Genomic DNA, 57,671 nt, shown 5'->3' with positions numbered 1-57,671 from the left:
AATCCCCAATCCCTAATTTATGAAAGATTTCTTCTTAATTAAGTATGCCCCAGAAATTATACAGCATACCTTGGAGCATTTATTTTTGGTGGGCGTGGCGATCGCGATCGCTATAATCATAGGTATCCCTTTAGGCATTTTAATCACCCGTCAAAAACAACTCCGTCAACCAATCTTAGGTATAGCAAATATACTCCAAACTATTCCCAGTTTGGCATTATTTGGCTTACTCATCCCTGTGCCTGTGATTGGTGGCATTGGTGTTATCCCGGCAATTGTTGCCCTGACCTTGTATTCATTTTTGCCCATAATTCGCAATACTTACACAGGCATAACTGGCGTAGATCCAGCAATTCGGGAAGCTGGGCGAGGAATGGGCATGACTGATAGACAATTATTATTACAAGTAGAAATTCCCTTAGCAATGGGGGTAATTTTGGCAGGGGTAAGAGTGGCGACGGTGATATCTATTGGTATTGCAACTATTGCAGCTGCAATTGGTGCTGGTGGTTTGGGCGTGTTTATTTTTCGGGGAATTGCTGTCGTTAATAATCAATTAATCTTAGCAGGAGCAGTACCGGCGGCGGTAATTGCCCTAGTGGCTGATTTGTTAATTGGCTGGTTGGAAAAGAGGTTAAAGTTTTAGAGACGCTAGAGTTACTGCTTGAGATTTTCAGCTTCTGAGCCAATATAAATAATGAAAAGATTTCTCATATTTTTCTTATTAGCTTTTAGTTTAGTTTTGGCGATCGCTAGTTGCAATCCCAATACAATTACTACTAACGGTGATGTTACTGTAGCTTCTAAAGACTTTACAGAACAAGATATTCTCGGTGAGATTTTAGCTCAACAAATTGAAGATACAACTAACTTAAAAGTAGCTCGTCGTCCTCGCTTGGGCGGCTCTTTCGTGTGCCATAGTGCAATTCTGGCTGGCAAAATAGATGCTTATATTGAATATACAGGTACAGCTTTTACGGGCATTTTGAAACAACCAGTTATTAATGACCCTAAAGTTGTTTATGAGAAACTAAAACAAGCCTATGCTCAACAATTCAAGTTAGAAGTAATGCCTAGTTTGGGGTTTGAAAATACCTTCGCTATCATCGTCAGGGGAGAAGATGCAAAGCGTTACAAAATTCAAACTCTGAGCGAAGCGGCTGAATATACGCCTCAATGGCGCGGCGGTTTCGGCTATGAATTTTTAGAACGAGAAGATGGTTTTCCAGGGTTAGCAAAGACTTACGGTTTCAAGTTTAGTAAACCACCCCAAATTATGGACTTGGGTTTAATATATCGGGCTTTAATTCAAAAACAAGTTGATATGGTAGCGGGTAATTCCACAGATGGACAAATCGCTCGCTTAGGTTTGGTAGTGCTAAAAGATGATAAAAAATACTTTCCTCCTTATGAAGCAACGCCCATTGTCAGACAAGAAACCCTGAGAAAATACCCGCAATTAAAAACTGCGATCGCTCAATTAACTGGCAAAATTTCTGCCGACGAAATGCGACAATTAAATTACTTAGTTGAAGGGGAACTACAAGACATCAAAGAAGTAGTACGGGAGTTCCGTAAATCCAAAGGACTCCTCAAACAAGCCTAAAAACCTCTGCGTTATAATTATGAAAAACTTGACCCCAGCAACAATTATTGGACTTTTACTTTCTACCAGCCAAGCCATAGCTCAAACCCTCACACTCTCGCCTAACCTCATCGGCTTTAATTCTCATGAAGGAGAAAAACTACTCCTCACAAGTCGTGCAAGAGAAGACTTTTTTCCTCTGAGTATGCAGTTTGTTACGCAAAATAATCAAGCCTATTGTGGTGTAGCTAGTATTATCATGGTGTTGAATAGTTTGGGCATTAATGCACCAGAAACACCCCAATATTCACCCTATCGGGTATTCACCCAAGATAACTTTTTTAATAATGCAAAAACTAAAGCAGTTATTGCACCTGAAGTAGTTGCTCGTCAAGGGATGACTCTGGAGGAATTGGGAGGTTTAATAGCTAGTTATGGTGTGAAAGTAGCAGTTCGTCACGCTGGTGATACCAGTTTAGAAGAATTTAGAAAACAAGCAGCAGAAAATCTCAAACAGAAAGGCAACTACGTTATAGTTAATTATTTACGTAAAGAAATAGGGCAAGAAAGAGGCGGACATATATCACCTTTAGCCGCATACAATGAGCAGACAGATAGATTTTTAATTATGGATGTCTCCCGTTATAAATATCCTCCCGTTTGGGTAAAGACAGCAGACTTATGGAAAGCTATGAACACAGTTGATTCAGTTTCACAGAAAACTCGCGGTTTTGTGTTGGTGAGTAAAATCTGAAAGGGAACAGAAAAATATTATCATGTGTAATGTATCAGGAGCAATCGCATAATTCACATGAAAAATGGGCGATCGTAAAGTTAATAATTATTTATATCCCTTACTATAAAATCTTATCAAACTTACCAAAAGGTAAATTTTTATGAATCCTTTACCACTAGAATCAAACTCACAGCCATTAAAATCAGAAAATAAGAAAATGGTGATTATCCGCTTTAGTGCTGGCGTATTAACTGGAGCGATAATTGCTGCAGTTTATTGGAGTTATGCTGATTGGTTTGGTTCTGCACAATCTTTAACTACAAACATCCTTGGCTGTTTGACCCTAGCAATTATTTGTGGATTTTTAACATACAAATGGGGATACAAAATGATAGAAATTTTGTTGAATTCGATACCATAAATAAAATTGTGCGTAGTCAGGACTTTAGTCATTGATTGTGCCTAAACTGCTGACTACAAACCTATCAAAATAGTCAGAAATAATGACTACCCCGATTGACAGGAGGGGGCAATACACGCTAAATCATGAGTCAAACGGGAAAATTTTAAAGATGAAAAATTTCTTCAATTACCGACTTGATCAAAATTGGGAGGGCTGGAAATGGATGGTAGCTTGATTTTGTCAAACATCCTCAACCCGCCGATATTATTTTTCTTTTTGGGAATGGCTGCTGTTTTGGTTAAGTCCGATCTAGAAATTCCTGCGCCTATACCTAAAGCCCTATCGCTGTATTTGCTATTTGCAATAGGTTTTAAAGGAGGAGTAGAACTGATCAAAAGTGGCGCGACTCAGAATGTTGTGTTAACTCTGCTAGCAGCAATGTTGATGGCTTGTGTTGTGCCAATTTACACCTTTTTTATTTTAAAACTAAAATTGGGTATTTATGATGCTGCGGCGATCGCCGCCACCTACGGTTCCATCAGCGCCGTTACCTTCATCACCGCCAGCACTTTTTTGAATCAGTTGGGCATTAATTTTGATGGTTACATGGTAGCAGCCCTAGCCTTAATGGAATCGCCAGCAATCATCGTGGGATTGATATTAGTCAATGTCTTCAGCGTTGAAGAAAAGCGAGAATTTTCCTGGTCTGAAGTTTTGCAAGAAGCCTTTTTGAATAGTTCAGTCTTTTTGTTAATTGGTAGCCTGTTGATTGGCTTCTTAACAGGAGAGCATGGTTGGCAAGTATTGGAACCCTTCACACAAGGACTATTTTATGGCGCTCTCACCTTTTTTCTCTTAGATATGGGACTAGTAGCCGCTAGAAGAATTAAAGACTTGCAAAAAACTGGCGTTTTCCTGATTTTATTTGCCATACTAATTCCCATACTCAATGCAGGCATTGGGTTACTAATTGCCAAATTAATTGGTATGCCCCCTGGAGACACCCTATTATTTGCCGTGCTGTGTGCCAGCGCTTCTTACATTGCTGTCCCCGCAGCTATGCGTATAACTGTTCCAGAAGCCAATCCTAGCCTGTATGTTTCCACTGCTCTAGCAGTGACCTTTCCGTTCAATATTATTGTGGGGATTCCGTTATACCAATACGGAATCAACCTATTTTGGAGATAATGATAATATGCACCTTGTGAAAAAGATAGAAATTATTGCCAATGCCTTTGAATTGAGCAAAATTTTAGAAGGTTTAGACAAATCGGGAGTAAATGGTCATGCCGTCATTCGTAATGTTGAAGGTAAAGGATTACGCGGCACAACGGAAGATTTAGACACGATCATGGTTGATAATGTCTATATTATCGCCTTCTGTAAACCAGAGTACGTCAAACCTGTAGTAGAAAACATCAAACCCCTGCTTAATAAATTTGGCGGTACTTGTTACATTTCTGATGTCATGGAAGTTCGCTCTGTAAAATGCGTTGCTTCGTTATAAATCAATCCGGTTTATTTCAAGAATCTTTTCCATGTAAGTTCTTTTCTAGCATTATCCCAATGCCAGCGTAATAAATTTGCAGATTGTCCTTGTAAAATTCCTGGTAAACCAATTGCCTTCCTTGGGGCATCAGTAGCAAGGGCGATCGCAGTTTCCACATCGCCATCCCACTTCACCAAATTCTCCACCCCCACCAATAACGGTAAAGTCGTCCCCGATAATGTACCGTCTGGTAGCCTTGCTGTACCTTTTGTGACTTCAATTTGCCGACTATCCCAAGGATACACCCCATCGGGTAGCCCAAGGGGAGCCAGCGCATCACTCACCAGAAACAACCCTTTAGTAGCACGCAACAAAATTTGCAGCATAATAGGCGAAACGTGCTGTCCATCCGCAATAAAACCACACATAACATGAGGATGGGTAATTGCCGCCCCTAAAAGTCCAGGTTCGCGGTGATGTAGAGGCGGCATAGCATTGAAGGCGTGAGTTACCATTGTTGCACCCAATGCAAAAGCATTTTGGGCTTGGTTAGCAGTTGCTTGAGAATGTCCTAAACTGACGGTAATTCCTAAAGAACGTAAATATGGGATGACTTCCCCAGTGGTATCTAACTCTGGGGCTAAAGTCATGACTTTAACGACATGGGCATATTCTCCCAAAACCCGTTTAACTTCATCTATTGTTAGGGGTAACAAATACTCAGCCGGGTGAGCGCCCCGTTTTTGATAATTTAAAAATGGGCCTTCCAGATGTACACCTAAAATTTGAGAACCTGGTTGTGGAGTAGAGATAAAATCAGCAATTACAGCTAGCGATCGCTGTATATTCTCTACTGAAGTCGTCACTAACGTAGGCAAAAACCCATCTACCCCCACATCCCATAAAAACTGACATATTTTCCCCAATAAATGGGCATTATCCGCCGCCAAATCAGGAAACGCCAAACCCAAAGCCCCGTTAATTTGCAAATCCACACCGCCCAAAGAAACCCAATCCCCAGCCACATCTATTATTTGCAAATCTGATGACGGAACCCGTTTAAACACAGTCCCCATCGGCAAAATTCGTTCAATTATCCCCGCCTGATTCACCAAAAGCATCTGCAAATCTTTGTATCCGGGAACTCTAGCATTAATAATGTCAATAGTCATTAGTCAATAGTCATTAGTCAATAGTCATTAGTCATTAGTCATTAGTCAATAGTCATTAGTCAATAGTCATTAGTCATTAGTCAATAGTCAGTTGTCTTCTTCCTTTCCCCTTCCCCTTTCCCCTTTCCCCTTTCCCCAGTCCCCAGTCCCCAGTCCCCATGAGATGATAATTGCACCCTACTTTACTTTTGAATTAATTATGACTCCTTTGGTTGGCATTATTATGGGCAGTGATTCGGATTTGCCTACGATGAAAGAGGCGATCGCTATTTGTGAAGAGTTTGGTGTCGAAACTGAAGTGGCGATCGTTTCAGCCCATCGTACACCAGAACGGATGGTGGAATATGCCCAGCAGGCTCACCATCGGGGTATCAAGGTAATTATTGCTGGTGCTGGCGGTGCAGCCCATCTCCCCGGTATGGTAGCATCTCTGACCCCTCTACCTGTAATTGGTGTTCCCGTGGCGACAAGGAACTTACAAGGTGTGGATTCTTTATATTCAATTGTACAAATGCCTGGGGGTATTCCTGTAGCTACGGTGGCGATCGGTAATGCCAAAAATGCTGGACTACTTGCAGTACAGATACTTGCTACTCAGCAGCCAGAACTACTCGACAAAGTTCAACAATACCGTCAAAACTTGTCACAATCAGTGATGGCAAAGCAAGCAAAACTAGAACAGCTAGGCTATCAGCAGTATTTGCAGCAGGAATTAGGTTGAGACTGAGGACAGGGGACTGGGGATTGGGGACTGGGGGGAGATGAGGGAGATGAGGAAGATGAGGAATATGAGGGAGATGAGGGAGAAACCCACCCCTAGCCCCTCCCAAGAGGGGAAGAGGGAGATGAGGGAGATGAGGGAGATGAGGGAGTGGGGGGAGATGGGGAAGAACAACTAATGACTAATGACTATTGACTATTGACTATTGACTAAATCGTTAAATTCTTTATCAAAAATTAATAGTTCTATAACTAAGTAGAGCTAATTATAGTGAATTGCTGATTTGGCAGGGGATTGGACTAGTTTATTTAACTTTGTATAACTAACAAAACCTCTCTTAAATTAAAAAACTGTAGTTAAGAATACAGAATTAATGTTTAAGTAACTAGAAAATCAATCAAATTTATTTTCCAGCGAGTTGGGCTTCAACTTGTAAAACAGGAGTTACTTACGTAATTCCGGTATTTTGTGTTGAGAGTTGTGAAAACTATATTTTGGGTAAAAATTGGCGACTATTCAACATAATGTTGTTGAATTTCCTTCATCAAACTTAGTGACTTGAGGCAGTCTGTTACTAATTATCATTAATATTTGTGAAACCGATAGCAGATAAGGGTTTTTCTTGATTGAAGAGTTAATGAAGAATATGTAAATATATGCAAATAAACATATAATAATTTCTTCAGAACTGAAGGTAGAAATATTTACAAAAGCACCTTGATTTTTTAAACTGCTAATTGGAATCATCAAATCAACAATCTGAAAACCAGTGGTTTTACAGAAAAACTATCGTAGCCACTGCGTAGAAATTAGGGTGTTATTTTTTCTATTCACTGGATTATTTCTGTGTTTAAGTTAGTTGGAGGGTTAGTTTTCATCACCATGTATAAACAGAAATCAAGGGCAAATAATAGGTGTTTTTCAGGAAGGAACTACGCTCATAATAGACAATCTAGCCCAACACAAAAGATATCTAATCTAGTTAAACGATTATCTCCCAGTTGGCAAGCCTGCATACCTCTGGCTTGTTTAATTGTTTTGGGTTGGAGTTATGTGGCAGTTGCCCAAGCCCCAGCAGGGCCGACAACAGCAGACCTGAAAGTGGCGCTTGATACTCTTTGGGTAGCGATCGCCGCTTTTTTAGTATTCTTTATGAATGCTGGTTTTTGTATGTTAGAAACCGGCTTCTGTCGTCAGAAAAACGCTGTCAACGTTCTAGCTAAAAACCTGATTGTCTTCGCCCTATCCACCGTAGCATTTTGGGCAATTGGTTTTGGCTTAATGTTTGGTGATGGTAACGATTTCATCGGTTTAAATGGGTTTTTCCTAGCTGGGGCAGATAACAGCCCGGCGACAGGAGACGCTTACAAAGGCGTGTTTAGTGCGCTGAACTGGACAGGCGTACCTTTAGCCGCCAAGTTTTTATTCCAGCTAGTGTTTGCGGGAACCGCCGCCACAATTGTTTCTGGTGCAGTCGCCGAAAGAATCAAGTTTGTTGACTTCTTGATTTTCAGCCTTTTACTCGTAGGTGTTGCTTACCCCATCACCGGACATTGGATCTGGGGTGCTGGCTGGTTAGCTGACATGGGTTTCTTTGACTTTGCCGGTTCCACAGTAGTCCACTCTGTAGGCGGTTGGGCGGCTTTGATGGGTGCAGCCTTCCTTGGCCCCCGTATCGGCAGATATCAAAATAAGCAAGTTGTAGCTTTACCCGGTCACAACATGAGTATTGCGACTTTGGGCTGCTTAATTCTCTGGTTGGGTTGGTTCGGCTTCAACCCCGGTTCTGTAATGGCGGCTGATCCCAATGCTATTACTCACATCGCCTTAACAACTAACATGGCTGGTGCAGTTGGTGGTATTGCTGCTACCGTTACAGCTTGGTTGTACTTGGGTAAACCAGACCTGTCAATGATTATCAACGGTATATTAGCTGGTTTGGTTGGTGTTACTGCATCCTGTGCTTATGTCAGCGTACCTAGTTCCGCAATTATTGGCTTAATTGCCGGAATTATAGTTGTTTTCTCCGTACCATTTTTTGACAAACTCGGCATTGATGACCCAGTAGGCGCTACCTCAGTTCACTTAGTTTGTGGTACTTGGGGTACTCTAGCTGTGGGTTTATTTTCCGTCGGCCCTGGTGGTTATCCTTGGTTGGTAGACTTGGCTGGTAAGCCCATCGGCCCACATGGTTTATTCTTGGGTGGTGGTCTGAGTTCATTAATTCCCCAAGTAGTTGGTATTCTCGCAGTAGGTGGATTTACCGTTCTTATCAGCAGCATATTTTGGCTAGCGCTGAAAAATACTTTAGGTATTAGAGTCACCGCAGAAGAAGAATTTGAAGGTTTAGATATTGGTGAACATGGTATGGAAGCCTACAGTGGTTTCCTCAAAGAAGCGAGTTCAGATGGATTTACAGAAGGTAAATCATCTGGTGGCTACTCCAAAGGTGAAGACTACTCAATTAGCTAATCAATAGTCTGGTTAAAAATAATAAACCTGGTTTCTGGCAAACCAGGTTTTCTGTTAATAATGTTTTGTCAACTATAAAACACATACCAGTTGCCTTATAGATCAATACGGTTCAGTTAAGGCTAAATTGGGCAGAAACATTGACTAAATATCTAAACTAATCGGCGTTTATCGGCGTTTATCGGCGGTTAATTATTCTTATCTGAACCGTATTGCCTTATAGATGAGGACATCATCCAATCTTCAAACCTTTGTTTTCAAAAGCTTTTGACCCTATTCCCTGTCACCTCTCACCTGTCCCCTGCTATAAGTGCAGTGTTCGCTATTAACTACATAATAATTAACTCAAAGCACCCCCCAAAAGAATTATTTTTTAATTAAATTTTGTGGAAAGATAAATCAGGGTAGCTTGTAACACAAAAATCTTTAGCCAAAAGCATTGAAATGTAACTAAGTATACAACGCTACAAGTCATCAGGGAGAACGAAATTAACGTGTTTAAGAAAGTTTTGATGATTGGGGCTACTACCTTACTATTTTTGGGGTGGCCTTTGATGGGCAATGCTTTTGCCCAAACCTCCGCCACTACTCCACCGCCTGCGGATACCGGAGATACAGCATTTATGCTGATATCGGCAGCGTTAGTCTTGCTAATGACACCAGGGTTAGCATTTTTTTACGGTGGATTTGTGCGATCGCGCAATATTCTCAATACATTGATGATGAGCTTTGTATTGATGGCAATTGTCGGCGTTACCTGGGTGTTATGGGGATATAGTTTGGCATTTTCGCCAGGGCTACCATTTATAGGTGGTTTGCAGTGGTTGGGATTAAATGGTGTGGGGCTAGAAACCACAGGTTATTTGCAAGGTTCAGCACCAGTTGATGTAGTTTCTTACGCCCCGACAATTCCCCATCAGGCATTCATGATCTATCAAGCCATGTTTGCCATTATCACCCCAGCCTTAATTTCCGGTGCGATCGCCGAACGGATGAGTTTCCGCGCCTATACCCTATTCGTCCTGTTGTGGTCAACCTTCGTTTACACACCCCTAGCCCACATGGTTTGGGCGAAAGGGGGATTCTTAGGTTTAGCTGGCGGCTTGGGGGCGCTCGACTTCGCAGGCGGTACAGTAGTACATATTAGTTCTGGTGTATCTGCCCTAGTCGCGGCGATCGTTTTAGGCCCACGTAAAACCCATCCAGACCGCCTCAGCCCTCCCCACAACGTCCCATTTATCCTATTAGGTGCAGGCTTACTCTGGTTTGGCTGGTTCGGCTTCAACGCAGGTAGCGCATTATCAGTTGCTAGCGGTACTTCCGGTAACTTAATTACCAACCCTGCCACAACCGCCTTCGTCGCCACTAACACGGCGGCGGCGGCTGGCGCTTTAATGTGGCTAATTTTAGAAGCATGGTTACGCGGTAAACCCACAGCCGTAGGTGCAGCCACAGGTGCAGTTGCCGGCTTAGTAGGAATTACCCCAGCCGCCGGATTTGTCACACCATTAGCAGCCATTTTAATTGGTTTTATCACAGCCGTCGTTTGCTTCTACGCCGTCAGCTTCAAACATAAGCTAAACGTTGACGATGCCCTAGATACCTATCCAGTACATGGCGTTGGTGGCACAGTCGGGGCAATTCTCACAGCCATCTTTGCCACCGCCGAAGTCAACTCAGCAGGTAAAAACGGCGTACTCAAGGGTAATTTTGCTGAACTAGGCGTAGAACTAGCCGCAATACTCATTGCTTACATAATTGCCGCAGTTGGCACTTGGGTCATTCTTAAAATTATTGATGCCACAGTTGGCTTACGAGTCAAAGAAGAAGCCGAATACCAAGGACTGGACATCAACGAACACGGCGAAGAAGGATATAATTCCGAATTTAGCGATCGCGTTGTGCAGTAATAATTTAGTCAATAGTCCATAGTCCATAGTTCATAGTTCATAGTCCATAGTCCATAGTCCATAGTCCATAGTCCATAGTTCAGAACTCTGTTGACTGTTGACTGTTGACTAATGACTATTGACTAATGACTGTTGACTATTGACTAATGACTGTTGACTATTGACTAATGACTATTGACTAATGACTAATCACCAATCCCGATTTAAAATTTGAGTCAAATCATTGGTAGATGTCGCTAGTTGTGTCAACTACAAAACACTTTCCTGTTTGGGCTTATTTCTCGCTCATATCCAACGGCATACTGATGCTGGCGGTCATCCTGCTAATTTGGCAACGGCAGAGATTGACCGTCCTTTCTGATAATGCACCTGTACCAGTTCCCGCCAGTCAAGCCCAAACCGCCACCCCAGAGTTAGGCCCCCGTCACCAACTCAGTTACCAAAAATGGCTAGAAATTCTCAAACAAGAAGCCAACGTCACCGCCGATAAACGTCCCCAACGTTTAAGCATACTAGCAGGGGACTCTTTGAGTTTGTGGTTTCCGGTCGAGTTATTACCAGAAGATAGAAACTGGCTAAATCAGGGAATTTCTGGTGAAACCAGCCGTGGGCTATTACAAAGATTGAGTTTGTTTGACAAGACTCAGCCAGAGACAATCTTTGTCATGATTGGCATTAATGACTTAATTCGCGGCGTAAGTGATGATGTCATATTAGATAATCAGCGACAAATTCTGCGTTACCTACGAAGAACTCACCCCAAAACGCAAATTTTCGTCCAGTCGATTTTGCCGCATGGGGGAGAAGACGCAACTTGGGAAGGACGAGAAAAATTGCTAGCTATCCCCAACAGCCGCATTCAGAAATTAAATCAGCAAATACAAAGCATAGCCACTAAACAAGGCGTGAAATATATAGATTTATATCCCTTATTTATCAACCAAAAAGGCAACCTCCGCCAAGAGTTCACCACCGACGGCTTACACCTCAGCCCCGCCGGCTACGTAGTTTGGCGCACCGCGTTGCAAATTTATCAGCAATGACTGGGGACTGGGGGCGGGCTTTCAAGGGCAGGTTTTTTACACTTCGACCCAAAAACACTGATTTTAGGGTGTAGGGGTATAAGGGTGTAGGGGTGTAGGGGTAGATGAAAGTCTGATAATTTACTGAATCTTATAGTCCTCACTGATTACTTTATGAAAAACCTGCCCTTAAGAGCTGGGGGCGGGGGGGAGATGAGGGAGATGAGGGAGATGAGGGAGTAACCCACCCCTAACCCCTCCCAGGAGGGGAACAGGGAGATGAGGGAGAAAAACTAATGTCACCTGTCACCTGTCACCTGTCAACTGTCAACTGCCTCTCATCTTCCCAAATGGTCGCTTGGCGCGAGAGAATCAGAAAGAGAAGATATTAACAAATACAACAATGGATACAAAAACTTTTAAGCGGACACTACAACATTCAGAGAATTACAACCGTAAAGGCTTTGGACATCAGGCGGAAGTGGCTACTCAATTGCAATCCGAATATCAGAGTAGCTTAATTCAGGAAATACGCGATCGCAACTACACTCTGCAAAGGGGTGATGTTACTATCCGCCTAGCCCAAGCCTTTGGTTTTTGCTGGGGCGTAGAACGGGCTGTGGCGATGGCTTACGAAACCCGCAAGCATTTTCCCACAGAACGTATATGGATTACCAATGAAATTATTCATAATCCCTCTGTGAATCAACGAATGCAGGAAATGCAGGTACAATTCGTACCTGTGGAAGCTGGCAAAAAAGATTTTTCTGTCGTTGCTAATAATGATGTGGTCATTCTCCCTGCTTTCGGTGCAAGCGTTCAGGAAATGCAGCTATTGAGTGAAAAAGGTTGCAAAATAGTTGATACAACCTGCCCTTGGGTGTCCAAAGTTTGGAATACAGTAGAGAAACACAAAAAAGGTGATTATACCTCCATTATTCATGGAAAATATAAACATGAAGAAACAGTTGCTACTAGTTCCTTTGCTGGTAAATATTTAATCGTCTTAAACCTCAAAGAAGCCCAATATGTAGCAGACTACATTCTGCATGGTGGCAACCGCGACGAATTTTTGCAAAAATTCGCCAAAGCTTGTTCCGCAGGATTTGACCCAGATACAGATTTAGAAAGAGTTGGTATTGCTAACCAAACAACCATGCTCAAAGGTGAAACAGAGCAAATTGGTAAACTTTTTGAGCATACCATGCTGCAAAAATATGGCCCTGTGGAATTGAACAAGCACTTTCAAAGTTTCAATACTATCTGCGACGCTACCCAAGAACGTCAAGATGCCATGTTAGAATTAGTGCAAGAAAATGTAGATTTAATGATAGTGATTGGTGGTTTTAATTCATCCAATACTACTCAATTACAACAAATTGCCCAGGAACGAGGATTACCTTCTTACCATATTGATAGTGTAGAGAGAATTAAATCAAGAACTTCCATAGAACATCGACAATTAAATGGGGAGTTAGTGATTACAGAAAACTGGCTACCCGCAGGCGAAATTGTTGTCGGTGTGACTTCCGGTGCTTCCACTCCAGATAAAGTAGTCGAAGATGTGATTGAAAAAATCTTTGCTCTGAAAGCCACAGTACCAGTAGTGTAGAGGTTGTTAAATCAAGAGATAAAAGTTGAAGGGTAGGCATTTTGTCTACCCTAAAAATTATTTTACAAAAATACACAATAATTAACCACCGATAACTATCTCTATTTATATCTTGCACCACTTGCTTATTGCTAAAATTACAAGCCAAAAAGTCTATTATTTCGTAGGGTGGGCAATGCCCACCACCTGCTTATTGAGAAGGTGCAAGATGTCAGTTCAGGTAATGCTAAGAAAAACTATTATACTAGTGACTTATTTGATAACTTATCGAGCGTGCATCCAGGTCAACAACTATTGTTCCTCTGTGATATTTTTCTACCTGTCGCCAGATATCATAACCCATGAGAATTGCTTTTTCCCAATCCCCCAGTGAACATTGAGAAACTTCTAAATGTGCTGTAATATTCTTGATAGTCTTTAAAAGTTGATAATCCAATGTTGAAATACCTTCCAAAAAACCATGATGTTTGGCATAGCTAAATACAAGTGCTGATATACCTTCCTCAATAGCTGCTGCACGACCTCCATCTTCAACTTCATCAATAAGAGAATTACTTTTACGTTTACGTTTGAGGTTGCTACGAGTAACTGCTGACCATCCTAAAACTGCGGCGTAGGAAAAATGGAAAACATCATGAAAGCGGTAGCCATCATGGGAATAAAAGTTATCTGTGAGGTCATTTCCAATCTGTTTTCCATTGACAAATGCCCTCATTTTGACTGTATTACCTTCACTAATCTCAGTTATCTCTACCTCAAATTTTCGTGGTAGTCTTTCATGTTCTGGAAATTCACTGTCGAATGTATAAATTGTAGTTTTATCATCTATTGGGCTTGAATTTCTCCATCCCCAACGGTCACGACACTTTTTAAGATTATCTTCCGCAATTTCTTCCAAATCAAGGTTAAACTTGCTAGCCAAATTGGAAATATACCAAAGCATATCACCCAATTCTTTCGCAATACCTTCTTCAAATAGTTTGTGCGCCTGACCATCGCGTAAATGTTTTTTATATTCTGTCATCAAAGAGCCTACTTCACCAACTAAACCAAGTAGGGGTATGATTAATTCCGTATTTTCAACAGCAGGAATCTGGTCTGTATTTAATGCTTGTCTTTGGTATTCAGAGAAATTCATAATGCAATTTCTAATATTCCAAAGTCATTTTTAATTTTTATACATATAAAATAAAACCATAATTATACTTAAAAAGTAGCACTATAACATTGAAAAATTGAGCTATGTTCATAGGGAATTACAATATTAAGAGATATTACATTATATAGGTGTATTAGCGACAACGTAACGCATGATTTTGATTGAATTTATAAAAGTAAGTTCATAACGCACTCTACGAAATTGAATGATTTATCTTTTGAACGTACTAACTTAGCAATCTATAGATGAATAAATTCAACTATTTCTATCAGAAATAATTAGGAAAAATAATTGGTTGTATATCCTTTGAAAGTCGTAACGGATGGTGCGGGTATCCATACTTTGTTAGCTTTAGACAGTAAAGAGGTTGTTGACCATAAATTAGACTTATCACTTCTTTTTCACGCTCACGGTTTTTTTCTAGATACTCATTCGCACCCCATGCTAAAATAATCCTACTAGCGCGTTTTGCCGCTAGTTGAATATAAGAGTTATTTTCTGAACCAACAGGGTCATCCGCTTGGCGAAGATCACGAGGATTTGTAGCAATATAAGCGAATAAATTGACCACTTCAAGAGAACCATAACCCCAATAGTCAGCATAGCCAATACATCTACGCAGTGTGGGATCTTCATCCTTCTCATTAGCCTTACTGGGATTAAGCATCACAAAAGTAACTTGCGGCAAATCTACATTCCATTTACGCCTGAGTAAATAGCGATACTTTCTCTTGTTGTTATCGTCAAATTTGGCATCACTTTCTATGTATATATATTTTCTTCTTTCCATGTTTTTAGCTTACATCTTGCACCAATAAAATTTGTTGTTTTTTTATTACTCAGTATAAAGCTAAAACCCTTGATTTAGGTATATAATAAAAAAAGCGAAGTAGCCTTATTAGGTATACGTTTAAGTAACCCGGTTTTGTACGGTAAAGTGCAAGATATGAATTATCTAAACACTTATTTATTAATCAATAAAATAACATATCAAAATAGACATAATTGTTGACATTGTTCTATGTCTGTTTTTTGTACCAATTTTGATCGTCTCTTTTGAGGATCTTGTCGAGATTTTTTAGGTTGTTTTGATGCAGGATTAGTAATTTTAGATTGTGTTTCTAATAAAAAATCTAATCCCAAAGACAATTGCTGAGATTTGCTATTATTTAGTTTTTGCAAATCAGGAATATCTAAGTCTGGTGTTCTCTGCGCTAAAGTTTCTTTGATTTTTTTATTAATCCCCCATTTAGGAGGATAAAAATAATCAATTGGTTGAGGTGTAAAATTAAATTTAGCTTTTATCTTTTTGCGATTACTTTTCAAATCAGGAAATGCGGCTCGACAATATTTATCAGTTTCGCAGAAAAGATTCTGACAATCTATCGCTTGTAGCGGACGACCCCACAAAGATTGGAAATTTAACCCCAAACGCTGAAATTCCTTCTCTTGATTTTCAGTCATCCAATGAATAATTTCACTATATGTTCTTCCGCCTGTGTCAATAAAACACTTGTTGATACCGCGTTCGGCTCCTGGGCCTGCTATTGTGAAACTGTTTTCGTCAAAATTAGTAATTTCGCTATAGTTAATGTCTGTTGCTAATTGGTAAGCCATAAACTTACCTAATAAGGGGTAATCTTGAAGAATATGAAACACTTCCGCCAAAGTCTTGGCTTGAACTACCTGGCTTATTACTTTATCTTTGACAACCATTTTATCAATTAATGCTAAATGATTTTGGTGCTTTTTATCATAACCAAACTCTTTACTAGCACAAGACATATATGCACTTGTATAAATGACATATCCAAGATTCATGGCTTCTTGTAATATGTTGGCATATACATCTAAATCAAACTTGTCAAGTGTAATGTAATCCCCTATTTTACTTTCTAAATATTCCCAGGTTTCGATTTTGTTAAATATTTTAAACAATAAAATTCTGAATAATACCTCTTCTTCGTTTTGACTCCTCCTCTCATCATAAATTACGTTCTTGATCAGATATTGAGAAACGCGATCGCTTGCTCGATAGGCATTACAAAACTTATAAGTATTGAGAATCGGGTCATTTGTCCAAGGTGGCGGCACGTTGTTAATCCTGTTGAAAAATACTTCCTGACGCATAGCGGCAAATCGCCAGTAGGTATCAAAAATTTCTTGTCTTACCTGCATACATTGTTTTCCTAACTTGCTTTACCCGAATTGTTGTTAATTATAAGCTTTCCTTAGCCTCACATTGTCTCTTTGATAGGGAGTGGGGACAGAGAACAGAGTAAAGGTTGTCGGGAAATTATAAATCCTCTCTCTCATCTCTCCCATCTCCCCCAGGCAAATATGCAACAGGATATTCGCCAATTCATTAGATATCTTTCTCAAAATTGGCAGAAGTCTTTTTTGCAGAAGACGGAGGACGATTACCTGTATTGCGGACATTAATTAGCTTACCAAGCATTTCAAACCAAAAACCAGCCCCCATTGAAACGGCCATAGCGGTAATTAGCCAACCCGCCAAGAACATCAGTCCAGACACAAAATTACCCGAAGTGAAAATCATCACAAAAATAGCAGTGGGAACAAAATAAGTTTTGGGCTTATTTTTCAGCTTAATACATTCATCGAATAGGGCTTTCCAGGTATTAGGATGATTATTAGCTGGACAATTTAACTGCTGACTCAAAACAACCGGACTCCAACCAATTGGTAATGCAAGTTGTTGATCAAGCAGGTTCTCTATTTCTTGATTAATTTGTTCTCTTTGTGTTTGAGTGATAGTTGTTACAGATGATTTTTCCTGTTGTTCGTTAATTAAATTTTCTGCACTTTGTACTACTGTCTGTCGTAACTCCTTGTCATAGGCAAGTCGATTCACAATATAAATTGAGTTGGCATTTGTGACAACAGCTAACAAAAAACCGATAACAATGGCAACCCCTTTAGCGTTGCGTTTATAAACACCTGAAGTGCGCTCCATTGAACGGTCAAACCAAATTTCTATCTCTTCTCTCAACTGATTAACTTCATTACCAGTTTCAGTAATTTTTGTTTTTGCTCGTTTGAGTAATGAAGCAAAACTCTGTTTCATCGAGTTAGGAATAAAAGGCCAATCAACATCTGCATTCTTGAAAACTAAATCTCGGTAGTATTGACGAAAACTCTCCCCCAGTCTGTTTAACTCCCACAAAATCAGATTTTTATTCCCCGTATGATTGAGAGCTTTCACTTTAGCTTGAAAATCTTTGATAAAACGATTTAGCTTTTCGCTATCATCAGCAAAACTAGCAGAAAAATAAACTTCAACTGGGCTAGAAAGGTCTACCTTAGACTTTCTATAAGTAAAATCTGCATTCCGTCGATAAAGACATAAAAATACAATCAATAAAATTATGATAACTACAAGGAAAGCCATCACACCACCTGGTTGAACGAAGGCTTCTTGAAACACAAAGATAGCAGCCAAAGTAGTAATGATCACAATTCCCATAAAACCCAAAGGCCAAAGCTCTTTTGACCTGAAGACCTTAGAGTAAAATAACTCTTTAGTTTGTTCACTAAAACCAAACTTAAAAGCATTCAGTTGCTTCTGTCTACCATGCTTTAGGTTATTTTCTACCTGATTCTCCAAACTAGAATTACTCTCTCTCTCTATCAGGTAAATAATTTCCTTCTCAATAGAAGATAAAGGTACAATAAGTTGTGGACAACTGCTACTGTCATCACCATTGTTTATCTGATTCCACATCTGGCGATATGCTGGTGAACCTTCAATTTCCTGTTTTAAAGATGGGATTTGCTCTGGTGAATTTAAATCTTCTCTATCGGGGTTTTGAATTACCAAAATAATCAATTTCAGCAATAATAGGAAACTTAAGAGTTCATCATAAAACTCTTGATTTCTGTTTTGACAGAATATTGCCAATTCCTGCTTAAAGAGTTTGTAGTTTTTACTAGTGGTATCAATCAATTCAGCAATTTCTTGCAGTGTGGGATTTAAACCGCCATTGACAATTGCCAGTTCATTTTGTTTGCCAAACACCCTTTCCTTCCAAGAAGTTAATTTCTGCTGCTGCTCTTCATCTTTTAATTCATCAATAAACTGATTGAGGCGTAGGGATAATTTATCTATTGTAGTAATGAGGGGAAAATGATTATCAATAAACTGCTGAGATATGTTTTGTAAATCATCACTGAGCTGATCATAAGCTTCCTGTGTAGAAGTTTCGGCAACAGGAATAATACTAGCTATATCTTCAATTACGGAATTGACAAACAGCTTTAACTTAGATTCAACTAGTGGTTCTAGCAGTTTCATAATTCCTAGTCTTTCAATGAATGCTGTGGCGAAAGTTTCCCCAGGAATATAAGAAGGTGAGGTAAGTTGATTGCCAAGAATGCTCTGTCCATCTGTCAGCGATTGTAACACCCATGAGCAAAACCAAGTGATTTTACGAAACATGATGGCAAATAATCCTCTTGCCTCTTGATTCATATCGTGAAACAGAGGATGATTATATAAGTCATTTGTCAACCTTTCGGCGGCTTCAATATTTTGGTCGGTGATAGTATCACCTGAGAGCAAATTGATGATTGAGTTCTTTAAATGTTTTGACCGCCACTGCAACAATGTGGCAATTAATTCTTGAATTTCTGAAGCGAGTAGACTGAGAATGAGGTAGATAAAAACTAGCCCAATTGTCACATCAACAATCACCGGAATATTCATATAGTTCTACCTAATTTTTACTAAGGAAAAACGAACAACTATCTGCAACTAGCCGGTGTTTCTAGGGTTGATTTCATGTTAACATCTTAAGACTTACGCAAGTGTCATAATCAAACTAACTGTAGGGTGCGTCAGCCCCAATAATTTCGTACACATTCTGTGGATTTTCCACATCTGACGCACCCTACCCCATGTGCCAGTTGCGTAAGTCCTGCACCTATAAAAAGATATAATAATCAGCAAATATCTACACCAACTGTAACTAAAGTTGAAGTTCAGTTACCTGTGGCTACCAGTTCTTCAGGCGGCTGAATGTTTTAGCACAGGTGGGTATTCCCCTACTCAAGTCGGGAAAAAAACTACTAAGCTGGTAAATAGCACATTCTAAAAATTTCTGAATCGCACTTATCGCTGATTCGGACATCCCCATTGGCTCAATAACTGTAACTAAGATATGTTTGACGCATTAGCCGACCGTTTAGAATCCGCCTGGAAAAAACTGCGCGGGCAAGATAAAATTTCCGAATCTAATATTCAAGACGCTTTGCGGGAAGTGCGCCGCGCCCTGTTGGAGGCAGATGTTAACCTCCAAGTAGTCAAAGATTTTATTAGCGAAGTTGAAGCCAAGGCGCAGGGAGCCGAAGTTGTTAAAGGCGTGCGACCTGACCAGCAGTTCATCAAGATAGTCTACGATGAGTTGGTGCAGGTGATGGGGGAGGAGAATGTTCCCCTGGCGGAAGCCGAAGAAAAGCCGACAATTGTCTTGATGGCTGGGTTACAAGGTACTGGTAAAACCACAGCGACAGCTAAGTTAGCCTTACATTTACGCAAAATAGACCGCAGTTGCTTGTTGGTAGCCACAGACGTATATCGTCCAGCCGCTATTGACCAGTTGATTACCTTGGGTAAACAAATTGACGTACCTGTATTTGAACTGGGAAGCGACGCAGACCCGGTAGAAATTGCCCGTCAAGGTGTGGAACGTGCCAAAGCTGAGGGTATAAACACAGTCATCATTGATACGGCTGGTCGTCTGCAAATTGACCAGGATATGATGGCGGAATTAGCCCGGATCAAACAAACCGTCCAGCCCCATGAAACCTTGCTGGTAGTGGACTCAATGACGGGTCAAGAAGCCGCTAACCTGACGCGCACCTTCCACGAGCAAATCGGCATCACTGGGGCAATTCTCACCAAAATGGATGGTGATAGCCGTGGTGGTGCGGCGTTGTCTGTACGCCAAATTTCCGGCGCACCAATTAAATTTGTCGGTGTGGGTGAAAAAGTCGAAGCCTTACAACCGTTTTATCCAGACCGGATGGCCTCCCGCATCTTGGGCATGGGTGACGTGCTGACCTTGGTAGAAAAAGCTCAGGAAGAATTTGACTTGGCTGATGCCGAGAAAATGCAGGAGAAAATCCTGTCAGCGAAATTTGACTTTACCGACTTCGTGAAGCAGCTACGGCTGTTAAAGAATATGGGGTCGCTGGGGGGTATCCTCAAGATGATTCCAGGGATGGGTAAGCTTTCTGATGATCAGTTAAAGCAGGGAGAAACCCAACTCAAGCGGTGTGAAGCGATGATTAGTTCTATGACCATGCAGGAACGCCGCGACCCTGATTTACTCGCCAGTTCCCCCAGTCGCAGACGCAGAATTGCCTCCGGCTCCGGTTATAAAGAGTCAGACGTGAATAAATTGGTGGCTGATTTCCAAAAAATGCGATCGCTCATGCAGCAAATGGGTCAAGGTAACTTCCCCGGAATGCCCGGAATGTTCGGCGGTGGCGGTATGGGTAACGCTTACGCTGGTGCAGGTCGTCCCGCCGCCCCAGGCTGGCGCGGCTACAACGGCGGCGGCGCAGGCACAAAGAAGAAAAAACCCAAAGACAAAAAGAAAAAAGGTTTTGGGAATCTTTAGTCATTGGTAATTGGTAATTGGTAATTGGTCATGGGTCATTAGTTATCTACTATTGACAACTGACCACTGACCACCGACAACTAACCAATATGTTAAAATTAGCATTTCAGTAAAGGAAGTTTTGCAAGACAGCTACTTCCTCAATTACCTACAAACAGGAGAACGTTTCTTCAATCATGATCAAACTGCGCTTGAAGCGATTCGGCAAAAAGCGGGAAGCGAGCTACCGCATTGTTGCTGCCAACAACCTCTCTCGCCGCGATGGCCGTCCTTTGGAAGAATTGGGATTTTACAATCCTAGAACCGATGAAGTGCGATTGGATGTTCCTGGCATCGTTAGGCGACTACAACAAGGCGCTCAACCCACAGACACGGTACGTCGCATTTTAGAAAAACAAAATGTCTTTGAACAGGTCAGAGCAACAGCAGCCGAATCATAGTCTAACGGCTTCACTAACCGCTAGTCCCAATTACGTTGGGCTAGTCAAGTTTTTGATGCAGCCGTTTTTAGAAGCCCCAGAGTCTTTAAGCGTCGATTGTGAAATTTCTCCAACCCTAAAACGGGCTTGGATTCGCATCGCCTTTGAAAGTTCGGATAAAGGAAAAGTGTTTGGTCGAGGAGGGCGTAATATTCAGGCGATTCGGACAGTAATTGCTGCTGCGGCAGAACTTGCTGGACAATCAGTTTACCTGGATATTTACGGGAGTATCCCAGGGCGAGAAGGGATGTCTGTTGAAGATGACCAACAAGAACACAGACCCCCGCCAAGGTCACGAGAAAGAAGTGGCAATGCACCGCGACCAATTGTGAAACCACGCACTCGCTAGTCACTGGTACACAAAAATCAAAATGCCAAAAGCTAATTCAGCAGCTTTTTACATATTTTGAGTGTTGATTGATTAAATCTGTGCTGTACTAGGTTAAAAATAAAGAAGAAGCCTGAGCGGTTTTTATTCATCCCGCTCAGAACCTTCGATTAAAAGTTAGCTACTTTATTCAGTTAATGATGGTTATGCACAACTACTGTGAGAATCTCTGCCAGGAGGTGAATCCAGGGAGTGGCTGAAGTCCGTTTGGGTGAGAATGAGTCGATTGACTCAGCAATTAGACGTTTTAAAAAGAAAATTCAAAAAGCCGGGATTTTATCGGAAGTTAAACGTCGGGAAAGATACGAAAAGCCTAGTTTGCGTCGCAAGCGTAAAGCAGAAGCTGCACGCAAGGGAGGGCGCTACTAAATCAGAGTAATTTCTTTGATGAGGGTAGTAAAGGTTTGAAGTTATTTTTAGCTCAAACCACAATCAAGTAGAGACGTGATTGCGTCTCTACTTCAAAATAATTAGTGACAAATAATAAAAATTATTTTTATTGATAAATTTAGGCAAAACCTCTGTGGAGTCTAGGTTTAATCAGCTTTTTTATTATAAAATGGTAAAAATAGTGACATATCTAAAATGAGATAAAAACTCAAGAAAATACTTATAGACTGTGTAAAAATATCCATTCCCTTGGGGTGGAATTTGCTCAGGAATCAGTATTGAATTGATAGCTCAAAAGCAACTGACTCATAAAACAAATTAAAAAATACCTATGGCAGATGCCTTGATAATTCAGCTGCCTAACATTGACGCTACGATCGCACTTGCGGGTGATAGAGAAGAAAATCTCAAAATTCTCTCCCGACAAACAGGAGCGAACTTAGTGCTGCGTGGGCAAGAGATACACATATTCGGCACAGAACAGCAAAGAGAGTTAGCGGCGAAATTAGTGCGATCGCTAGAAAATATCTGGATTCAGGGCAATACTATTTCTAGCGCTGATATCTTAACAGCCCGTCACGCACTAGATACTCACCGCGAAGACGAACTCAAAGAATTACAGCGAGATGTCCTAGCCAGAACTCGTCGCGGTGAAGAAGTCCGCGCCAAAACCTTCAGACAGCGCCAGTACATCGAAGCCATCCGTAAACGCGACCTAACTTTCTGCATCGGCCCGGCTGGGACTGGTAAGACCTATCTCGCCGTCGTCGTCGCCGTGCAAGCACTCCTCGCCAATCAAGTTGAAAAGCTGATTTTGACCCGTCCGGCGGTAGAAGCTGGGGAAAGGTTAGGTTTTTTACCTGGAGATTTACAGCAGAAAATTAACCCCTATCTCCGCCCCTTGTACGATGCAATTTACGAATTCATCGACCAAGAAAAAGTCCCAAACCTCATAGAACGGGGCATTATTGAAGTTGCACCCCTCGCCTATATGCGTGGACGCACCCTCAACCATGCTTTTGTCATTGTCGATGAAGCCCAAAATACCACACCCGCCCAAATGAAGATGGTTTTAACCCGCTTGGGCTTCCGTTCGCGCATGGTAATTACAGGCGACACCACACAAACCGACTTACCGATGAATCAACAATCAGGTTTAACGGTAGCATTACAAGTGTTAAAGAATGTAGAAGGCATTGCCGTTTGTGAATTTAATCAAAAAGATGTCGTGCGTCATCCTTTAGTTCAGCGCATCGTCAGCGCCTATGAACAGTATGAGAGTTAGTCAATAGTCATCAGTTATCAGTTATCAGTTATCAGTTATCAGTTATCAGTCAATAGTGACAAGGGGAAGGGTATGAGTGCTGATTTGAAGGAGTTTTTAGAGGCTTGTGAAAATTTGGGAACTCTGCGGTTAATTGTTACTAGTAGTGCGGCGGTGTTAGAGGCGCGGGGGAAAATAGAAAAGCTATTTTATGCAGAATTGGCTAAAGGTAAATATGCCAATATGCACACCGAAGGCTTTGAATTCCACTTGAATATGGACAAGATTACTCAAGTTAAGTTTGAAACTGGTGAAGCAAAACGCGGTAATTTTACAACCTACGCCATCCGCTTTTTAGATGATAAACAAGAGTCGGCTTTAAGCTTATTTTTGCAGTGGGGTAAACCCGGAGAATATGAACCAGGACAAGTAGAAGCTTGGCAGGATTTGAAAGAAAAGTACGGCGAAATTTGGGAACCTGCACCGATAATACTTTAATAGTGTGAGTAGTGAGCGTATCTAGCCCTCGATAACAGAATGTTTGGAAAGTGCCAAAGTATATAAAAACCCCTCTCCAAACCTCTCCCCTACAAGGAGAGAGGCTTTAATTGCTCCCCCTTCCCTTGAAGGGAAGGGGGTTGGGGGGTTAGGTCTTTAACATTTTTATGTCAGCAATAATACTGTTCAAACATACTCTAATATGTATACTCACATCTTGCACCTTCTCAATAAGCAGGTGGTGGGCAATGCCCACCCTACGAAATAATAAGGTTTTTGGGCTTCGATTTTCGAGTGGAAGGTAATGGTGCAAGATATAAGTATAGAAGGGCTAGAGCCGCTTACTACAAACTGCCAAAATGAAATTAACGCTTACTATTAGGAATATTTGCAATTTCTGCTTAATTATTATCTTTCTATTGGGCTGGAATCAACAAGCAAACGCGGGTGAATTATCTGAACGCTTGAATCATTTTCCCCAGTGGGAAAAACTAACTTCTGTGCAGGCTGCTAAGGGAGATTTGGTTTATCCTGAATGGATGGCGGGGACTTGGGAAGTTAAGAGTACCTTGGTAGATTTAGCTGCGCCTTTAGCGCCGGATATTGTCACACCAGGGTTTGAAGGAAATCGCCGACAATTAAATCAGCCTGTGAGTTTTTTAGTAAGGTTTGTGAAAGAGCAATTGTTGCAAGAAGAGGGTGTGCGATCGCCTACGGTGGGCGGAACGCCATCGCCTATCACTAGCTTAAAATTAATTCCTAAGACCGTATCCACAAATTTAGTAGCCGATAGAGCATTTAACAGTTTAAACTTGGCTAGGTCTTATTTAGGTGATAAAGCAGTATTATCAGTCAAAGTAGATCCAGATTCGCCCAATCGTCAAATTACATTTTTACGCGGTGAACGTCAATTAGTTTCTATCGTCACAGCAAGGGCGACAGAAACCACCCCAGATGGTAAATTTATTACCTCAGAAGTCTTTCAGCAACTATTTAAAGGCGGTTCACGCCCTTACCTAAACTCAGTCGAATCTACCACCGCCTACCATAAGCTTTCCACATCATCCCCAGCAATTGAAGCAGATCAAGTTACTGCTGTCTACCTCTCACCCCAAGACCCTGATTATTTCGCCGCAGGTTCTCGCCCAGTCGCCCTTTACCGCTATCGCCTAGAATTTTTTCCTCATTAGGGGAATGGGGAAGGGGAATGGGGAAAGGGGAATGGGGAATGGGGAATGGGGAAAGGGGAAGGGGAAGGGGGAAGGGGGAAAGGGAAAAATAACAACTGTCACCTGTCACCTGTCACCTGTCACCTGTCACCTGTCACCTGTCACCTGTCACCTGTCACCTGTCACCTGTCACCTAAAATAAGCAAACTCATCCGAATGGGTGATTTCATGATCTAACTATTGACTACATCTGTAGCATAAATGTAACATAGAAGCTCCCAAGCTAACGCTCGGCTCTTGGGCAGTGTGCATCATGGCTAAACTTAAAGATATTGTCAATTATTTTCGTGACGATTGGAATCTGAGTCTCTTCAGTATTGCAGCGTCCAGCATTTACGAAATTGTGGATTTAGTTGTCCCTTATGCAATTGGGCAAATTTTAAACGTTTTGTCCAATCAACCTTTAGATAAACCTCTAGAGGGTGCGATCGCAATTGTCTCCCAGTTAACTAATTACCCAGTTAGTAAACCTCTATCTTTAGGTGTGTTACTGGGTTTAGTGTTTCTTGTCACCGTGGTGAGAGCGCCGACGCAACCTTGGTTAACTAGTTGGTTTCACTGGGATATAGCCTTAAGGGCGCGTCGGGAGAACAGCAAATTAGCAATTGAGAAAATTCTCACACTTCCTATAGAATTTTATGACGTTAATAACCCCGGAAGGATAGCAGGGCGGTTAGGTAGAGGTATTTCTAATCACACTTGGACATATCCAGAAATCGGCGGACAGTTAATTCCCAAACTGCTGCGGGTGCTAGGAATCTTTGTATTTATCGTCGTGATTGAATGGCGCATTGCGGTATTATATCTGATTTCTTTCTTTTTGATTCTGACCTTCAGCTTGCGAAAGTTGCAGGAAATTATCAGACACGAAGGGCTTCTAGATAAGTACATGGAAAACACCGAAAGCCGCACGTCTGAGTTAATTACTAACATCAAAACAGTCAAAGCTTTTGCTACAGAAGCAAGAGAACTGAACCGACAAAAGCGACGTTTAGACCGTGAGTTAAAGTTAGTTGATTATCGCGTTCACAAAGATTATGTTATTTTGCTGACTTGGCAAAAAACTGTGATTCAGTTTTGCGTGTTCGCTATTTTGGGATTAACTTTGGCTGCTACGGTAGGCGGTGAAATTTCCCTGGGTCATTTTGTCATGACTTTAACTCTTTCTAGCATGGCTTATTCTGAATTGGAACCGATTAGTACATTAGCAGAAGGTTTTTCTCGCCGCTATTCTTCCATGCTGCGGTATCACGAGTTTATGCAAGAGTCTACTGGATATGATGCGGCTACTCTGTTGGAAGATGACAAATCACAAGCTTATAAATTTACTGGCAAAGTTGAATTTTCTCATGTCAGTTTTGGCTACGATGCTAACCGCAAAGTCTTGCAAGATATCAACTTATTAATTGAACCATACCAAACAGTGGCGTTAGTTGGGCGCTCTGGTTCTGGTAAGTCTACCTTAGTGAAACTGCTACTGCGATATTTTGAACCGCAAGACGGACAAATTCTCATTGATGGTGAAGATATTCGCACCTTGAATGTAGGTAAGTATAGACGCAGATTGGCGATCGTTCACCAAGAAGTAGACGTGTTCAACGGTACGGTGATGGATAACCTCACCTACGGTAGACCAGAGGCGACCCTTGAGCAAGTCAGAGAAGCCTGTAAAATTGCCAGAGTTGACGAAGTAGTGCAGCACCTCCCCCAAGGTTATTACACGGTTGTCGGGGAACGTGGCGTAAGGTTATCTGGTGGACAAAGACAGCGTTTAGGTATTGCTAGAGCCTTGCTAGTAGAACCCGATGTGTTGATTTTTGACGAAGCTACCTCTAGTCTAGATTACGAGTCTGAGCGTTCTATTCAATTAGCGATGCGATCGATTCAGGGTACTTGTACGACAATCATCATTGCTCACCGTCTGAGTACAGTGCGGGAAGCCGATAAAATTGTAGTTCTAGACAAGGGCAGAATTGCCGAAGTCGGTAGTCACGAAGAACTCCTGCTTCATGAGGGGATATACAGCCGCTTGCACTCACTGCAAGAAACAGGTGAACTCTTAGATTAGGTTCGTAGTCAAATACATCATGTAGAGACGTTGCATGCAACGTCTCTACATTAGACCTCTTGCAAAAGTCGTTCTTAGCGTTCTTTTCTTTGCGTCTTTGCGCCTTCTCTACGAGACGCTACGCGAATGCGTGAGACAAAAAAAGATTTATGCAAGAAGTCTATTGAGAATAACGCTCTCAAAAAATTTTCCCTCCCCCCTTGCCATTCCTAAAATTCGCTGCTAACATTGTAAATCGTGGGACATACGGGTCGGTGTCCGAGTGGTTAATGGAGACGGACTGTAAATCCGTTGGTTTACGCCTACGCTGGTTCAAATCCAGCCCGGCCCACCTTCAAATTTAGATTTTGGATTATAATATAATTCAAAATCTAAACACATAAACTAAGTTTTGCCCGTGTGGCTCAGTGGTAGAGCACACCCTTGGTAAGGGTGAGGTCACGAGTTCAATCCTCGTCACGGGCTTTTCGTATTGAATAAAAAATTAACGATAAATCAAGGGTTTCAGCAATTGCAGGGATTCAGATAGTCAAAATCTGAGTCCCTGAACTGTATTTTTGACTATGATTTGGCTATGATTTGGCTATGATTTGGCTATGATTTGCAAATTTCAACTTTCCCACTTGCGTTTTTGGCTATGATTTGGCTATGATTTTTATAGATGCAATTATTTTAATAGCCAAAATATAAAAAATGAACACTATCCAAAAAGCTAATAAAGGAACAGTAGGAGTTGAATCTTTTCAGCATAGATTAAGGCTGAGACTACCAAGGCAAGTGTCTGATGGTAACAAAAGGTATATATCGCTAAATTTAGCTGATACGCTAGAAAATCAGCAGATAGCAGCACAAAAAGCACATGAGATAGAGTTAGACATCATATCAGGCGAATTTGATGAAACCCTGGCTAAATACAAACCACAAAGACATTTATCTGTAGTTACTCCAGGCGATCGCCCCAATATATCCACAATTTCCGAGCTATGGGACAATTACATTGAGTACAAGCGTCCATCTTTAAAACCGAGAACATTAGATAAACTGGCTGTACTGGAAAAGCATATTAAACGCTGTCCTCATCAAAATTTAGATGAGGGTATGAAAATTCGCCTAGCATTGTTGCAACAAACGACTACTTCACAAGCCAAAGATGTACTGATGTATCTCTCAGCTGCTTGTAAATGGGGAATGAAATGTGGACTAGTGCATTTTAACCCTTTTGAGGGAATGTATAATCAACTTCCTAAACACAAATGGCAGGATGATTCAAAACCTAATGCTTTCAGTGAAGAGGAAAAGCACAAGATTATTGAGGCTTTTAAACAGCATAAGCCAGCGAAAGGTCTAGGTTATAGTCATTATGCACCATTTGTAGAGTTTCTATTTTTGACAGGATGCCGACCATCTGAAGCTATTGGTCTGCAATGGAAACATATTACACCTGATTGCTCTAGAATTACTTTTGATAGCTCTTTAGTACAAGTAGGTAATGGTGAAAGAGTGAGAGTTAATGGCTCTAAGAACAACAAACAGCGAGTTTTTAATTGTAATCAGCAACTCCAAGCCTTATTATTGCGAATTAAACCAGAAAATCCTGAACCGGAATTTCTAGTATTTCCATCACCAGAGGGTATATCTATACATTACAGAAATTTTTCCCGAAGGGCATGGGATAAAATTGTAGACCCATTGGTAAATCGCCAAACTACACCCTATTCTTGCCGTGATACTTTTATATCTGAGCAAATCGCTAAAGGTGTACCGACTGCTGTGGTGGCGAAATGGTGTGATAATTCAGTAGAGATGATTGAGCAGAAGTATCTTGACTCTCAGGTGTTAGAGCAGCTTAAACCATTATAAACTATATTCACGCAAAGATGTACAGAGATGGTTAACTGGGATTTTCGCTAGATATGGCTTTGAGTTTGGAGGTGAAGGATTCGGTGCGATCGCTTGTCAACTTTCATCTTTATAAACTTTGCTTCGATGTCCAATGTCAACAACCGTTACCAATAGAATATCGTCAAAAATATCGTATAAAATGCGGTAATCACCTACTCTAATTCTATAAGTATTTTCTTGACCTTTTAGCTTTTTTACACCATTGGGACGGGGTTCTGTAGCTAGCTCATCAATTTTAGCTTGTATGCGCTCTTGAACTTCAGGCGATAATTTTTTAAGTTGTTTTAATGCCCCCTTTAATATTTCAACTTTATAACTCACGCCACTTCCTTTTTTACTTCTGTTTGAAGTTCTTTTTTTGCTTCTGACCAGGACACTGAACCGTCAAACTCTGCATCTTTTTTAGCTTGCTCATAGGCTTTTAAATCTTCTTCTGACTCTTCATCTTCTATTTTTTGGAGTAGTGCGTAAATTTCATCTAATGTACTGTCGTAAGCTTGGTTTAGCAATACGTTGATAGCTTTGATTAATGCTTCACGTTCCTGTTCTGTTTTCATAATCAAGCGTCTTGAAGATTGTTAAATTTAATGAATCTGTTTACTGCCCTAATCTAATTTATAAACCATTTGACATTTTGGTTGATTAGTCGTTACCACTGATTTTATATCACTTGATCCTCCTCAGTTTGGTGAGATTCAAAATAGCTTATCAACATACAGTTCTCAGTCACTGCGCTTAAATTGCCATCACTAGATATTTATGATTTGCTTCCATACTTTCTTCTTCTATATGAAAACCAAGACGTACATAGAAATTATAAGCGTTTTGATTTTCCGCCAAAACTGCTAGGCTGTATGGTGGTTTGCATTCAGAATATACTTTATTAAGTAATTTTTTGCCGTAGCCTTTCTTTTGATGTGCTGCTGAAACATAAAGATAAACTATTTGCGTTTTATTGGAATATTCACGGACAGAGGTAAAACCTACGATATTATCGCCTTCACAAATAATCCATATTTTAATACTATATTCTTGTTGTGTATGTTCACATAATTCTTTTCTTAGATCATCTATGCTTTTTCTAAGTTCTTCATCAGAAAGAAAGCTATGAGACTTGAGATTTTCCTCTTCTACAATACGTAAAACTGAATCAAAGTTTTCACGTCTGTATTTTCTGATTTGTGTACGCATAAAATACTTATAGTCTATAGAATATTATAGGAGTTTCATCTATTGTATTCAAATAAATGAAACACGTTGTAAAGTTTTGTGATCTCCTTAAAACAATATAGACTCAAATAGGCGAATTAAAAAGTAAGCACCTATCCTCCTTGAGAGCTTAAAGGCTTAGAGACTTTCAACTAAAAAAATATCCAGTTGTAGGTAATTAAACAAAACTTTATTCGTGTCTTTTAATATAAAAAAGTAGGTTGTGTAAGTGTTTAGATATCCTTACATTACCTGCACAGACTGGAATATGGTTAGGGATTTTCGCTAGATATGGCTTTGAGTTTGGAGGTGAAGGATTCGGTGCGATCGCTTGTTTGGGGGGTAAACTGTCCAATGGGTGGATGCGTCACTGATATAGGTAGCTGTTTCGTGGATATGTCAGGGTTTACAGATACAGACTCTGCATACTCAGGCTGTTTGACACTGACTTCCATACTACTCATACTCACCAGCGCCAACACCTTTTCATCTGGCTGTTCCTCTTGGTGGCTGACTGGTTCCTGTTGTGGGAAACTCATCAATTGTATGGTGTGATTTTGGTTGATCCCCACTTCATCAACTGGGCGCGATACAGGTGGTAAAGCTGGTGCAGCCATTGCAGTTAAGGTTTCGGGAAACTTGCTACAAATCAGACGTTCAAACTCCATGTTGAAATGATATATTTCCTGACCCCGCCTTTGCCAAAACGCCAAAATTTGCTGCACTGATATACCCTTATAGCGACCTTGATATAGGGCTTCAATCACAGCTAAATGCAGCCACTGGTTGGGATAATGCTTTTGCCAACGGTTAACCAACTCATCGGCACTATAACCACTGAGGTCAAAACTATAGTGAATTAGTAGGGCTTTTGCCAATTTGGCATAAGTGTTTGGTACTGATGTTGACATAAGACCTTTGGCTGCTGGCAATAGGTGTGAATCATCGACCCATCGCATATAGCCTAGCGCGTTTTTGGCTGTAGGATTTATTACCAAGAGTTTCCCGCCTCAAAAGCAGTGTTTCTCATTTTACTAGGTCAACTGCTGAGTGTCGAAATAATATAGGGTGAATTAATAGTTGGCGCTCTTTGGATGGCAACTAAGGCTTGATAAACCATTGCGGCTACTTCGGCCCTTGTGGCTTCCCTGGTTGGCGCTAGCTGTTTCGGCTCTGGATAGTTGACAACAATTCTTTGTTGTGTTGCTGTGACCACGGCTTTGCGAGCATATTCAGGAATATTATTACTATCAGTGTAAGTGAGGAGGTTATTGCTATCAACTGTCGCTAGGGCTAGTCCGTTGACTAGAGAAACGATGACCTGTAGCCTCTGCACATTTTGGTCGGGGCGAAAGGTGCGATCGCTAAATCCACTGACAAACCCCCCACTAGCGGCGATTTGTAAAGCTTTGTATGCCCAAAAATTCTTGGGAACGTCTACAAAATCCGTAGCCGGGCGTTTAGGAGGGGGATTAAACGCTACCGCCACCATCGCTGCATATTGGGCGCGAGTCATCGGTTTATTGGGTTGATAGCTACCGTCAGCGAAACCGTTGGTAATCCCCATGCTGGCTAAACCGCGAATAAATGGTTCCGCCCAATGTCCTGTTAAGTCGGTGAAAGAGGGGACATCAACTTCCGCGCTAACAATATATGGTGAAGCGATCGCTTTTTCTTGTCCACTCGCCACCAAAGCTTGATAAATTAACGCTGCAATCTCGGCGCGGGTGATATCACGCAACGGTTCTAACCTATCGGTTTGGGGATAGTTCACCACCAGACTCTTTTGGGTAGCGATGGTGAGAGGATTTACGGCATAACTAGGGATTTGGGCGCGATCGCGGTATATATTCAACACATTCGGGCTACCTCCGCTTAGTTTTAAACCATTGACAATAGAAACGATGGCTTGCACTTTGCTTAAGTTCTGCGCGGGGCGAAATGTCCCATCAGGAAAACCACTGATAAATCCCATCTGGGCGGCTTTGGTAATAGCTGCTGTTGCCCAAAAATCCGCCTTGATATCGGCGAATTTAGGCGGCTGGTTATTTGTAGGTAACTGAAAGGCTTTAGCAATTACCGCCGCATACTGGGCGCGGGTGATGGGTGCATCGGGGGCGAATGTGCCATCAGGGAAACCGCTCAGGAAACCCTTCTTCACTAATGCTTCCACAAAAGCGCCTGCCCAATGCCCAGGTAAGTCAGTAAAATTAGTGTTAGCGACAGGATTTTCTATCGTCGCCGCCGAAAATTCCACCCTTCCCTTGACTTGGGTGGGGTTCAACTGATTACCTACAGAAATTAATTGCTGTGTTGTGGAATTTTGAATATCAAACTCGCCATTATTACTAAAAATATTACCAGCCGCATCTTGAGCGCTACCCAAATCAGGGACAGCGTTTTCATTGACTAACAAGCCGCCTTGGGTATTTTTGAAGATAAAGTTATTGCGGAGGACAGGACGGGCGTTGCGCGAGAGAGCGATCGCCGTCCGATTTTCGGATAATTTATTATTGGCAATTAAAGGTGCAGCAAAGTCGCTAATAACTATACCCAAAGGATTCTTTTGGAAGATATTCCGCAACACTTCCCCTTTAGAGTTGCGAGCCATAAATAAACCACTAGCAGTATTCTGCACAAACACATTATCTAAAATCGCAGGTTTAGCAGTACCGCTAATAAATACACCTTCTCGACCACAATTAGTAAAAGTATTGTTAGCTACACTAGGGGCTGTAGATTCAATCCAAACACCAGAACCCTTAGCTATAGGATTTGTAACAGTCACACCCCGCAGACTAGCTTTGTTGAGTAAAATTAAAGTAACATTTTGTAAACTAAAACTGGGACTTTGATAATCTCCACCTCCAGAAATCAAAATCCCTGCACCTTTGTTAGCTTCGTTACCTAGCACAATGACCCCTTCCGGGATTACCAGGGGAAAAACTTCTTGATTAGCAGTATTATAAGTTCCCGCCGCTAGCTGGATAATTGCCGGGGGACTCACTTTTAACCCACGGGTGAGGGTTTTAAACGGACTTTGCCGTGAACCTGTATTGGCATCATTCCCATTTACGGGATTAACATAGACTGTAGTAACAGGCGTATTGTTTACCATTAATGATTGAGCAGCAATTTTGGAAATTACGTACATCATAGGACAACACTACTTATAGCAAATCGGAACTCCTATATTCGCGGTTTTGCCAGAAAATCGGGAAGATAGTATAAATCGGTGTGAATCTTTCTCCCGCAAAGGTTATGTAAGTGCTGTATGTATAGATGGCGAGTAATATTTTATGACTGTTGGGGTTAACACCAGCTTGCTTAGTAACTAACCCCGACTATAAAGAAGAAGTTCTCAAAAATCGCAACGATTTTATGAAAAGCCTGGGTTTCCGCACTTTAATAGGACTTACGCAACTGGCAGATTTTTTCTGTAGGGTGTGTGAGGAGCGAAAATATTTGAACGTAGTCATGAGACTTGTAGCGTCACACACCAACCACCAATTGTGACACTTGCGTAAGTCCTGTGGATGTGTTGCTGAGATTTTGGGAAGGCTATGCCTGGATTTGGAACTGCGAGGGGTCAGGATGAGCCGTAACACACCACATTTCTTTATATGGCAGTCTTCATAATTAGGGGCGATCGCTTAAGTAATTTTGCCGGAACAAAGGACAAAATTTTCAGTCATTAAGCAAGTACATATTAAATCTTTAATACTTAACCAAAAACCTAAAGGTAACAAATCACAATTATTTCACCACAATATTGCTCATTTTAGGCAGTTAACTATCTGATTTGGTGATAGTAAAATTTTACTCATTTATCTACTATCATTATAATTTATACATCTTTCCGCCTTAAGTTACTGATTTTAATTGAGCTTATTTTCTGAGCCATTCAGTTAAATCTGATTGACTTGATTTTAGTAAGCAAATATATTCACCTCAACAAACATCAGCTTTTTATGATGATTTTAAGGTGTCATTTTCTGCTGTGAGCCTTTGTGTAACGGGTATTTACACTAAACTTTAATAATTTGTGAACTTAAAAAATCTGCAATTAATATATTGACAGCAAACTTAATCTATGGATACATGATGATTTAAAAGCTGAAAATGTAACAAGATTTTAATTTAATTAAATCAGATATATATAATACAATTTTGGTTCCCAAAGAAAATATGATTTATATAAATTATTTTAGTCCATTTTTCTGGAACTCTCTGCAAGGGATTTGAATCTAATAGTGTTAAATACACTAAAGTCAGGTGCGTAATGACTAAGCAAAACTTCAAAAAAACATCTATTAATTTTGTTCCAGCGTTTCTAGCTGCTGCCACATTAATTACAGCTTCAGTAGGCCCCGCCCTTGCTAGCGATAAAGTTCAAATCTTAGGCGCAGAATATGGCGGTAATGGTTGTCCTGATGGATCTGCTAGCGTTAGCGTCAGTCCTGATGGGCAAGAGCTAACTATTCTATTTGATAAGTTTGTAGCTGAGGGAAATAAGGCAGCAGAAAGGCGTAAAAGCTGTAACATGAGCATTCCTATTAAGGTTCCTCAAGGCTTTCAAATCTCCCTCTACGATGCTGATTATCGAGGCTATGTAGCTCCCTCTACAACTGGCAGACTCAGAGCAGAATACTTCTTTGCAGGTCAGCGTGGCCCTGTTTTTTCTAGAACATTTAGAGGTGAAACAGACTACAACGTCCGAGACGAATTAGCAACTGTGGCTGATGTCTGGTCACGCTGTGGTGACAGCGTAAATATGCGGGTCAATGCAGCGATGACTGCTAGTGGTCAAGGGATGGCTACTGTTGACTCTTTTGACCTTTCCCACCGTGGTTTGGTTTACCACATCAAATATCGCCAGTGCCGATAGGTCATTTCAAAGCGAGGAGTTAACAAACTCTTCGCTTTGAAGATATAGCAGTAGCCACATAGGTTAGGATATGGATAAATCATACAGGACTTACGCAACTGACACTTGGGGTAGGGTGCGTCAGATGAGAAAAATCTTTGAATATGTACGAAATTATTGGGGCTGACGCACCCTACAGTTAGTTTGATTATGACACTTGCGTAAGTCCTATCATAAAATCCTTAGAAAAAGCAGCGATTGATTGCCTGTTAAGAGTCCTCTGCTATACATAAGAAGGGGCGTACAACTGGTTGTACGCCCCTTCTTAATTACCTATTTCTCTAATTAGAAGCGGTAGCCGACACCAGTTTGCAAGCTCACCGCATCGGCATTACTATTGCGGTAAGCATCAATACCCCACTTAGCATCACCATAGATGACGATGTTTTTCGCAACTTCAGATTCAGCCCCAAGGGTAACTACAGGTGCATTCTGGTTGCCTAATTGGCTAGCTTTGCCTTCATCTGTTTGGAAAGAGTAACCACCACCTAGATAGAGGTTAGTGTTTTTAGCAATAGGTGCGTCATAGGTCAAGATAGGCATAATTGCTGTTGAGTCTCCACCAAACAAAGCTGCACCACGAATAGAGACAGGTGTATTGGTGATGGCGTAGCGCCCTTGAACATTTCCACCGAATGTTGCAGCATCATTTTGTCTTCCGCCATTAGTAACTCCAGCACTAATACCTGCACCAACATAACTACCTGTCAGACCGTTTGTCTGAATGTTTTCTGTAGTTTGAGCAGAAGCAACTCCAGCGCTGAAAACTACGGCAGCAACAGCAAATGTAGAGGCAGCAATTTTGGCAAATTTCATATTCTTCTCCCCACCGGGGTTATGTTTTATCTTGGTTTTCTATTACTAGAATCTCTTTTTTTACCCAATGTGAACTCATACATTTAGATCACCTGATAGGGTGATTTTTGACTCACCCTGTTGGTAATGTAAACTATTGAGGTTTATCAACATAAACTCTCAAATTCTACTCATTTATATAGAATGGCAGGCTGGCTGACTGCAAACTTTTATTGCGTTGGCTTTTGGATGTAAGGTCAACAATTTGAATTGAATCAAAATCCAAACAATTCAATCCGCGTTATAGTTTTCGCCTACCTCAAGAAACACAGGTGACAGGTGATAGGTGACAGGTGATAGTCATAATCAAACTAACTGTAGGGTGCGTCAGCCCCAATAATTTCGTACACATTCAAGGATTTTCCTCATCTGACGCACCCTACCCCACATCCATACTCCCAGCCAAGCGCAGGCGTTTCATCTTTTCTTCATGGACAACGATCGCCTACAACATCAATCAACAATCCGATGTTAATGGATGAGATTGCATCTTTCACAGATTATTGGCTAAATTTGCTGGTTAACTTCTCAATTTATCGGTAAAACAGCAGATTTGAGTTGAAAACACAAAATATTGTAAAAAATAATAATGTTTATACATATACCAAAAACAGTTGACACGCATCTATCTTAAGAGATATGCTTTGCATAACCTATGAACCTTGATAGTTGCTTGTTTTCACAATGTTGAAAACAAGCAACTACTGAGTAGGATATTTTTCAGCGTATAGTTTGGTTTTCAAGGAAAGAGCTTTGTGGGTGGGTTAAAAGTAGATTGCAAGCAATCATAATCTTCAGCCTCAGAACTCCGGCTGAAACTGTGATTATTTTGTCAAATTACAAAAGTTTTCCATTTGCTGAAATTGTGATTTAGAAAATTTTTGTCATCTGAGGGAATAGTAGGGTTTTCAACGATGATTTGGGTAATGACTAGAGTGATCGCAGCCTCACTAGGGTAACTAATTTACATTACTCAAAGCTTTCCAGAAACACATGAAAAAACTCCTATCCAGTGAGGCTTTCACCGCATTAAGTGAAATGTATTTCTGCGATGTTTTGCACTTTGCACCGTCGTGCTAGTTGGAGGCTTTCAAGACACACTTGCCCACAGCCTGATTCAATCTAGTTAAGGATTAATAAATGTTCAAAAAATTTGAGTACAAATGTCATGATCCGGGTTTAATTCCAGCCTGGAAAATGCTTGCTTTCGCAGCTTTGATATCGGTCTTGATGATGTTCCCAGTGCAATCTGTACAAGCAGCACCAGCAGAAAGCGTCGTGGAAAATCCACAACCAGCAGAAAGCCCCCCGGAGATTTCCAAACCATCACAAGGCTTTGTCAAAAATCCCCCATCGTTGGGATTTCGCAAGAAAGTCACCCCAGCTAGTACACCCTCAGATGAACCACTAGCGGCGAAAGAAACCAATGTAGAGAAACAGTTCGATCTTGATGTTGACTATACTGTCGGCAAGCTCTTGAATCCAGCAAAACTAAGAGTAAATCCAACAGATCCAGAGTCTCTAGAATTGGTTTATGACAAAGTGCGTTTGCGTAGCTATGTTGACCCCAACGCCAAAAAGAAGAGTCCTGATGTGACCCCAACCTATGTAGCCCCAACCATTGAGGTCAAACCAGGTGACACTGTTCGTATTAGCCTGAACAATAAACTTAAGATCGATCCTAGTTGCACAGATTCAGAACACGATATCAATAAACCCCATTGCTTCAACGGCACAAATTTGCATTCCCACGGTTTATGGATTAGTCCTACTGGTAACAGCGACAACGTGCTGGAGTCCATCAATCCTGGTGTCAATTTTCAATATGAATACAACATCCCGGTTGACCATCCGTCCGGCACTTTTTGGTATCACCCCCATCGACATGGTTCAACTGCGCTCCAAGTATCAAGCGGTATGGTTGGTGCTTTGATTGTACGCGGCGATCGCTTGCCTACCCCAAACAAAAACGGCGACATCGACACCTTGTTGGAAAAAGAAGACGGACAGCCCATAACAGAGCGCATCTTGGTGCTACAGCAAATCCAATATTACTGTCCCAATTCCAAAAACCTCTGGCAGTGCGACGACAATGACACAGGTGTCATTGAATCCTACAACAATTTTGGTCCAAGTAATTGGAGAGATTCCGGGCGTTACACCAGCATCAATGGGGAGATTATACCCTCCTTCTTGAGCAATTCCGGCAGTATTGAGCGGTGGCGGATGATTCATGGGGGTCTGCGCGACACTATCACTTTGGAGTTTCGCAAGTTGCGAGACCAGGGTTTGCAAGACTCAGATTTTTCAGAGGACGATCCGAAGGTCGTCCTGCGGAAAATTCTCCAAAGATTGAAACCTCAAGGTCAGGAAAGTTATATCAGTAAGATTAACACCTATATCGAAAATGAATGTACAGGCAAGACCTTGCCATACCACGTCATAGCTGATGACGGACTGACCAGATCCCAGGCAAGGAAAACCAAATCGACGACCTTACAGCCAGGCTACCGTAGTGATGCGCTGGTGGTTTTCCCCGAACCAGGTCTTTACTGCGTGATCGATGCCCCTGTCTCAGGTGCGGGAAGCGTTACCCGGAAGGCAGAGGGCCGCGGACTGTTGGGTATAGTTCATGTCCGCCCCGGAGAGCAAGTGTCTGATATTCCCGATTATCTCAAGACGCAACTTGTTGCTGCCGCCAAACGCACCATGCCGCAGGAGGTTCAGGACAAGGTTGTGTCCGATCTCAAAGATGGGCTGAAACTCTCTTCCTTCACTCCCCATCCTGACATCAAAGATGAAGAGGTCACTGGGATGCAGGAACTGGCTTTCTTCATTGACACAACCTCTCCCTCAGCCACCGAGTTCGAGGTCAGCAACGGTATAGGTGGTCATTTTCAACCCAAGCCTTACGATCCTCATCGTATCGACCGGGTGCTGACGCTAGGTGATGTCGATGAATGGACTTTGCAGTCGTACTTCGCTGGCCATCCGTTCCACATCCATGTCAACCCTTTCCAGATTGTTAAAATTCTCGACCCGAATGGTAAGGATGTCAGTTTGCCAAATGTGGTTGACGACGCAGGCTGCTTTGATAAAGACAAGAAACCTATAGATGGATGCAACGCAGATCCAGAATATCAAGGGTTGAGCGGTGTCTGGAAAGACACCCTCTGGATAAAAACCTTACTTCCATTTCCCCAAGGTGACAAAAGACAGCCAGAAAAAGGGCTTTATACAATTGTCCTACGCACCCGTTACCAGCGTTATATCGGCGAATTTGTGTTGCATTGTCATATCCTCGACCATGAAGACCAAGGTATGATGCAAAATGTCAATATTGTTCTGCCAATTGGTGCGGGCAGAAACAGTCACACTTGCCATTAAATGGTGGTTTCACAGCCGATTATGTGTAGATTGTCTTCGTGAATTGCTGTGAGTTTCTCCAGAAAGTCTACCCAATCATTGAGTTTTTCCAGCAACATCTACATTAGTAGTATTTGCTACTTAATTTAACAGACATCTTTACAGAAGAATCTCCAATCTAGATACTGTCTAGGTAAAAGTCTAATTTCTGGAGATGTCTTTTTTTTGCACTTGTACCACTGTCGGTTTTTCCGCATTCCCTATCTGTACTTTTGCGGTCTTTCCAGAATTGGCACTCTCATCAGCTAATACCCTGTGATGTCCAAAAATAAACTTAGTAGCGGGGTACTTGCCAAGGTAACACCTGCTATGACTCCCGTGCAAAATAATATAAACATCATCAATCAGTCTGCATTCATGGATGAAATAAATGTCTTGTGTGAGCCAGTAGCCACTTATCAGCATGATTTAAATCATACTCATGCAATAGGGAATAAACTGTAATCTAACTGATAAAATTTAGGACATCTATGTTTAGCAATGCCAATTTTGCAGATATCCAAAATCATTGGGCAAAAACATCTATCATTGCTGCGGCTGGGCAAAAAATCTTAAGAGGTTATCCTGACGGCACTTTTCGCCCTGCTGCATCGGTTACTCGTGCTGAATTTGCGGCAATTATTTACACAGCTTTTGGACAACAACCATTAGCCCGTCCAGCAATTAGCTTTAAAGATGTTCCGGTTAATCATTGGGCGGCTAAGGCAATAGCAGCAGCATATCAAACAAAGTTTCTATCTGGATATCCCAATGGTTTATTTCAACCAAATGAACCAATCTCGCGTGTGCAAACTTTAACAGCTTTAGCCTCTGGTTTGAATTATCAGCCAACAATCGAGCCAATGAATACTATCAAAAAATATTATGATGATTGGCAACAGATACCTAATTATGCAGTGAAGGCGATCGCAGCCGCCACCGAAAAGGAAATTGTCGTTAATTATCCAAATATTAAACGCTTGCAACCCAATCAAAACGTTACTAGAGGTGAGGTTGCAGCCTTTATTTGTCGCATTCTCAAAATTCCTACTGTACCAATTCAGTATATTTCCGGTATGGAATTATTCCAGATTTCGCCACAATTTGAAGCAGTTGATTATTTTTCTGAAGGATTGGCAAGGGTAAAAAAAGATAACCAATGGGGTTATATCGATAAAACCGGAAAATTTGTCATATCACCACAGTTAAATGAAGCATATCCTTTTGCAGAGGGATTAGCTTTAGTCAAACAAAATATGCAACAGTCACCCTCAATTTAAATTATGGAAATTCGCGGTATTTGGCTGACTACCACAGCTAGCCAAGTGTTTAACTCTAGACGAAACATTGCTGAGGCGATGAACTTTCTCGCCGAAACTGGGTTCAATGTTGTGTTTCCTGTTGTCTGGAATAACGGCTTGACTACTTATCCGAGTCGAGTGATGCAGAATAATTTTGGAGTAGCCATAAATCCGCGATTTCAAGGTAGAGATCCTTTAGCTGAAATAATTAGCGAAGCCAAACGAGTCAATTTAGCGGTTATCCCTTGGTTTGAATATGGCTTTGCTAGTTCTTTTCAAAGAAAAGGTGGCGCAATTATTGAGAAAAAACCAGAATGGGCGGCGCGGGATGCGGCTGGTAATTTATTAAATAAAAATGGTTTTGATTGGTTAAATGCTTTAGATAGCGAAGTGCAAGACTTTTTATTAAGTCTGTTTGTGGAAGTTGTGAAAAACTATGAAATAGCTGGTATTCAAGGTGACGATCGCTTTCCGGCTTTACCCAGTGAAGGGGGTTATGATCAAAAAACTATCGCCCGCTATTCTCAAAAATTTAATCAAAAACCACCAGAAAATTTTCAAGATCCACTATGGTTACAATGGCGGGCTGACATTCTTTCAGATTTTCTCAACCGGTTTTATCGGGAAATAATTAGCATCAATCCTGACTTAATTATTTCCATGTCCCCCAGCCCCTATCCTTGGTCTTATCAAAACTACCTACAAGATTCGCAAACTTGGATTGATTTGGGATTAGTAGATTTAATTCATCCCCAGTTATATCAACGAGAATTTAATTTTTATCAGAGGGATATAGACAGGCTTTTGAGTCAACAATTTAGCAAAGAACAATTACCTCAACTCATTCCAGGCGTTCTGTTGAAATCTGGTACATATACAATTAGTCCAGAACATTTAATTCAGGCATTAAAATATAATCGTTCTGTTGGTCTGCAAGGGGAAATTCTCTTTTTCTATGAAGGTTTACGAGACAATAATAATGCCTTAGCTAATGTTCTCAAATCTAGCGTTTACTCTCAATCTGCCGGGAAATTTGACCAGAAAGACATTAAAAAGAATACTTTTACTCATCGGCGAGTAAATGGAGATTATACTTACATAAATACATCACAGGAAATTAAACTCAAGGTTAAATATGATTGGGCTAGTCCATTTTATCAAGGGATGGCAGCCGTGAAAATGGGTTATAAATGGAGTTATATCGATAACACAGGTAAACTGATTACAGACCGGATGGAATTTGACAGTGCTGAACCTTTTTCTGAAGGAATAGCTCTGGTAAAATTTAAAAATAAATATCGCTATATCGATAAAAGTGGTAAGTTTATATCATCGTGGGAATTTGATGATGCGACATCTTTCTCTTCCGGGATGGCATCTGTGAATATAGCTGGTAAATGGGGATATATTAATCCGCAAGGCATCATGCCAATTTCACCTCAATTTGAAGCTACAAAATTATTCGCGGAGAATTTAGCAGCCGTCAAGGTGGCTAATAAATGGGGATATATTGATAGGGAAGGAAAAATTAATATTCAGTTGATGTTTGATGATGCTGGCAATTTTTCTGAAGGTTTAGCATTTGTTAAACTTGGCAATAAATTCGGTTATATAGATCAGACTGGGAAGTTTATCATAGAACCGATGTTTGATGATGCTGGCAATTTTTCTGAAGGTTTAGCTCCTGCTAAATTAGGCAATAAATGGGGATATATTAATCAGTTTGCTCAGTTTATTATTCCCACAAATTTCGATTTTGCTCAACCTTTTGTTGAAGGGGTAGCATTAGTTAATGTTGGGGGAGAAGTTAAACAAGATACCCAACAGGGAAAAGTAGATTTTACAGGTGGTAAATGGGGATATATCCGCAAACCTTAGAGGATGTTGGAAACGTGATTAGCTCTTGCACTTCCCTTGTGGAAGTCAATGGTGGGCAATGCCCACCCTACTGGAATGGCAATGCTAAAATATTGCATAAATATAACTCTTGTGGTGTGGGCATCCTGCCCGCACCGGACGGGCAAGATGCCCATCCCACAAGAAAAAAATAATGCCACATTTTAGCCTTGCCACGCCAGTAGAGACGTTGCAGGCAACGTCTCTACATTAGTCCTCTGGCAAAAGTTCAAAGTCATAAATAATTAACCGCCGATAAACGCCTTGGTGCAAAATATGATTGACCTAGCTTTTAGTTAAATTTGTATGGCTTTAAACCACTTACTTACGAAAGAATTGATAGTTTGTTTAATTTGATGTTTGCGATTCCATCTTTGAAAGGCTTTTTCATAATCTTCGCCTTTAGTTGGGAATGTATTCCACACATCCAGCCCTAGTACTAAACCGCAGAATAGCAGAAAGTATAAAGACCAAGTTACAGTGCCACCACCGACAAAATCTATCAATAGTAGGAAGCCGTTTACAATGGCATAATTACCAACGCGCTTTTTAAATTTTGTCATGCGGTAGGCATTAAAGGCTTGCCGTTGCCGCAATTCATTGTGTTGCGATCGCCAATCTATTTCTGCTAACTTCAGATTATCTGGTGATATTTGCAACTCAGTAGCAATTTCTAACAATTGCTCATAACTAAACTCTTTATCTTGTTCGTCAGCTTGTCGGGCGATCGCCAGTTGTAAAATGCGCTGTACATCTTCTTGGCTATAAGAACTGAGACTATTAGGTTCAAATGCCGTCATAACCGCTATCTCTTAATATTAATGTGTGTTAGCAATTTGTCGCCCGTCAACTGTGAAACAGTTTAGTCGGTTGTCAGTTGTCAACTATGATACAGTTTGACTAGATTATAGCTACTGCACAACTCTACAATAGCAAATTTAGTCTTTAGTCATTAGTCAATAGTCAATAGTCAATAGTCAATAGTCAATAGTCAATAGTCAATAGTCAATAGTCAATAGTCAATAGTCCTTAGTCAACAGTTCAAACTTATTTTCACTCCCCCATCTCCCTCATCTCCCTCATCTCCCCCCACTCCCCATCTCCCTCATCTCCCCCCACTCCCTCATCTCCCCCCAGTCCCCAGTCCCTACTCCCCTGGCTGACGAAAGGCGTAGATTTCCTTGATGACTTCTACCCAACCATCAGAGACAGATTCTAAAATGCGATCGCCTTTTTCTTTAGTTGCAGTCGTTGCATCACCAATTACACCACTCTTACTAATATCTTTTGTTACCCAAGCCACGGGTAATTTACCTTCCCAACTTAAAAGACTACCTGTGGGTTGCTCTGGAGGATATTCTGCCACAGCTTTGTCTAGTTTTACCTGATCTGGCAAAATCGCCAGCATGATACTAGTTTCCGCATCTCCAGCGTGCATTCCCTGTGTAGCTTCCTTTGGTGTTAACAATTCTTTAGTTATATGGGGTACACGCCAAGTAAATAAGGGAAACACTGCAAAGTCAGCATATTTTACGTGCAAATCTCGCGCCGCCATTTGCATGACTTGGGGTTGTCCCCCGTGGGAGTTCATTAACACTAACTTTCTAAACCCTGCACGGTAAATGCTTTCTCCCACTTCCATTATTATTGCTGTCAGCGTTTCCGTACTTAAGGTAATCGTCCCTGGAAAATGCCAGTGTTCATTAGATTTACCATAATAAAGAGTGGGTAAGGCGTAAGCGGGAATGTTAGTATCCAACTTCGATAAAGCTTTCCCCAACACCCCCACACCAATAGCCGCATCAACAATTAATGGTAAATGGGGGCCATGTTGTTCAATTGCGCCTACTGGCTGGATGATAACGACATTCTCCTTATTTGGCATTTCCTCAATTTCTCTCCAGGTGAGGTAGGGAAAAAATCGTTCTGGGGGAATGAAATTGTGCATTTGGGGATTGGGTATTGGGGACTGGGTATGATTACAATACTATATGAATTTTATTTCAACAGGACTTACGCAACTGGCACAAAAGTAGGGTGCGTCAGATGTGGAAAATCCACAGAATGTGTACGACATATTGGGGCTGACGCACTCTAGAGTTAATTTGATTATGACACTTGCGTAAGTCCTAGAAAATTGAGTTCGTAGTCAGGACTTTAGTCCGCAAAAAAGGACTAAAGTCCTGACTACAAACCTTGATTTATTTATTCCGGTCTAGTTAAAAGAGTTGGTAAAATAATGTTTATTGAAAATTCCAGCAGTTTCTCAAGAGAATCTATTGTCGAACTCTGTAAAAATAGTTTGTTGTTTGCTGTTATCAAGTACAGAAAAAATTACACTTTTAAATCTGCCCCAAAACTGACCACCTGGTAATAAGAAATCTGCAAAGATTTGGGCAACTATCGCTGGGTCATTTTTAAAGACTCCACATCCCCAAGCGCCTAAAATTAAAGCATCGCAGCCCTGGTTTGCGGCTAAACTCAAAAGTTTTGATGTCCGGCTTATAAGCACTTCAGGTATTTTGGCGCTGAGGTGCGGTTGATTTTTCTGAATCATGCCAGCATTTGGTGCTGGACTGGTGATAAAATCTACAACATAGGGCTGTGCTAATAATTCACCATCATCGTTTTTGAAGACTGGACAACTCGGAGAATAAATCATCCAATCTGAGTACAAAAGCGATCGCTCATGGCGATGAAAATCATAATACTCAGGACATTTCAACTGGCTTTTGTAAAGTGCTGAACTTCTGGCTAAACTTTCTTCCTGAGCCTGCGCTCCTTTGAGAAATCCCCCTCCTGGGTTTTTCGCAGAAGCAAAATTCAAAACACCAACTTGTTGAAATTTCCCGCTCTTGGCTGTGCGTTCGGCTCCCATTAAGGTTGTCTCATTCCTGAGAGCAAATTCAGTTTCTGAAAAACGTGGAAGGCTATTTTGCACCTCAGTTTCAATCTTTGCCAAATTTTCAGGGCTGTAGCACTTTGTTGAATACAAACATTGTTCTAATTCGTGGCTGATATATACTTGATTGCCATCAGCACAAATGTAGCTACCCATGTTAAGAATTTTTAGGGTGTTTTCGGCGATCGCAATTCGTCTCATGGGTGTCGTTTTTGGGCTTCTGGCTAATATGGCTTTTTGCTATATATTACATATAATACAAGAATATCAAGTGTATATGTGTTTTCTCTGATAATTTTCTTTGAAAAACCCTTTCCTAAGCAGCTTCATATATTATTTACTGGTCTGTACTATTTATTTCTATTCCCCAGTCCCTAAAAGGTAAATTCTCAATGGTTGAAGATAACGGTTCAATTCGCACTTTATCAGTTGATATTGGTGGTAGTGGTGTCAAAGCCTTAGTTTTGGATATTACAGGAAATCCTGTGACAGAAAGGGCGCGTGTTGATACACCCCAACCTGCAACGCCAGAGGTTGTCATCAATGCAATTATAGTGCTAGCTGCTGCACAAGGTGAATTTCATCGAGTTTCTGTGGGTTTTCCTGGCGTAGTGCGTGGTGGAGTCACGGAAACGGCGGTAAACTTACATTCAGATTGGATAGGGTTTGATTTAGAAACGGCACTATCGCAACGCTTAAATAAACCTGTACGGGTGATTAATGATGCTGATATGCAAGGCTTTGGTGCGATTAAAGGTAAGGGTGTGGAGTTGGTGATTACTTTGGGAACGGGTTTTGGTTCGGCGTTGTTTGTAGATGGTAAACTAGTGCCGAATATGGAAATGGGACATCATCAGTTTCGCAAGCGGGAAACTTACGAAGAACAACTAGGAAGGGCGGCGTTAGATAGAATTGGTCAAAAGAGATGGAACCGTCGTTTAGAAAAGGCGATCGCATCTTTGCAACGACTATTCAATTATGATTATTTATATATCGGTGGTGGTGAAGCAGTCAAGGTAAATTTTCAGCTACCTTTAAATGTCAAACTCATTCCTAATATTACTGGCTTATTGGGTGGTATTGCTTTGTGGCGAGACGATAAAAGGTAATATGGCAGGAGGCTAATTAAATATAAGTTTGTAGTAAGGACTTTAGTCCTTTCAAACCCAGCAATAGAGCGATAAATCGCTGACTACGAACAACAACTCATTTTATATTTAATCATGTCTACCTACTTAACTATTCACTGTTAATATAGTAAATATTAAGTAGTGGACTGGCAAGGCTAAAATGTTGCATTAATTAACCACAGAGGCACAGAGACACAGAGATAAAAGAGTAATTTTATTGCACAAGTTTAGTCTTGCCACGCCAGTAGGGTGTGTTACGGCTATGTAAGGATTTGAGCATTGGCGAAACTAGGAATTAGCCGTAACGCACCAGCAAATAAGGTGCGTTAAGCGCTGCTTTAACGCACCCTACTGGACTGGCAAGGCTAAAATGTGGCAATAGGTTTGGATAAATTTGAACGCAGATGAACGCAGATGAACGCAGATGAACAAGATGATAGATTTTTCGCTAATGCACAAGTTTAGGCTTGCCACGCCACTACAATTTAAGGTTTACTTTATAAATCATTTCTAACTATTCACTGTTAATATAGAAACTTTAATTTTTCGCATCAAATTTTTGTTTCTCTCTCTGTGTTCTTCGTGCCTCTGTGGTAAAAAATAATTTATTAACCACAGAGTCACAGAGTCAATAATACCCAATCTACTACTTTTTCACTAAAAAGTATGCTGTGGCATACTCAGGTAATTGCCTGATATATTGCCTAAAAGAGTTTTGATTAGGAAAAATCCCTGATAAAAAATCAAGTTGATATAAGTTGGGTAGAAATGCACCGCCTGTATCTGCAATTACTCCCATTTGTAATTGCTTACGCCCACCTTGTGTATGTTCTAACAAAACTATTCTACCTAAACCAATATTTAAAACATCGCCAGCAAATGTCACCCCTGGTTTAATAGATATTTTGGCATCAATCTTATGTCCATAGCCTTTAATTGCATCAACTTGGCGAAAATACCAATAACGCTTTTGTGCTGTTGGCTTTACGCCTCGGATATAAGACATTCCATTATTTCTATCCACATTAAAAAATGCTCTACTACCATCGGTAAAATTTATCAGGATTGTACCTTGCATTAAAGCTTCTTCTAAACCATTGCGGGTTAAATAAGCTAGAGGTTCAACTTTACCAAATTCTTTACCTCCAGGCTCATAGATACCAGATAATACATCTTGTTTTGTATATCTGGTATAGAATTTATCGGCAATATTGTTGTCTTTTAAACTATAGATTGGTGTGTTGAAAGTTGCGGTACGCTTTTTAGCACCTGGATGTGTAAATACAGCATATTTAGTGATTCTCAATTGCTTTTGGACTTGATTTTCTGGGTTATACGCTGTCCATTTAATAACTCGAAAGTTTTGGTTGATAAAATTGGGATTTTGTAATCGAGTAATGCGATTCTTGGCTATATCCTCTCTGAGGACTGTAATCATGAAATCCAGCGTTTTGAGAATATCTGCTGTGGTGACTTTTTGCGTACTCAGCAAGCCAGGACGTAAAATATCTGGGTCGTCTGAAGCGTGTTCTTGGAAGTATTGCCTTGTATTCACAAGAACAGTTAATAAATCTGATTGATTGACATTAACTTTAGCAGTTGGTAGCTGTGATGGAGCTAAGATTTGATCACCATTGACACTAAATTTATATTTTCTCCACTCATCAATAATAGGATAGGTGATAGAGGTTGTGGCTAATTGAGGATTTGAGTTAGGTTGATGCTGATTTCTATTTGGGGAAGAGATTTCAGGCTGAGTAGTTCCTGTTTTTTGCCAAAGATTAGCACTTAGGGGGGCGTTATAAGTAGCAGCTTGAGAAGTGGATGTTTGGAATGTATTAGCTGTTACTTGCTGAGGGAAACTTAAATTTTTATCATCCTGGGGTTTTTGCTCTAGCTGTTTAGCTTGAGAGTAATTATTATAGATACTACTACTAGCTATACCGACAAATGATAACGTGGCAATACCTAGTAAGAGTCTAATTTTCGGGCTGAACAGGATACTCATAAATCGTTAACTAATTCACCATACTAATTTGCTGATGCAGTTTTAAATCAGTTATCAGTTATCAGTTATCAGTTCTGGCGGCTGATGGTGTGGTGTCATAGCGCACCAACGCCTTCCACCAATTGTTGTGGTGTTTACCCCAAGTATTTAACTGATAACTGTTCACTGTTCACTGGTCACTGTTAAAGCATCTGACAGGGCATTAAACCTCTTCCATCTATAGGGAGATCAGCCTAAGATTGCATTATAACCTGCATACTCGTGACTAAACTTTCATTTGTATTCTTTAGTCTTGGTTGAGATGATATCTACTAGCAAATATAAATACTCAGTAATTACAGGAAAATTTAGATTCGTCAGGAATATCTCTCCAGATTCATGAAAAGTTATTTGTATTTTCTCACGATCGCCATCACATATTCTTGTCGGTCAAGCAATTAGTAAGTTATACCAAATAGAATCAAAAGCTACTGTTAGCAATTACACTTGGTAGTTTAATTAACCTCATAGCAAAATACCTAAAAAATAAAATGTTAAGTATCTCTATTAATCAGGATTTACCTCTGTCACCGCGTTTGCTGACAGCCTTACCAGGGCCTAAAGCTAAAGCAATTGTAGAACGCGATCGCGCCGTTACATCCCCCTCTTATACCCGTGACTATCCCTTGGTTGTCGCCCGTGGTCAAGGCTGTATGGTGGAAGATGTGGACGGGAATGTTTTTCTCGATATGACCGCAGGTATCGCCGTTACCGCCACCGGACACGCCCATCCACAAGTAGTCAAAGCGGTTCAGGAACAGTCCACAAGGCTATTACATATGTCGGGGACGGATTTTTATTATGAACCAATGGTGGAATTAGCGGAAAATTTAGCCAGTCGCGCCCCCTTCGTTCACGGTGCGAAAGTCTTCTTTACTAATTCCGGTGCAGAGTCTAACGAAGGAGCAATTAAACTAGCTCGATATTACACCAAGCGATCGCTCATCATCGCTTTTTTAGGCGCATTCCACGGACGCACCTACGGCGCAATGTCCCTCACTGGTTCCAAAACCGTACAGCGTGCGAACTTCGGGCCGTTAGTTCCAGGGGTGACACACATCCCCTATGGTACTCACGCCAGCCTAGATTATTTAGAAAATAATTTATTTAACACAGTTATACCGCCTCACGAAGTCGCCGCCATTGTCGTTGAACCCATCCAAGGCGAAGGCGGTTACATCGTCCCAGAAGATGGATTTTTACAAAGAATACGTAATATCTGCGATCGCTACGGCATACTAATGGTAGTGGATGAAGTACAATCAGGCATGGGACGTACCGGACGCTTATTTGCCATTGAGCATTGGGGAGTCGCACCTGATATAATCACCACAGCCAAAGGTATCGCTAGCGGTTTACCTTTAGGAGCGATTTTATCCCGTCCTGAATTGATGACTTGGCCTCCAGGTTCCCACGCTACCACCTTCGGCGGGAACCCTGTAGCTTGCGCGGCGGGAATTGCAACTCTACAACTACTAGAAAGTGGCTTAATGGATAACGCCACCCAGATGGGCGAATTATTACAGACTGGTTTAACCCAATTACATAAACAATTTCCCAGAATGTCCTTACCCAGAGGTAAAGGCTTGATGGTAGCTGTAGATTTATGCGATGAAGACGGTCATTTTGATCATAAACTGCGCGATCGCATCATTCAAGCAGCCTTCCACCGGGGCTTGTTATTACTAGGTTGCGGTAAAGCCGCCATTCGTTTCTGTCCCCCCTTAGTTATTAAGGGCGAACAAATTCAAACAGCCTTGGATATTCTCGCAGAAATTGTTTAGGAAAGGGGAAAGGATAAGGGGGAAAGGGGAAAGGGGAAAGGATAAGCCTTTGGACTATGGACTATGGACTAATGACTAATGACTAATGACTAATGACTATGAACAAAATTGCACTTAATCTTTTTTCACTACTCTGGCAAGAGTATAGCGCCAGGGTGACTTACGCCCGCACTTATCAACAAATGATTATGGCGGCGGGTGGGACTGTGGCTAATGACCATATCGCGTTGCGATCGCTGCGTATGTCACTTGACCGTCCACAAGGTAAGATAAGTTTAGGAATCGACTATCTTTCCCAAATAGCTGATGCTTTGGGTTATGTTCCGGCGGGAGAATACCATTTTCCCCAAACTCATCTGTATGCGCGTCATTATCGCCATCCCCAACAAGCAGAGTTTGATTTACCCAAGTTATTTATCAGCGAGTTAATAGTAGATGAATTGCCAAATCAGATTATCGAACTCATCTCTCAAACAGTATCGACAATTCCTCAAAACTTTACCTATCCTCTTACTAATTTCTCTCCAGCAGACAACGATGAAATTATAGTCCAAAGACTGCAAAAAGTTTTCACCCGTCCTTGGTTAACTCCTCGCCGTTCTGTTGTGGAAGAAGTTAATCAAGCTAGTCAATATGGCGCTTGGGTGTTGTTACATGGCTATGCTGTCAACCATTTTACAGGTTACGTTAATCGCCATCAAACTCCAGAATATGCAAATATAGATGATACTGCTCTTGGTTTGGCGAATTTAGGCGTACCTATGAAAGCAGAAATTGAAGGTGATATTGCTTGTGGTTTGCGTCAGACAGCAACGCAAGCGGTGAAAGAAATGGTGACAGTTATAGATGATTTTACTGGTGAGGAAATTCAAGTTCCTTGGACTTATGCCTATTATGAAATTGCTCAACGATATCCAGTAGAAATAGCGCCAGGAAAGCAGGAATTATTTGATGCTTTTTTAGGAAATAATGCTCAACAATTATTTGAAATGACTCGTTTATCTAAATAAGGAGAGTGTTTAAATCAGGTATCAGTTATCAGTTATCAGTTATCAGGTATCAGTTATCAGTTATCAGTTATCAGGTATCAAGCGTATAGTAGGCGGATAAAGAAGCGCTAAAATACGCCTTCCACCTGCTGTGGTGTTTCACTTTCATATTGAAGTACGGGCGGGTTTAACGAACTTATCTGTTTTTACCATGAATTACTCAATGAACCCGCCCCTACAACTGTTCACTGTTAAACGAATATGATATCCGCTAAGTATCCATCACAGACCGCCTACGGTAGGCGATCGCAATTTTCCTCTACTGTTTTTCTCAAATATCCTCAAGATTGTGGAATTCACGCAATACTACCAGGGAACATAAAGGAATCATCGCCGTCACTTATACTACAAACCCTGACCTATTAAACTATATGATGAAAAATATACAATTATTTAACAAAGCTTAAAGTTGCTTTATTATATTATTTACCAAGGTGTGAGTTGAGTTGGGGAAATTAATCACAATGGCTACTGCTACCTCTACTATTTCTGAACGCGAGTGCCAGACTACCTGGACACAGCACTTGAATAAGTCATACTACCAAGATGATCAGCAAGTTAAGTTGATGAACTTGCAAGCAGAAGTGGACTCTTTGTTAGAACAATTACAACATCTAAAAGAACAACGTTTAGCAGCAACTAACCAAGAAGAATAGAACTATTTACGGCGATCGCTCTAGTAATTCGTTTTGCGAACAGCACAACTAATCGTGAACTTTTGTGTTTCAGTCTAGCGATCGCACTTAGAAGTTAATAAAAATTCGGTTAGAGCATTATAAACAAATTTAACATCAACTGACAAGCCTATTACATGGGGGTGAAGAAAATTTTTCACCCCCATCGTTTTGGGGGAGTGGGGGAGTACTCTTAAGGGCAGGTTTTTCATAAAGTAATCAGTGAGGACTATAAGATTCAGTAAATTATCAGACTTTCATCTACCCCTACACCCCTACACCCTTATACCCCTACACCCTAAAATCAGTGTTTTTGGGTCGAAGTGTAAAAAACCTGCCCTTGAAAGAAGGGGGAAGGGGGAAGGGGAAGGGGAAAGGGGAAGGGGAAAAGGAAAAAGCCTTTAATCCCTGTCAACTGTCAACTGTTAACTGCCCTCTTGACTTGAGATTCTAAAATCGCTCCATAGAGGGGGCTGGTTTGCATTAGTTCCTCATGAGTACCTTGGGCTACTAATTGTCCTTTATCTATGAGCAAAATTCGGTCGGCATTTTTGACTGTGGTAATACGTTGAGCTACAACAAAAGTTACACAAGCTTTGCGGCGCATCATCTCATCTAATGCGGCTTGAATTTCGGTAGCAGTTTTGGCATCTACGGCTGAGGTACTGTCATCCAAAATCAGAATACTGTAATCGGTGAGTAAAGTCCGGGCGATCGCTACTCTTTGCTTTTGTCCACCAGATAAACCTACGCCACGCTCACCCACAATTGTCTCATAGCCATCGGGTAGACTGGCGATAAAATCATGAATTTGGGCGGTTTTGGCTACTTCAATTACCTGTTCTAGCGGTGCATCAGGTTTGGCATAGGCGATATTCTCCCGAATAGTACCGGAGAATAATGTAGTTTCCTGAAAGACGATGCCAATGTGTCTTCTCAAACTTTTCAAGGTAAAATCGCGCACATCTCGCCCATCAATGCGGACTGCTCCCTTAGTGACATCATAAAAGCGGGGAATCAAGTTCATAATTGTACTTTTCCCCGAACCTGTCATTCCCAAAACCGCGATTAGTTCCTTGGGCTTGGTTTCAAAAGATACATCTTTTAGGGCTTCTGTAGTTGCGCCTGGATAACGAAAGGAGACATTTTCAAATGTGATTCGGCCGCCACAAGTATCAAAGGCGATCGCATCAGCACGTTCTCGGATATCAACTGTAGCATCTACCACCTCATAAACCCTTGTTGCCGAAACTGCTGCGCCTGCGATCGCTGGTGCAGCAAAGCCAATCAGCAAAATCGGCTGGAAAATCAACACCAAGTAGGAATTAAACGCCACTAATTCGCCAATGGAAAACCTATTATTAACAACTAACGCTCCTCCATAGGCAAACACCGCCAATGTTACCAAATTACTCAGCAAAAAGATAAAAGGGAATGTATTACGGATAGCAAGAATTGTTTTCATGTTTGCCGTAACTAATTCATTATTGAGGCTGGTATAACGGGATTTTTCTACTGATTCCCGCACGAAGGCTTTGACTACCCTAATACCAATCAGATTTTCTTGCAAGACTGCATTAAGATTACTAAGTTGTTCTTGTACTTGTCGGAAGAATTTGCTGTTACGTATGACAAATCGCGTCATCAACCAAGCGGTAATCGGTACTGCTGTCAGGGAAATTAAAGCCAGTCGCCAATTCATGACCAGCAAAAGTATAGCGATTACTACTAATGTGAGGATTCCACCGATGACTTGAATCAAGCTAGTACCAATAAAAGTGCGGATTTGCTCAATATCACTGGTGACGCGGGTTAATAATTGTGAAGTCTGTGCTTGATCGTGATAACTAAAACTCAAATTTTGAATCTTGCTGAAAATCTTGTTGCGTAAGTCATAAGCCACGCCTTGAGAAACTGATTCTGCTAAATAACTCTGACCAAAGTTAAACACACCGCGAGCGATCGCGGCAACTACCATCCATGCAGCACTGTATATAACTATTTGTAAATCTCGCTTGACAATACCCTGATCTATTCCCCAGCGAAATAATTGGGGAGTAAGCGCATTGGCAATTGTCAATAGCAGTACACTCATCAAAGCCCCCAGCGAAATTAATCTGTAGTTCCTTAAACTCTCCAGCACACGCCAGATTGCTTGTGTTGACGTTTCCTGGGGTTCTGATTTGACAACCACTGGAATTTCTCCCTGATGTGTTTGAAAAATTATCTCTTACATAGGAGTATGAGAGCTTAAACAGTAATACACAATAAGCAAAAAGTAATAAGTATTAATTAAATTTGGTCATTTTTGCAGCACCAAAATACATTAAACCCATGAAAATCAAGGTATAGTAGGGGACAGGTAACAGGGGACAGGGGACAGCTTTAAAAGCTTCTGTAGATAAAGATTTTACGATTTATCAATGTCCTAATCCATGTGGCTACTGCTATAATTACGATATGCTTGGCTTAGTCGGTAATAGGTCATAGGTAATAAATAATTGTTTTCTACCATTACCAATGACCAATTACCAATGACCAATTACCAATGACCAATTACCAATTACCAATTATCGCCACAGTCTTTTCTTCTTGATGAACAGTAATCTTTCCTAGCCCAAACCTTTCAATAACTGCGGCGTTAGTTGTTAAATGTGTACTCACCTCAGCCACTTTATACTGACTTTCTCCTGAAGCTAACACCGCAGGTAATAATAATTGATCTGCCAAATGTTCATCGACTGGTGCGCCAGTTTGGTGAAATTGTAATAGTTGTTCGCAAGCAATCTCTGCTACCTTTTCTGATGATAACCGCAAACGTCCAAAGCCACCAAATCCCGTCAAACTATTGCGATACTCAGCAGTTAAAAAAATCCCTGCACCAGGGGCTACACCCTTCTCGCGCAGTGCTTGCACATATACCCTTAACCCGGCGGCGCGGAGCAAATTCTCAGCACGGCTGGCCATGCGTTGGGGAATATGGGCGGGTAATTCTGTCGCCACTGCTAGCCCCCGCACCCGCTTTAACTCTCCCCTTTCCAATAAGCGGAGTCCGGTGAGTTGACATCCTCCCTTCACCTGCAAATTTACTACCCCCCCACCTCTGGGATACCAGCCCCAAGCCCCCAACTTGACTTGGGCGGTGATACCCATGCGGCGTAACATTGGCAGATATACTTGCTCAATGTAGGTCATTGTCGGGCTAAAGATGACATGAGTTCCACCTAGTAGGGTAATCTGAGAATCACCCTGGGCTAAGGCTAAAGGTAAGAGAATTGTCTGCAAAACTAGAGTAATAGCTCCAGCCGATCCCCCTGGCTGCGCTTCCGTGACATCAAAACTATAGGTTCCAGCTTGCACCGCACCACCGGGAATAAATTCCAGCATCGTTGAACCCAAAGCATCACCCTGCAATTGACCATGACAAATTGTCGCCGCCGCACGTACTGCTGTTAAATGTTGTGCGGCTAACCCTGGCTTTTTGCGTCCAGCGCGGATACCTGTAATGCGTATGGGTTCACCTGTGATAGCGGCTAAACTAAGGGAAGTACGGAGAACTTGTCCACCTCCCTCACCGTAGGAACCATCAATTTCAATTGTCATTGGTCAATAGTCAATAGTCATTAGTCAATAGTCCATAGTCAATAGTCCATAGTCAATAGTCCATAGTCAATAGTCCATAGTCAATAGTCCATAGTCAATAGTCCATAGTCAATAGTCCATAGTCAATAGTCCATAGTCAATAGTCCATAGTTACTCTCCCCCTACTCCCTCATCTCCCCCTACTCCCTCATCTCCCTCATCTCCCCCTACTCCCTCATCTCCCTCATCTTTGCCTGTCCCCTGTCCCCTGTCCCCTGTCCCCTATGCCCTCTAATACTTTACTTTTGCCTGGATTCATTAACCCATAAGGGTCTACTATTTCTTTGAATTTTAACTGCTCAGGGTCGATAACTTTTCTACCGCCATCTTCAATAATATATGTGTGGGGATTAGCTATAAATACTCCTTTGGCTTCATGATAACGGATAATTTCATTGAGGCGTTCTTCTGTGGAGTAGCGGACAAGCTGTAAAGCCGCAGGTACTACTGCACCGTTGACGCGAATGAACTCTAAATGAATCATGACTTCATCACCAAAGTAATGATATAAGTCTGCTACTAACTGCAAGCTTTGGTCAGCAGGAAACATACTTTGCAAATATGTGATGGCGGTATCGACGTTGCGGGCGTGTAATGTGGTATGATTCCAAGTAAATTCTGCTAAGTTTAAGCCTTTACCTGCTTCTTTGGCTGGTTTTTGGTAGGTGATTTTTCCGCCGTATTGCTCGACTAACCCAGGTAATAATTCTAGGCTGGGTTCGGCAAGGATGAGGAAGGCTGGATGAGTTCCGGCGGGGATGTATGGCTGTAGGGGTGGGAAGTATTGGGGAATTGGTGATGCAAAGATGGTGACTAATTTTTTCATCATACCATCGGCATTGGCTAGGCTTTGTCCAAATTTGGCGGCGGTGATGAAGTCGTCAAAGGTGACTATGACTTCTGCCCAAGGATAGGCAGGCCCCAGGGGTATTTCTACTTCAGTGATAATACCGTTGAGGCCCCAAGCGTGGTTAACTTTCTGTACATCGTCGCCACGTAACTCAATAATTCGGGGTGCTTCTTCTAAGGTGACTACTCGCAATCCTAACAGATTACCGCGATCGCCTAACAAACCATATTGGATTGAACCAATGCCACCACTACCACCAGCGACAAAGCCGCCAATGGTGGCTGTGCGGTAAGTTGAAGGAGCCATCCGCATTTCCCAACCAATTTCTCGCGCTTTCTTATCTAATGCTGCTAACTTCACACCAGCTTCTACCCTCGCCACACCGGGTTTAACCCACAGGATTTCTTGTAACTTAGTTGTATCTAAAATTACGCCTCCATGCAGAGGTACACATTGCCCATAGTTTCCCGTACCCGCACCCCGCACAGTGATGGGTATGCGCTGGGCGGCACAAATAGCAGCAACTTTTATCACTTCCGCTTCATTGGCGGGGCGGACTACAATATCACCAACCTTACCCGCTAATTTGGGAACTAGCACCGGGCTAAAGCTGTGATAGTCTTGGGATAATTTGGCTACTTGGTTGGGTTCGGTGATGGTTTCGATGCCTTCTAGGGAAGGGAGGAGGGTATCTAAGTTTGTCATGGGTTAAGTAGGGGATAGGGGACAGGGGATAGGGGATAGCTTTCAAGGGCAGGTTTTTTGAAGAATCAGATGTTAAGATAAATCGTCGTGACACAAAGCAGGTCATGAGCAAAGATTCGGGTTTAAACAGTTGGATTGCGATCGTTAGCCAA

At 41.4% G+C, this 57,671-nt stretch carries 48 protein-coding genes and 2 tRNA genes; 32 read left to right on the top strand and 18 right to left on the bottom strand.

Annotated elements, in window-relative coordinates:
* Window positions 1–19: 19 nt before the first annotated feature.
* From H6G83_RS04960 to H6G83_RS04935, 6 genes are all read left to right on the top strand, one after another.
* Window positions 20–646: an ABC transporter permease gene (locus H6G83_RS04960; protein ID WP_190467847.1), complete on the top strand. Its 627-nt coding sequence runs from the start codon at window positions 20–22 to the stop codon at window positions 644–646.
* 51 nt (window positions 647–697) lie between these two features.
* Window positions 698–1,606, top strand: a complete 909-nt coding sequence (locus tag H6G83_RS04955) for a glycine betaine ABC transporter substrate-binding protein (protein WP_190467844.1) — start codon at window positions 698–700, stop codon at window positions 1,604–1,606.
* 19 nt (window positions 1,607–1,625) lie between these two features.
* Window positions 1,626–2,339 (top strand): phytochelatin synthase family protein, encoded by a 714-nt coding sequence (locus H6G83_RS04950; RefSeq protein ID WP_190467841.1) that lies wholly within the window; start codon window positions 1,626–1,628, stop codon window positions 2,337–2,339.
* Between the two features lie 142 nt (window positions 2,340–2,481).
* Entirely contained in the window at window positions 2,482–2,742 is a 261-nt protein-coding gene (locus H6G83_RS04945; protein WP_242044425.1) for a hypothetical protein, read from the top strand.
* Between the two features lie 201 nt (window positions 2,743–2,943).
* On the top strand, window positions 2,944–3,912 hold the full coding sequence (locus H6G83_RS04940) for a sodium-dependent bicarbonate transport family permease (RefSeq protein WP_190467838.1): 969 nt from the start codon (window positions 2,944–2,946) through the stop codon (window positions 3,910–3,912).
* 7 nt (window positions 3,913–3,919) lie between these two features.
* A complete protein-coding gene (locus H6G83_RS04935; protein ID WP_190467836.1) occupies window positions 3,920–4,231 on the top strand; it encodes a P-II family nitrogen regulator in 312 nt (103 codons plus the stop codon).
* A gap of 11 nt (window positions 4,232–4,242) precedes the next feature.
* Here the strand turns inward: H6G83_RS04935 and nagA are convergent, their stop codons facing one another.
* Window positions 4,243–5,385 carry an N-acetylglucosamine-6-phosphate deacetylase gene (gene nagA / locus H6G83_RS04930; protein WP_190467833.1) on the bottom strand — a complete coding sequence of 381 codons (1,143 nt, stop codon included), beginning with the start codon at window positions 5,383–5,385 and terminating at the stop codon, window positions 4,243–4,245.
* A 199-nt stretch (window positions 5,386–5,584) separates the two neighbouring features.
* Between nagA and purE the strand changes: the two genes are divergently transcribed.
* From purE to H6G83_RS04900, 6 genes are all read left to right on the top strand, one after another.
* On the top strand, window positions 5,585–6,106 hold the full coding sequence (purE, locus tag H6G83_RS04925; protein WP_190467829.1) for a 5-(carboxyamino)imidazole ribonucleotide mutase: 522 nt from the start codon (window positions 5,585–5,587) through the stop codon (window positions 6,104–6,106).
* A gap of 40 nt (window positions 6,107–6,146) precedes the next feature.
* Entirely contained in the window at window positions 6,147–6,284 is a 138-nt protein-coding gene (locus tag H6G83_RS04920) for a hypothetical protein (protein ID WP_190467826.1), read from the top strand.
* Window positions 6,285–6,988: 704 nt separating this feature from the next.
* Entirely contained in the window at window positions 6,989–8,578 is a 1,590-nt protein-coding gene (locus H6G83_RS04915; RefSeq protein ID WP_190468151.1) for an ammonium transporter, read from the top strand.
* Between the two features lie 494 nt (window positions 8,579–9,072).
* Complete coding sequence (locus H6G83_RS04910) at window positions 9,073–10,488, top strand: ammonium transporter (protein ID WP_190467824.1); 1,416 nt, start codon at window positions 9,073–9,075, stop codon at window positions 10,486–10,488.
* Between the two features lie 305 nt (window positions 10,489–10,793).
* Window positions 10,794–11,531 (top strand): SGNH/GDSL hydrolase family protein, encoded by a 738-nt coding sequence (locus tag H6G83_RS04905; RefSeq protein WP_313935181.1) that lies wholly within the window; start codon window positions 10,794–10,796, stop codon window positions 11,529–11,531.
* Window positions 11,532–11,913: 382 nt separating this feature from the next.
* The gene (locus H6G83_RS04900; protein ID WP_190467819.1) at window positions 11,914–13,122 is read left to right on the top strand and encodes a 4-hydroxy-3-methylbut-2-enyl diphosphate reductase; all 1,209 of its coding nucleotides are present in this window, start codon (window positions 11,914–11,916) and stop codon (window positions 13,120–13,122) included.
* A gap of 244 nt (window positions 13,123–13,366) precedes the next feature.
* Here the strand turns inward: H6G83_RS04900 and H6G83_RS04895 are convergent, their stop codons facing one another.
* The 4 genes from H6G83_RS04895 to H6G83_RS04880 all read right to left on the bottom strand — a co-directional run bounded on the left by H6G83_RS04895 (window position 13,367) and on the right by H6G83_RS04880 (window position 19,007).
* Complete coding sequence (locus H6G83_RS04895) at window positions 13,367–14,260, bottom strand: nucleoside triphosphate pyrophosphohydrolase family protein (protein ID WP_190467816.1); 894 nt, start codon at window positions 14,258–14,260, stop codon at window positions 13,367–13,369.
* A gap of 289 nt (window positions 14,261–14,549) precedes the next feature.
* Window positions 14,550–15,071: a DUF1643 domain-containing protein gene (locus H6G83_RS04890; protein ID WP_190467812.1), complete on the bottom strand. Its 522-nt coding sequence runs from the start codon at window positions 15,069–15,071 to the stop codon at window positions 14,550–14,552.
* A 200-nt stretch (window positions 15,072–15,271) separates the two neighbouring features.
* A complete protein-coding gene (locus H6G83_RS04885) occupies window positions 15,272–16,459 on the bottom strand; it encodes a nucleotide kinase domain-containing protein (RefSeq protein ID WP_190467808.1) in 1,188 nt (395 codons plus the stop codon).
* Window positions 16,460–16,646: 187 nt separating this feature from the next.
* Window positions 16,647–19,007 carry a hypothetical protein gene (locus H6G83_RS04880; RefSeq protein WP_190467807.1) on the bottom strand — a complete coding sequence of 787 codons (2,361 nt, stop codon included), beginning with the start codon at window positions 19,005–19,007 and terminating at the stop codon, window positions 16,647–16,649.
* 454 nt (window positions 19,008–19,461) lie between these two features.
* On the opposite strand from H6G83_RS04880, the gene ffh reads away from it, so the two are divergent.
* The 11 genes from ffh (at window position 19,462) to H6G83_RS04825 (ending at window position 29,101) form a co-directional block, all read left to right on the top strand.
* Window positions 19,462–20,925, top strand: a complete 1,464-nt coding sequence (gene ffh, locus H6G83_RS04875; RefSeq protein ID WP_190467804.1) for a signal recognition particle protein — start codon at window positions 19,462–19,464, stop codon at window positions 20,923–20,925.
* Between the two features lie 176 nt (window positions 20,926–21,101).
* Complete coding sequence (gene rpsP / locus H6G83_RS04870; protein ID WP_190467803.1) at window positions 21,102–21,365, top strand: 30S ribosomal protein S16; 264 nt, start codon at window positions 21,102–21,104, stop codon at window positions 21,363–21,365.
* Window positions 21,325–21,753 (top strand): KH domain-containing protein, encoded by a 429-nt coding sequence (locus H6G83_RS04865; RefSeq protein ID WP_190467799.1) that lies wholly within the window; start codon window positions 21,325–21,327, stop codon window positions 21,751–21,753. The genes rpsP and H6G83_RS04865 overlap by 41 nt, the downstream gene beginning before the upstream one ends.
* Before the next feature lie 231 nt (window positions 21,754–21,984).
* Complete coding sequence (gene rpsU / locus H6G83_RS04860) at window positions 21,985–22,161, top strand: 30S ribosomal protein S21 (RefSeq protein ID WP_010996119.1); 177 nt, start codon at window positions 21,985–21,987, stop codon at window positions 22,159–22,161.
* 352 nt (window positions 22,162–22,513) lie between these two features.
* Window positions 22,514–23,467, top strand: a complete 954-nt coding sequence (locus H6G83_RS04855; protein ID WP_190467796.1) for a PhoH family protein — start codon at window positions 22,514–22,516, stop codon at window positions 23,465–23,467.
* Window positions 23,468–23,539: 72 nt separating this feature from the next.
* Window positions 23,540–23,944, top strand: a complete 405-nt coding sequence (locus H6G83_RS04850) for a ChuX/HutX family heme-like substrate-binding protein (RefSeq protein WP_190467793.1) — start codon at window positions 23,540–23,542, stop codon at window positions 23,942–23,944.
* A gap of 359 nt (window positions 23,945–24,303) precedes the next feature.
* Window positions 24,304–25,134, top strand: a complete 831-nt coding sequence (locus tag H6G83_RS04845) for a DUF6816 family protein (protein ID WP_190467790.1) — start codon at window positions 24,304–24,306, stop codon at window positions 25,132–25,134.
* 292 nt (window positions 25,135–25,426) lie between these two features.
* Window positions 25,427–27,241, top strand: a complete 1,815-nt coding sequence (locus H6G83_RS04840) for an ABC transporter ATP-binding protein (RefSeq protein WP_190467786.1) — start codon at window positions 25,427–25,429, stop codon at window positions 27,239–27,241.
* A gap of 248 nt (window positions 27,242–27,489) precedes the next feature.
* Window positions 27,490–27,572, top strand: a tRNA-Tyr gene (locus H6G83_RS04835).
* A gap of 62 nt (window positions 27,573–27,634) precedes the next feature.
* A tRNA-Thr gene (locus tag H6G83_RS04830) sits at window positions 27,635–27,706 on the top strand.
* 228 nt (window positions 27,707–27,934) lie between these two features.
* Window positions 27,935–29,101 carry a tyrosine-type recombinase/integrase gene (locus H6G83_RS04825; RefSeq protein ID WP_190467783.1) on the top strand — a complete coding sequence of 389 codons (1,167 nt, stop codon included), beginning with the start codon at window positions 27,935–27,937 and terminating at the stop codon, window positions 29,099–29,101.
* Window positions 29,102–29,197: 96 nt separating this feature from the next.
* On the opposite strand, the gene H6G83_RS04820 is transcribed toward H6G83_RS04825, so the two are convergent.
* From H6G83_RS04820 to H6G83_RS04800, 5 genes are all read right to left on the bottom strand, one after another.
* Window positions 29,198–29,464 carry a type II toxin-antitoxin system RelE family toxin gene (locus H6G83_RS04820; RefSeq protein ID WP_190467780.1) on the bottom strand — a complete coding sequence of 89 codons (267 nt, stop codon included), beginning with the start codon at window positions 29,462–29,464 and terminating at the stop codon, window positions 29,198–29,200.
* Window positions 29,461–29,700, bottom strand: a complete 240-nt coding sequence (locus tag H6G83_RS04815; protein WP_190467777.1) for a hypothetical protein — start codon at window positions 29,698–29,700, stop codon at window positions 29,461–29,463. The genes H6G83_RS04820 and H6G83_RS04815 overlap by 4 nt, the downstream gene beginning before the upstream one ends.
* Window positions 29,701–29,878: 178 nt before the next feature.
* On the bottom strand, window positions 29,879–30,334 hold the full coding sequence (locus H6G83_RS04810; protein WP_190467774.1) for a GNAT family N-acetyltransferase: 456 nt from the start codon (window positions 30,332–30,334) through the stop codon (window positions 29,879–29,881).
* A gap of 290 nt (window positions 30,335–30,624) precedes the next feature.
* Complete coding sequence (locus H6G83_RS04805) at window positions 30,625–31,311, bottom strand: hypothetical protein (protein WP_190468148.1); 687 nt, start codon at window positions 31,309–31,311, stop codon at window positions 30,625–30,627.
* An 80-nt stretch (window positions 31,312–31,391) separates the two neighbouring features.
* Window positions 31,392–33,470 (bottom strand): DUF1565 domain-containing protein, encoded by a 2,079-nt coding sequence (locus H6G83_RS04800; protein ID WP_190468146.1) that lies wholly within the window; start codon window positions 33,468–33,470, stop codon window positions 31,392–31,394.
* 1,164 nt (window positions 33,471–34,634) lie between these two features.
* Here H6G83_RS04800 and H6G83_RS04795 point away from each other — a divergent pair.
* Complete coding sequence (locus H6G83_RS04795) at window positions 34,635–35,240, top strand: DUF4360 domain-containing protein (RefSeq protein WP_190467772.1); 606 nt, start codon at window positions 34,635–34,637, stop codon at window positions 35,238–35,240.
* 324 nt (window positions 35,241–35,564) lie between these two features.
* Here the strand turns inward: H6G83_RS04795 and H6G83_RS04790 are convergent, their stop codons facing one another.
* On the bottom strand, window positions 35,565–36,095 hold the full coding sequence (locus H6G83_RS04790; protein ID WP_190467768.1) for an outer membrane beta-barrel protein: 531 nt from the start codon (window positions 36,093–36,095) through the stop codon (window positions 35,565–35,567).
* 332 nt (window positions 36,096–36,427) lie between these two features.
* Between H6G83_RS04790 and H6G83_RS04785 the strand changes: the two genes are divergently transcribed.
* From H6G83_RS04785 to H6G83_RS04775, 4 genes are all read left to right on the top strand, one after another.
* Window positions 36,428–36,616, top strand: a complete 189-nt coding sequence (locus H6G83_RS04785) for a hypothetical protein (RefSeq protein ID WP_190467764.1) — start codon at window positions 36,428–36,430, stop codon at window positions 36,614–36,616.
* 658 nt (window positions 36,617–37,274) lie between these two features.
* Window positions 37,275–39,521 carry a multicopper oxidase family protein gene (locus H6G83_RS04780; protein ID WP_199328326.1) on the top strand — a complete coding sequence of 749 codons (2,247 nt, stop codon included), beginning with the start codon at window positions 37,275–37,277 and terminating at the stop codon, window positions 39,519–39,521.
* Window positions 39,522–40,030: 509 nt separating this feature from the next.
* On the top strand, window positions 40,031–40,819 hold the full coding sequence (locus H6G83_RS35145; protein ID WP_242044423.1) for an S-layer homology domain-containing protein: 789 nt from the start codon (window positions 40,031–40,033) through the stop codon (window positions 40,817–40,819).
* Window positions 40,820–40,822: 3 nt separating this feature from the next.
* The gene (locus tag H6G83_RS04775; RefSeq protein ID WP_242044421.1) at window positions 40,823–42,718 is read left to right on the top strand and encodes a WG repeat-containing protein; all 1,896 of its coding nucleotides are present in this window, start codon (window positions 40,823–40,825) and stop codon (window positions 42,716–42,718) included.
* Window positions 42,719–43,032: 314 nt separating this feature from the next.
* Here H6G83_RS04775 and H6G83_RS04770 read toward each other — a convergent pair whose 3' ends face one another.
* The 3 genes from H6G83_RS04770 to H6G83_RS04760 form a co-directional block, all read right to left on the bottom strand.
* Window positions 43,033–43,536: a 2TM domain-containing protein gene (locus H6G83_RS04770; RefSeq protein WP_190467761.1), complete on the bottom strand. Its 504-nt coding sequence runs from the start codon at window positions 43,534–43,536 to the stop codon at window positions 43,033–43,035.
* 347 nt (window positions 43,537–43,883) lie between these two features.
* Complete coding sequence (locus H6G83_RS04765) at window positions 43,884–44,684, bottom strand: creatininase family protein (protein ID WP_190467757.1); 801 nt, start codon at window positions 44,682–44,684, stop codon at window positions 43,884–43,886.
* 318 nt (window positions 44,685–45,002) lie between these two features.
* Window positions 45,003–45,839, bottom strand: a complete 837-nt coding sequence (locus H6G83_RS04760) for a TIGR02452 family protein (protein ID WP_190467753.1) — start codon at window positions 45,837–45,839, stop codon at window positions 45,003–45,005.
* A 191-nt stretch (window positions 45,840–46,030) separates the two neighbouring features.
* Between H6G83_RS04760 and H6G83_RS04755 the strand changes: the two genes are divergently transcribed.
* On the top strand, window positions 46,031–46,747 hold the full coding sequence (locus H6G83_RS04755) for an ROK family protein (RefSeq protein ID WP_190467751.1): 717 nt from the start codon (window positions 46,031–46,033) through the stop codon (window positions 46,745–46,747).
* Between the two features lie 667 nt (window positions 46,748–47,414).
* Here the strand turns inward: H6G83_RS04755 and H6G83_RS04750 are convergent.
* Window positions 47,415–48,776, bottom strand: coding sequence for a hypothetical protein (locus H6G83_RS04750; protein WP_190467748.1), 1,362 nt, complete (start codon window positions 48,774–48,776; stop codon window positions 47,415–47,417).
* A 530-nt stretch (window positions 48,777–49,306) separates the two neighbouring features.
* Here H6G83_RS04750 and H6G83_RS04745 point away from each other — a divergent pair.
* The 3 genes from H6G83_RS04745 (at window position 49,307) to H6G83_RS04735 (ending at window position 52,304) form a co-directional block, all read left to right on the top strand.
* Window positions 49,307–50,599 (top strand): acetyl ornithine aminotransferase family protein, encoded by a 1,293-nt coding sequence (locus H6G83_RS04745; protein WP_190467745.1) that lies wholly within the window; start codon window positions 49,307–49,309, stop codon window positions 50,597–50,599.
* Between the two features lie 98 nt (window positions 50,600–50,697).
* Window positions 50,698–51,609 carry a DUF1338 domain-containing protein gene (locus tag H6G83_RS04740; protein ID WP_190468135.1) on the top strand — a complete coding sequence of 304 codons (912 nt, stop codon included), beginning with the start codon at window positions 50,698–50,700 and terminating at the stop codon, window positions 51,607–51,609.
* A 503-nt stretch (window positions 51,610–52,112) separates the two neighbouring features.
* On the top strand, window positions 52,113–52,304 hold the full coding sequence (locus H6G83_RS04735) for a hypothetical protein (protein WP_190467742.1): 192 nt from the start codon (window positions 52,113–52,115) through the stop codon (window positions 52,302–52,304).
* A 436-nt stretch (window positions 52,305–52,740) separates the two neighbouring features.
* Here H6G83_RS04735 and H6G83_RS04730 read toward each other — a convergent pair whose 3' ends face one another.
* From H6G83_RS04730 to H6G83_RS04720, 3 genes are all read right to left on the bottom strand, one after another.
* A complete protein-coding gene (locus tag H6G83_RS04730) occupies window positions 52,741–54,516 on the bottom strand; it encodes an ABC transporter ATP-binding protein (protein ID WP_190467739.1) in 1,776 nt (591 codons plus the stop codon).
* 362 nt (window positions 54,517–54,878) lie between these two features.
* Window positions 54,879–55,925, bottom strand: coding sequence for an RNA 3'-terminal phosphate cyclase (gene rtcA / locus H6G83_RS04725; protein WP_190467736.1), 1,047 nt, complete (start codon window positions 55,923–55,925; stop codon window positions 54,879–54,881).
* Between the two features lie 223 nt (window positions 55,926–56,148).
* Window positions 56,149–57,519, bottom strand: a complete 1,371-nt coding sequence (locus H6G83_RS04720; RefSeq protein ID WP_190467733.1) for an FAD-binding oxidoreductase — start codon at window positions 57,517–57,519, stop codon at window positions 56,149–56,151.
* Window positions 57,520–57,671: the final 152 nt, after the last annotated feature.

The sequence above is a fragment of the Anabaena azotica FACHB-119 genome (assembly GCF_014697625.1).
Taxonomy (GTDB): Bacteria; Cyanobacteriota; Cyanobacteriia; order Cyanobacteriales; family Nostocaceae; genus Trichormus; species Trichormus azoticus_A.
Note: the sequence above shows the minus strand (reverse complement) of the source record. Positions and strands in the feature narration are given on the sequence as shown.

What these genes read in the sequence shown, in the direction of transcription:
- H6G83_RS04960 (WP_190467847.1), top strand. Translation starts at nt 20, where the DNA reads ATGAAAGATTTCTTCTTAATTAAGTATGCCCCAGAAATTATACAGCAT.
- H6G83_RS04955 (WP_190467844.1), top strand. Translation starts at nt 698, where the DNA reads ATGAAAAGATTTCTCATATTTTTCTTATTAGCTTTTAGTTTAGTTTTG.
- H6G83_RS04950 (WP_190467841.1), top strand. Translation starts at nt 1,626, where the DNA reads ATGAAAAACTTGACCCCAGCAACAATTATTGGACTTTTACTTTCTACC.
- H6G83_RS04945 (WP_242044425.1), top strand. Translation starts at nt 2,482, where the DNA reads ATGAATCCTTTACCACTAGAATCAAACTCACAGCCATTAAAATCAGAA.
- H6G83_RS04940 (WP_190467838.1), top strand. Translation starts at nt 2,944, where the DNA reads ATGGATGGTAGCTTGATTTTGTCAAACATCCTCAACCCGCCGATATTA.
- H6G83_RS04935 (WP_190467836.1), top strand. Translation starts at nt 3,920, where the DNA reads ATGCACCTTGTGAAAAAGATAGAAATTATTGCCAATGCCTTTGAATTG.
- nagA (WP_190467833.1), bottom strand. Translation starts at nt 5,385, where the DNA reads ATGACTATTGACATTATTAATGCTAGAGTTCCCGGATACAAAGATTTG.
- purE (WP_190467829.1), top strand. Translation starts at nt 5,585, where the DNA reads ATGACTCCTTTGGTTGGCATTATTATGGGCAGTGATTCGGATTTGCCT.
- H6G83_RS04920 (WP_190467826.1), top strand. Translation starts at nt 6,147, where the DNA reads ATGAGGGAGATGAGGAAGATGAGGAATATGAGGGAGATGAGGGAGAAA.
- H6G83_RS04915 (WP_190468151.1), top strand. Translation starts at nt 6,989, where the DNA reads ATGTATAAACAGAAATCAAGGGCAAATAATAGGTGTTTTTCAGGAAGG.
- H6G83_RS04905 (WP_313935181.1), top strand. Translation starts at nt 10,794, where the DNA reads ATGCTGGCGGTCATCCTGCTAATTTGGCAACGGCAGAGATTGACCGTC.
- H6G83_RS04900 (WP_190467819.1), top strand. Translation starts at nt 11,914, where the DNA reads ATGGATACAAAAACTTTTAAGCGGACACTACAACATTCAGAGAATTAC.
- H6G83_RS04895 (WP_190467816.1), bottom strand. Translation starts at nt 14,260, where the DNA reads ATGAATTTCTCTGAATACCAAAGACAAGCATTAAATACAGACCAGATT.
- H6G83_RS04890 (WP_190467812.1), bottom strand. Translation starts at nt 15,071, where the DNA reads ATGGAAAGAAGAAAATATATATACATAGAAAGTGATGCCAAATTTGAC.
- H6G83_RS04885 (WP_190467808.1), bottom strand. Translation starts at nt 16,459, where the DNA reads ATGCAGGTAAGACAAGAAATTTTTGATACCTACTGGCGATTTGCCGCT.
- H6G83_RS04880 (WP_190467807.1), bottom strand. Translation starts at nt 19,007, where the DNA reads ATGAATATTCCGGTGATTGTTGATGTGACAATTGGGCTAGTTTTTATC.
- ffh (WP_190467804.1), top strand. Translation starts at nt 19,462, where the DNA reads ATGTTTGACGCATTAGCCGACCGTTTAGAATCCGCCTGGAAAAAACTG.
- rpsP (WP_190467803.1), top strand. Translation starts at nt 21,102, where the DNA reads ATGATCAAACTGCGCTTGAAGCGATTCGGCAAAAAGCGGGAAGCGAGC.
- H6G83_RS04865 (WP_190467799.1), top strand. Translation starts at nt 21,325, where the DNA reads ATGTCTTTGAACAGGTCAGAGCAACAGCAGCCGAATCATAGTCTAACG.
- H6G83_RS04855 (WP_190467796.1), top strand. Translation starts at nt 22,514, where the DNA reads ATGGCAGATGCCTTGATAATTCAGCTGCCTAACATTGACGCTACGATC.
- H6G83_RS04850 (WP_190467793.1), top strand. Translation starts at nt 23,540, where the DNA reads ATGAGTGCTGATTTGAAGGAGTTTTTAGAGGCTTGTGAAAATTTGGGA.
- H6G83_RS04845 (WP_190467790.1), top strand. Translation starts at nt 24,304, where the DNA reads ATGAAATTAACGCTTACTATTAGGAATATTTGCAATTTCTGCTTAATT.
- H6G83_RS04840 (WP_190467786.1), top strand. Translation starts at nt 25,427, where the DNA reads ATGGCTAAACTTAAAGATATTGTCAATTATTTTCGTGACGATTGGAAT.
- H6G83_RS04825 (WP_190467783.1), top strand. Translation starts at nt 27,935, where the DNA reads ATGAACACTATCCAAAAAGCTAATAAAGGAACAGTAGGAGTTGAATCT.
- H6G83_RS04815 (WP_190467777.1), bottom strand. Translation starts at nt 29,700, where the DNA reads ATGAAAACAGAACAGGAACGTGAAGCATTAATCAAAGCTATCAACGTA.
- H6G83_RS04810 (WP_190467774.1), bottom strand. Translation starts at nt 30,334, where the DNA reads ATGCGTACACAAATCAGAAAATACAGACGTGAAAACTTTGATTCAGTT.
- H6G83_RS04805 (WP_190468148.1), bottom strand. Translation starts at nt 31,311, where the DNA reads ATGCGATGGGTCGATGATTCACACCTATTGCCAGCAGCCAAAGGTCTT.
- H6G83_RS04800 (WP_190468146.1), bottom strand. Translation starts at nt 33,470, where the DNA reads ATGGTAAACAATACGCCTGTTACTACAGTCTATGTTAATCCCGTAAAT.
- H6G83_RS04795 (WP_190467772.1), top strand. Translation starts at nt 34,635, where the DNA reads ATGACTAAGCAAAACTTCAAAAAAACATCTATTAATTTTGTTCCAGCG.
- H6G83_RS04790 (WP_190467768.1), bottom strand. Translation starts at nt 36,095, where the DNA reads ATGAAATTTGCCAAAATTGCTGCCTCTACATTTGCTGTTGCTGCCGTA.
- H6G83_RS04780 (WP_199328326.1), top strand. Translation starts at nt 37,275, where the DNA reads ATGTTCAAAAAATTTGAGTACAAATGTCATGATCCGGGTTTAATTCCA.
- H6G83_RS35145 (WP_242044423.1), top strand. Translation starts at nt 40,031, where the DNA reads ATGTTTAGCAATGCCAATTTTGCAGATATCCAAAATCATTGGGCAAAA.
- H6G83_RS04775 (WP_242044421.1), top strand. Translation starts at nt 40,823, where the DNA reads ATGGAAATTCGCGGTATTTGGCTGACTACCACAGCTAGCCAAGTGTTT.
- H6G83_RS04770 (WP_190467761.1), bottom strand. Translation starts at nt 43,536, where the DNA reads ATGACGGCATTTGAACCTAATAGTCTCAGTTCTTATAGCCAAGAAGAT.
- H6G83_RS04765 (WP_190467757.1), bottom strand. Translation starts at nt 44,684, where the DNA reads ATGCACAATTTCATTCCCCCAGAACGATTTTTTCCCTACCTCACCTGG.
- H6G83_RS04760 (WP_190467753.1), bottom strand. Translation starts at nt 45,839, where the DNA reads ATGAGACGAATTGCGATCGCCGAAAACACCCTAAAAATTCTTAACATG.
- H6G83_RS04755 (WP_190467751.1), top strand. Translation starts at nt 46,031, where the DNA reads ATGGTTGAAGATAACGGTTCAATTCGCACTTTATCAGTTGATATTGGT.
- H6G83_RS04750 (WP_190467748.1), bottom strand. Translation starts at nt 48,776, where the DNA reads ATGAGTATCCTGTTCAGCCCGAAAATTAGACTCTTACTAGGTATTGCC.
- H6G83_RS04745 (WP_190467745.1), top strand. Translation starts at nt 49,307, where the DNA reads ATGTTAAGTATCTCTATTAATCAGGATTTACCTCTGTCACCGCGTTTG.
- H6G83_RS04740 (WP_190468135.1), top strand. Translation starts at nt 50,698, where the DNA reads ATGAACAAAATTGCACTTAATCTTTTTTCACTACTCTGGCAAGAGTAT.
- H6G83_RS04735 (WP_190467742.1), top strand. Translation starts at nt 52,113, where the DNA reads ATGGCTACTGCTACCTCTACTATTTCTGAACGCGAGTGCCAGACTACC.
- rtcA (WP_190467736.1), bottom strand. Translation starts at nt 55,925, where the DNA reads ATGACAATTGAAATTGATGGTTCCTACGGTGAGGGAGGTGGACAAGTT.
- H6G83_RS04720 (WP_190467733.1), bottom strand. Translation starts at nt 57,519, where the DNA reads ATGACAAACTTAGATACCCTCCTCCCTTCCCTAGAAGGCATCGAAACC.